Source organism: Paenibacillus lemnae (assembly GCF_012933385.1).
GTDB lineage: Bacteria > Bacillota > Bacilli > Paenibacillales > Paenibacillaceae > Paenibacillus_AQ > Paenibacillus_AQ lemnae.
Genome location: NZ_JABBPN010000004.1, coordinates 1 through 57,671, shown reverse-complemented (window position 1 = coordinate 57,671; position 57,671 = coordinate 1). Strand labels below are relative to the sequence as shown.

Here is a 57,671-nt window from a genome sequence, read left to right as displayed (position 1 = left end):
CTCTTCAACTTCTTTTTTGCCGTATTTGGCGTAATTGCCGCTGCCGAGCCAGCTTGCCGTGAAGTCCTGAATCCAGGGACGGATAATCGGTTTGTAAGAGCCTAGTGGATCCAGTTTTTTATGTGTGTCTTCCATAGAGCCTTTGATGGTCTGGTAAGGGGCTTTATCAGGTACTTTGGAACCAAACCATCCTGTGGTGTAATGGCTTGGATATACCATAGGGCTGATCACATCCACATGCTTGGAAATTTTCACAAAATCCTGGCCGATCCCCTCTGCAGCCGGAACGGAAGCGGCATATCCGAAAATATCCACCGACACGCGGATGCCCAGAGGCTCCAGTTCCTTGCGCGCATATTTTACAAATTCGGCAACGATGTCTACCCGGGAACGGTCGTCCTTCGTATATTTAAGAGAATCAGCCCGTTTTTCGAAGCCTTCCGGAAAACGGACATAGTCAAACTGGATCTCCTTGAAGCCCAGTTTGGCTGCTTCTTTGGCGATCTCGATATTGTAATCCCATACTTCCTTCTGATACGGGTTAACAAACATGTCTCCGCTGCCATTCGCCCAGACAGAGCCGTCACTCTTAACAAAAGACAACTCCGGCTTTTTCTTGGCCAGGATCGTATCCTTAAACACAACGACACGGGCTATCGGATAAATCTCATGCTTATCCAGCCGTTTCATCAGTTGGTTTATATCCCGGATAAACGGCTGGGGCTTGCCCAGCTCCTGCAGCTTGGGATTGTCTGTTTTATACGTTATGTATCCTTCATCGTCTTTTACGTCGATGACCATCGCGTTCAGCTCTGTATCATTCATAAGCTTTACAAGCTCATCCATACGTGATCCTCCGGCGCTGTAAGCTGTAACATAAATTCCTTTGACTACCGGTGCTTCGTCTTTCTGAGGATCCGCTTTCACCACATTTGTCTCGGAGCTAGTTACTGTACTGACAGAAGTGTGCAGTACGCTTGTGACTTCACCATTGGGCTGGGCGTAAAGGCCCATGCCTCCAGATGTCCAGATTAGTAATGCCAAGATGATGTTCATAATGACCTCTCTCCCTTGTGTTTTCGCACACATGATAAATGTATTATAACGAAACCTTGGACGACAAAAAGAACAGGATGGTTACAATTAACAACTGAACTGTCATCCAACAAAGTGATCGCATGATACCTAGTCTTTTTAAACGAAACGTAAGTCATTCAAACGCCTTTCAAGTAAAACATGGATATTAAAACAGATTATAGAAAATAAAAGTGCCGTTCTCCCCAGTGGAGAGAACGGCACGGCGTGCTCCGGATCCGGGTGGATTCCGGTAAAGATTTTAATGAAGAAGTGCTTGGTTCTGATTTTCACAAATACTGTACTGAATGATCTCCATAGCATCATCTTCTTCAAGTATACTGAGCCCGTCCCGAAGGACGATTTTGAAATTGAGCTCGTTTTGCCTGAAGAATGGCAGCATGTCCGGAAACCATTTCATGACGATTTCTGACAGTTTCACCGTTTCCATTTCCACAAAAATCACCCTTTCCTTCCTTTTTGATGAGGCTAGGCAGGACGTTCGCAGTAAAACGGAAAAGCAAGTGGAGCTGGAAGCTTGTTGGAGCAGCTTAACAATATTGTAGGAACCGCGCACAGATATTATACCACATTCATAAAGTCTTTTCCTTTTATAAAAAAAAATCAGCCTCTGCGGAATTGCCCCATCACACCGACGGTTTCTACAATATTAACGAAGGCTTGGGGATCGGTTTCTTTAATAATCATCCTCAGTTCAGCCAATTCATAACGTGTAGTTACAGTCATCAGCATATCCTTCTCTTTGTGGCTGAAGGCACCCTGGGTTTTAATCCTCGTGACACCGCGGGGTCTTATGAGCAGTTTGGCAAGCAGCTCTTCCGTCCGGTCTGTCACTATAAAAACAGTGACCTTGATATGATTAATGTGAACGAAATCGATGACACGACCGGTGACATACATAGAGAGCATGGAGGCGAGTGCCAGGTTCCAGTCGTTTTCCAGATAAGCGACCGCGAGAATGACCACTGTATTCATGGCGACGAGCACGGTACCGACCGGGAAATCACGATGACGGGTTACAATGGAGCCAATGACATCGAATCCTCCTGTAGATCCTCCTACGCGGAAGGATAGTCCACCTCCAAACCCGACCAGCAATCCTCCGAAAACCGACGACAGCAGCATGTCGGATGCGACTGCCTCTACAGGTATATATTCAAGCAGGATGGTTACAACAATGACGGACAGCATACTGTAACCGACAAACCGCCGCCCCAGCTTGATCCATCCGGCAACCAGAATCGGGATATTGATAACAAAATACATGACGCTGATGTTGAACGGAGAAAAATAGCCGATTAACATGGCAACCCCGGATACACCGCCGCTAAGCAGGTGATGGGGGATCAGAAACAGATTGAAGCCGCAGGCGATGACAATGGCTCCAATGATTATGGCAATGGATCTCCAGATGACTTTTAACACCATTTTCACCTCGGTTATTAGTATGACTTAAAGGTGCCTGCTGGTATTCCTTAATGCATGTGTGATATAATGTATTGGATATTCTTGAGTAGTTCGTTACAATGATAACTTTGCAAGCTAAACAGGATGATTATACATTAGCCGACCTTGGACTTCGGCAACAATAATTAACGGTCCACCCTCATGCAGAAAATCCTGCAGGCCGGGAAAGCCTATAAACGTCACCGCTACTTAAGAATACAGAGAAGAATGTGGGATGTCCACTAGATAGAAGGAGTATGAACCTATTGAAAACATTTACAGATTTTGGTCTGGAGCCACGAGTGCTTCAGGCAATCACCGAGCTTGGCTTTGAAGAAGCCACTCCGATTCAGTCTCAAGCAATTCCGATCGCAATAGCTGGTAAGGATATGATTGGACAAGCGCAGACAGGTACAGGTAAAACTGCAGCTTTCGGCCTGCCGCTGATCTCCAAAATTCCTCGTGAGGAAGAACGCATCGTAGCACTGGTTATGACACCAACCCGCGAGCTGGCTATTCAGGTTGCTGAAGAAATCGGGAAGTTGTCCCGTTTCAAGGGAATCCGCAGTCTGCCGATCTACGGTGGACAGGATATTGGCCGTCAGATCCGCGCTTTGAAGAAGAAGCCTCAGATTATTATCGGTACACCAGGCCGACTTCTTGACCACATCAACCGTAAAACCATTCGTCTTGATGATGTACAGACTGTCGTGCTGGATGAAGCAGATGAAATGCTGGATATGGGCTTCATGGATGACATTCAGTCCATCCTGAAGCTGGTTCCGGAGCAGCGTCAAACCATGCTGTTCTCTGCCACAATGCCTCCTAACATTCATAAGCTTGCTCAACAATTCCTTAAAGAGCCGGAACATGTTTCGGTTATTCCTAAGCACGTAAGTGCACCTCTGATCGACCAGGCTTACATTGAAGTGCCGGAGCGCCAGAAGTTTGAAGCTCTGAGCCGCCTGATTGACATGGAATCTCCAGATCTGGCCATCGTATTCGGACGCACAAAGCGCCGTGTAGATGAGCTGGCAGAAGCCCTGCAGAAACGCGGATATTCCGCTGACGGCCTTCATGGTGACCTGTCACAGCATCAGCGTGATACCGTTATGCGCAAATTCCGTGATGGCAGCATTGATGTCCTGGTTGCTACTGACGTTGCAGCCCGTGGTCTGGACGTATCGGGCGTATCTCATGTTGTAAACTTTGACCTTCCACAGGATCCGGAAAGTTATGTACACCGTATCGGCCGTACAGGTCGTGCCGGTAAAGAAGGAACAGCATGGTCTTTCGTAACTCCTCGTGAGATGGATCACCTTCACTTTATCGAGCGTGTAACGCGTCATCGCATCCCGCGCAAGCCGCTTCCAACGATGGCAGAAGCCATTGAAGGCAAGCAGCGTGTAACGGCTGAGCGCGTACTTGAAATGGTGGAGAATGGAGAACTGAACGAGTACAAAGGTTTGGCTATCCAGCTTCTGGAACAATATGATTCCGTACAGCTTCTGGCTGCCGCGATGAAATTGTTGACTGGAGACGATAAGAAAGAAGCTGACGTGCATCTTACGCCGGAAGATCCAATCCGCGTGAAGCGCCGGAAGCCGGACATCCGCAGCAACGGACGCAAACCTAGCGGCGGCTATGGTGGACGCAGCCAAAGCGGCGGGTACAACCGTGACCGTCAAGGTCAAGGCGGCAATCGTAGCGGCGGGTACTCCAAGGGCGGATACAGCCGTGATGGAGGCAGCTCCAACCGTGACAGCGGCGGATACAACCGTGACCGCAGCGGATCAGGCGATCGCAAACCGCGTACGTACAACAACAGCAGCAGTGACCGCAGACCAAGCCGCAGCAGTGACGATTCATTTAACGGCTAATACTACTGCGTGAGTTATAAAAAGACGGAGCCCCCGCCTATCGGCGTTCGGCTCCGTCTTTTTTTGTCTGGATTACTTAGATGTAGAAGGCACGGGTGATTATAACGAGAAGAATAAAGAGGACCAAAATCATACCCACAGTAGAACCGTAAGCGTAGCCGCCAGATACACAGGACATGAAGGTTCAACTCCTTTTGTTAGAGGTTTAGTTGTGGTTTACAGTTTTATCATATGTCGTCTGATATTCTCAAGATTGGATAAAAGCCCGGTAAGCTTTAATTTAGGCTCTGGTCACCGGAGTACCAAATAAGGTATATTAGTAGATACAGGCATGAGATGAGTGAGGAGGAAATTGTTTTGGAAATGAAAGGAGCCATGGGTGGCTTATACAAGTTAACTGAATGGATTACCCGCATCGCATTTACGAATATATTGTGGGTGCTGTGTTCTTTACCATTTTTATTCTTTCTGGTGACTAAATTTTTGATGATGGTACAGGTTCCTGATGCTGTCAATGAGCAGATCCTGGCCAACTGGATTATGGGTATTTTGGCGCCGTTTGTATTGTTTCCGGCTACAGCGGCCATGTTTACTGTGGTACGTAAGTGGGTCATGGGAGATCCGGATGTTCCGGTCTTCAAAACGTTCTTTAGAGGGTACAGAGAGAATTACAAGCAAGCTATGATTGGCGGTTTTGTGTACACGCTGTTGTTTGTCATCATGTATGTTGATTATACGGTCTACATGACCCAGATGGGTGACGGGTTTCAAATTGTAGGCATTGTTATGCTCGTACTGCTGCTTGTCTTGTTTGTTTCGATGTTTAACTTTTTCTCAATGGCGGTTCATTATGAGATGAAGACCCGGCAGCTGTTGAAAAATGCGGTTCTACTGACATTGATTCGGCCTTTCCGTGTATTTTCAACACTCGCCGGAAGCGCTGTCTTGGTATTTGTCGGAACGAAAATGCCAGTGCTGTTCGTTTTCTTTCTGTTCTGCCTCATGGCGCTGTTTGCATTTTTCAATTTCTACGGTACGTACTTGAAAATGCAGGAACAGGCAGAGCGTATGAAACAGATGGAAGAAGAGGAATCAGCCGAACAAGCGATCCTGGAGAGTATGGATCATGTAAAATCGGATGAGGACGGCAATAAATCCCGTAAATCATAGGTTTACTTTTTCGATAAAAAGCCCTATAATAATTTTACATCCTGCGATGTACGTTTCGGTATTTACGTTGTTTTGAACCAATGACGATGTCTTGGGAGATCAACATCGAATCGCAGCTGAAAAGCCCTGTCTATATGACAAGGGGAATTCAAAAGCGGTTTTGCGATCACCCACCTGCTAATGCAGGTTCGAAGACAATGTTACCGGACGGCATAGGCGGGAGCTTTTCATACTTATGTTTCAGGCGTCTCTTTCTTCGATTTAATCGAGGGTAAGGGGCGCTTTTTACTGTTTCTCACAATCTCATAAAAGAGCGCTGTTAACATAGCAATAAAGGTTTGCTGGAAAGCTAAACAATGTTAAACTAGATAGTGAAAAGGGAACGGTCATTTATAAAGGAGGAACGGTCTTTGTCATTCAAACGAGTTCTAACGGGTATCGTGCGCAGTTATGACGGCACAAGCGACCGTGCTAAAGACCCGAAACTAAAAACGAGATATTATAACCTTTCTAAAGAAAAATGCTTCGAAGAAGTATCCTCAACTCTAAAAAAAATTCCGGGTTATAAAGTACTGCATGAGGTACCCTCTGTGGGGGAAATTATTCTGGAGAAGAAAACCTCGCTTGGACGGACACTGGACATTACAGTATCGGTCCTTGGAATCAATCCGGTGCGTTCCGCGGTGGATATGTACTCTGCATCCCGAGGTTCACTGGGTGACTTGGGCGCCAATTACCGGGTGATCCTGCATTTATTCGCCATTCTCGATAAAAAGCTTTCCAAGCATAGAACCGACGCCTGATGAACAAGTAAAAGCGGGAGATATGATCTCCCGCTTTTACAACTGTGATGAGATATGTAGCTGAGCGGAAATGATTAACGAAGCGCTTTAACTGCCTCGATCGCAGCTTCATAGTTCGGGTGTTCGGTCATTTCCGAAAGATATTCGACATAAGCGATCTTATCGTTTTGATCAATCACAAAAATAGAGCGCATATCAAGCTGGAATTCCTTGATCAGTACGCCATAAGCTTCACCGAACGAGCGGGTTTTGTAATCAGAAAGCGTCACGACTTGATCCACACCTGCTGCGCCGCACCAGCGGGCTTGAGCGAATGGAAGGTCTACACTGATCGTAAGGATGACGACATCTTCACCAAGACCAGCTGCTTCTTGATTGAAGCGACGAGTTTGTGCATCGCACACACCGGTATCCAGGGATGGAACGACGCTGATGAGTTTGATTTTGCCGGCATAATCCTTCAGGCTGACTTCTTCCAGCAGGTTCTTGCTGACAGTAAAGTCTGGTGCACTGTCTCCGGTTTGGAGCTGGGGTCCGATCAGAGTGATAGGGTTGCCTTTAAATGTTGCGGCTTCAGTACGTTCTTGAGCCATGTGTAATCTCCTCCTTGGAATATCTTAGTTTGGTGATTGGTTTCATGGTACATTATAATCTTTTTAAATTGAGGATGTCCACCCGCGATCTGCAGCTGCGATATTGTAAGGAGGGTGTCATGATATTTGTACGTTATGAAAATTGGAAAAGCTATCTGCGGTTTTACCCGGCAACATCTTTGCTGCTGCTGGCGAACTTTGTATTGTTTTTGATTGTGAGCTTTGACGGGGGTTCAACGAACGTTGAAACGATGTTGAGGTATGGAGCCCTTTATAGCTTGGATCCGTATAAGAGCGACGGCTGGCGTTATTTTGCCTCGATGTTTCTTCATAACGGTTTTGAGCATTTGTTCTTTAACAGCTTCGCTCTGCTCGTCCTTACACCTCCGCTGGAGCGGATTATGGGCAGCTTCAGGTACTTAGTACTTTATCTGGGGAGTGGATTGCTGGGGAACGTGCTCAGTGTGTCGTACTATGCGCAATCATCAAGCATTCCGCATTGGCTTGTTGGTGCTTCAGGAGCCATTTACGGAGTGTATGGCGGTCTGCTGTATATCGCAATGTTACAAAGAGATAAAATGGATGAAGCTTCCCGGAAGATGCTGTACACCCTGCTGATTATGGGTGCTGTGTTCTCATTTCTACCATCGATCGGATGGATGGCCCACCTTGGCGGAGCCATCGGCGGATTTTTCATTTACGGTCTGATGGTACGTTTGTTTAAGAGTTCTAGAATGTAATGAAACGATAGGATACACATCAGTAATTAAGCATAGGTTATTGGAATGCAGAATGGAGCGAATATAAGCGTGGAATTAAGACAGTTGCAATACTTTGTCAAGGTTGCGCAGAAGGAACACGTCACTCAGGCGGCAGAGGAGCTGCATGTGGCCCAGTCCGCAGTCAGCCGGCAGATTCATCAGTTGGAGGAAGAATTGGGTGTCAACCTGTTTATGCAAAAGGGGAGAAACCTTCAGCTTACCCCTGTTGGCCAGCTCTTTTGTAAACGAGTAGAAGGCATTATGAAGGATCTTGACCGGGCCGTTGCGGAGATTCATGAGTTTCTGGATCCCGAACAGGGAGAGATCCGGATCGGATTTCCACACAGCCTGGGTATTCATCTGATTCCCACCATTGTGGCGGAGTTCCGCAAAAAGTACCCGAATGTTAAATTCAGATTTAAACAGGGGATGTATCCAACTTTGATTCGAGATGTCATTGCGGCAGAGTGTGATCTCGCCTTTGTTTCGCCTTTTCCGGATCGGCATGATCATATCCAGGGAGATGTCATGCTGACGGAGGAGCTGTTCGCCATTTTGCCGCCGAATCATCCATTGGCTGAAGAAGAGGAAATCAAGCTGGAGCAGCTTAAGGATGAGCGGTTTATATTGTTCAGCAAAGGGTATTCTCTGCGCCCGATTGTATGGCATGCTTGTCTAGAGGCCGGATTTACGCCTAAGATCGCTTTTGAAGGTGAAGAAACAGATACAATTCGCGGGTTGGTAGCTGCGGGTATGGGAGTCAGTCTGCTGCCCGAAATGGCGCTCTTTCAGACGAATCCTCTTCAACCGGCAAGAGTGCGTATCTCTGAGCCTAAGGTTACTCGTTCCATTGGTTTGATTCATCGTATGGATGATAAGCTTCCGCCGGTTGCACAGGCATTCCGAAGCTTTTTGATGGAGTATTTCGGATTGCTTCCGAATTCGGAAAGTAATCCCGTAGAGTAATTACGAAGGTTAATCATTGTCTGCCAAAGCAGGCGGCCATAGACATAAATAAAAACATGGCGGTGTCGGGATCATTCCCAGGACACTGCCATGTTTTTATGTTTTACGTTCATTATGGTTATTGCTGCGTTATTCACGGTTGGTGAAGATCATGATATAACGGAGCAGTTCCAGCAGGGAGAGGAGTGCAGCGGCAACATACGTCAAGGCAGCTGCGTTCAGCACTTTGGCAACACCGCGCTCTTCGTCGTTACTAATGAAACCTTCCGATACCATCAGTTCGCGGGCCCGGCTGCTTGCGTTAAATTCGACAGGCAGGGTAACCAGCTGAAAAGCAACCGCACAGGAGAAGAAAATAATCCCTAGTCCAACGAGGTTCATAGCACTGAATAGAATTCCGGCGATCAAGAGGAAAGGTGCGATACCGGAAGCGAAGTTAACGACCGGAAACATCTTGTGACGGGCGACCAGCATCGGATAGCTGACTTTGTGCTGGATGGCATGGCCAACCTCGTGGCAGGCAACAGAGACGGCTGAAATGGACCGCTCGTAGTATACAGGCTCGGAGAGACGAACGACACGTTTGATCGGATCATAATGATCGGACAGGGCGCCAGGTACCGGTTCAATCGGAACATCCTGCAGACCGTTGTTATCCAGCATCTGCCGGGCTGCTTCATATCCTGTAATCCCTCTATAATTCTCGACCTTGGCCCATTTATTGAAGGTGCCCTTGACACGGAACTGAGCCCACATGGAGAAAATAAAAGCGATAATGATAAGAATAAACATACCATCAAAATACATTGATCATACCTCCAGTACGATGAGTTAGAGTAATTACATGGGGGGTGTGAAGTGACTCAAGAGAATTTGCAGCGATTCGATGCAGGCCGCACCTTTTGGCAGGATGTTGGTTAAAGCTGCTCTCGCTTGATTAGGCTTCAGGCCTTCAAGAAGCGGGCTTATCTCATTAACCTCACGTTCCAGCCTCTGAATCTGTATCTCCAGCTGGGACAGTTTATCCGTAACCTCAGGATCTTCAGCTACTGATTTCCAGCGCTCAAGCCGATCTTTAATCTCTTCGAGGGTATATTTCTCTTGTTTCATCTGATTAATACGTTCCAGTGTCGTCAAGGTTTCAGTGCTGTACAACCGATAATTCTTCAATGTTCGCTTCTCCGGAGTGATTAAACCGAGCTTGGTGTAATAATCGATTGTTCTTTCACTGATTCCTGCGGCCTTGGCCAATTCGCCGATTCTAAACAACTGGTTGGGCAAACTTATTTCTCCCACGTTTTATCACCTCGCAGGCCTGTTTGATTATATTCATTGTATAGAAATATGATACATGATGGCGAACCATACAGTCAAACGTCATGCTTTTTTATGGAAATAGATAAAAGTGAAAATGTATCGCTTTGAAGCGCATTTATAGAAGATAAAAGATAATAAAATCCTAAATAACACGTGATGTGTTATATTATCTTACATATAACATGGATTTTTTCGTCTTTTTGAAAATAACCCATTGCCAATTCAAACGCTCTGTGTTTATAATACATTAACATTTAAATTATGTAAGGAAAGCTAACACAAAGAGGAGTGGGATTCATGAAAAAGGGATGGGTTGGTTCATTGTTAGCAGCAGGTATGATGCTTGCTTTCCCGGTAAGTGCATTTGCGGATGAGGCGGCTACCAATGCGCAGCTGCAATCCGGACTTAATGCGGTGTTCGTCTTCCTGGCTGCACTGCTCGTCATTTTTATGCAGGCAGGATTTGCACTGCTTGAAGCCGGATCTGTGCGAATGAAGAATGCAGGTCATGTCGCAGGTAAAACGGTGCTGACATTTGGAATCAGTATCGTGTCCTTCTGGGCATTAGGTTTTGGTTTAGCCTTCGGTAACGGAAACAGCTTCTTCGGTCTTGAAGGATTCTTTCTAAGCGGTGATGATATGCTGCCGTCCTTTGAAGCCTTCGCTGGACTTGATATTCCACTGACAGTGATGTTCTTATTCCATCTATCATTTGCTGCCGTGTCTCTGGCGATTGCCTGCGGTGGTATGGCAGAACGTGCGAAACTGAGTGTTTATGTCATATTCGGTATACTTTTCACAGTCGTTATTTATCCGATCGTTGCACACTGGGTGTGGGGCGGCGGCTGGCTGGGAGGCTTGGGCAAGCAGGACTTTGCCGGATCGACGGTCGTTCACTTAACAGGAGCAACCGCAGCGCTTGTAGCTACAATTATGCTGAAGCCTCGTCTTGGCAAGTATAACAAAGATGGCAAGCCTAACGGTATTCCAGGTCATAACCAGATTTTTTCCATACTGGGTGTTATGATTATCTGGCTCGGATGGTTCGGTTTTAACCCGGGAAGTACGCTTTCCGCACTGATGGACGGTTTCTTCGGATTTGTTGCAATGAACACGAATATTGCTGCAGCAGCCGGTGCGCTGGCCGCTCTGATTGCTTCCTGGATGGTGTTCGGAAAGGCTGATATTCCTAGCATGCTGAACGGTGTTCTGGCAGCGTTCGTAGCAATCACAGGTTCTTGTGCTTTTGTTGAACCTTGGGCTGCCATTGTTATCGGTGCGGTTGCAGGTACAATCACATTTTTCACCGCACAATGGTTTGAGCGTAAAGGTATTGATGATCCGATCTATGCATTCTCTGTCCATGGTATAGCCGGGATCTGGGGAACGTTGTCCAATGGTATTTTCGCTTCACCTCGTCTGGTTGAAATTACAGGGGTTGGTAATCCGGGACTGCTGTACGGCGGCGGATTCAAACAGCTTGGTATACAGTTCCTTGGTGTAGCCGGTACCTTCGTATTCGTAGCCGTTCTTTCGATCATCATTCTCGGCGCGATCAAAATGACAATCGGACTTCGTGTTACGGAGGAGCAGGAATTGATGGGTCTGGATATCAGTGAGCATGGCAGCTACGGTTATCCTGAGCAAATGAAGCTGATCACGGAATCTGAAGCTAGAATGACAGGATCCCGCAGCGCTTCAAAATCAGTGCCGCCTGGCAATGGTCCATCTGCATAGAACCAATGCTTGAACGTCACAAGGAGGGGTGTGCATGAAACCTCTGAAACTGGATGAACCGCAGCTTGATTTCAAGCACTTTTCCAAATGTCAATCCGCTCAGGAACTAAGAGAAGCACGCATTGCAGGACAGAATGAACTTCTGGAACTCCAGGCTGAACATGATGTGGAGCAGTGGAGCGGATGGGTTAACCGGATGCATGATGAAATTGGGAAACGCGCAGTGACCATCTGTGAACAGGGTATGGAAGAGGCTGGCTTCGGCCAGCCTCCTGCCCGTTATGCCTTTGTTGCTTTTGGCAGCAGCGGCCGGCAGGAAGCTACATTATATAGTGACCAGGATAATGGACTGATTATTGGTGATGAACTGGATGACGAAGGAATTAACTATTTTGAAACATTTGGCACCAGGCTTTCGGAACTGCTAGTTACGGCAGGGTATCCCAAATGCAGCGGCAAAGTGATGTGTTCTGAGCCGATGTGGAACAAAAAACTGTCCGACTGGCAGGCACAGCTGACAGGATGGAGTTCCACGTATTCCTGGGAACCGACCAGATATTTTATTATTGCTTCCGACATGAGACATATTGCAGGGAGCCAGGAACTGTCTGATGCCTGGTCTGAACATTTACAGCGCTGTGTGCTGCACAATAATGATCTGGTTCCTGCACTGCTCCGCAACACGGTACGCCATAAAGCCACATTGAATGTGATGGGGCGAATTGTGACTGAGCGATTTGGAGAGCATGCAGGCGGATTTGATGTGAAATACGGAGTATACATTCCTCTCGTAAACAGCATCCGAACGCTGGCTTTACAGCGTGGCATTGTGGAAACCTCGACACGTCGGAGAATGGATCAGATTATTTTATTGGAGGGAGGCAGTCTGCTGCTGGAAAGCGTGCAGGATGCGTTTAAAGTTGCATTGAGACTGCGCAGTGAAACCCCTATGGAGATGAAAGACGGGTTTATCAGCAGCAGTGGTTATATGACTAGAGAACAGCTGAAAGATAAAAAAATTCACTATGATCTGAGAAATACGTTAGGAGTGGTACGTCGAATCCATCGATCACTTCAGCGGGAACTGCGTTCTTTTGAAAGGAAAGGATTGTGAGAGATCCAAGGCAGACGGGAACCGGGTTCTGGAAGTCCTTGCGCGTGGGTGATATTAATTCGGCGGTAGCATCCATGAGGGGGAACCCTTCTGCTCAACAAATCGCGTTTATTCGGTCTCAGATGAGGGATCAGCGGAGACCTGAAGTGCTTGGCACCCCGCTAGACGAACTGGAAACGGTCGTGTTTGATCTGGAAACTACCGGCTTTTCTCATCAGCATGGAGATCAAATCCTGTCTTTCGGAGCGGTTCGGACACAGGGTACAAGCATCGTACAGGAAGAGAAATTTGATGTCATTGTTAACAGCGGTACAGCTGTCCCCGAGGTTATCACCCATTTGACAGGGATTACGCAATCCATGGTCGATGCGGCGGTGCCGCTTGTGGATGGACTGCATGACTTTATGGCATTTGTAGAAGGAAGAGTACTGGTAGCGCATGCGGCAGGACATGATAAGGCATTTTTGAATGCAGCGTTATGGAAAACGTCCAAGGTGCGGCTGACACACAGGCTGTTGGATACTATGATGCTGGCTCAGCATATGTTTCCTGATCTTCCCGGATACTCACTGGATGAACTGCTCTATCACAGTGGAATACCCGTTGAAGGCAGGCACAATGCTCTGAAGGATGCGATGATGACAGCACGGCTGTGGACCTCTTATATTGAGGTGGCGCAGCGGGAGGGGTATGCCGAGACACTTGGTGACCTTTATGCTTTCTTAAGTAAAATGTAATCAAGGCGCTTGAATGCTCATTCATGATTCATGCAGTACCAGCCGGGTTTCCTCAAGGGACCAGGTGAAGCCTGATGGATGTGATTGATATGATGCAGGGGAAGTGCTGGTATTCTCTCGTATCCAATAGCTCGTAAGCGTAAGCTCCGGTTTCTGACCATGTTGTTGGACAGATGCCGGGGCTTTTATGCCTGCAATCAGATAGGATGTGAAGAGACCGGCAAAGGAGCCCAGTTGATTCAGGTCTTCAGAAGAAGGCACGGGTGGTGACGATGGATGGCTATGATAAAGTCCCTGGACAGGCATTCCGCCAAGCAGGAGCGAAGTCCATTCAGCCGGATGGAGGCTAAAGTGGTGGAGCGGATTTTGGGAAACATTGGTCACCGGGATGAAGCGGTCCAGCTTGTCTGGAGAGCTTCCGACAAGAATGCCGCAGGCTTCAAAGGGCAGACAGATTTCGGTATGGTGCGCCAGCTCTTTATAGGCTTCTCTCGTAAGCTTTAGAGGTTGAACGTTGTGGAATTCGTCTTTTTTGTGAACCATGTGTCGGCCTCCTGAGAAAGTTGGTATCCATTTGGTTTGAAAGCTGTACAGTTCAGGGTACAATAGGGACTATACCAAGTCCACCTAGTAAAGGAAAAAAACCATGAAGCGAAATTTGATCATTCTGATTGTTATTATTGTGGCTGCGGCAGCTGTCATATACCAGCAAGCAGGAGACGATATTCAGGCGGTGTTCAAGACAGATAAACCACTGCCTACTGAGACCGGCGCTAAAGCTGGACTGCTTTCTCCTGATTTTACAGCGGAAGGGTTGGACGGTAAAACATACACCGGCGGAGGAATCCGAGATAAAGCGCTGTTGATTAACTTTTGGGCGTCCTGGTGCGAACCCTGCAAGCAGGAAGCTCCGGAACTGATCATGCTGGCGAATAAATATGGGGAAGACCTCGATATTTACGGCATCAATGTGACCAAATACGATACAGAGAAGAAGGCGCGCGCTTTTGCAGAAGAATTCAACCTGAATTATCCGCTGATGTTTGACCGTAAGGGAGAAATATTCGAAAAGGTGTTCAAGGGACAGGTGTTTCCCACGAATGTGTTTATTGACCGTAACGGTGTCATTACAGACATTATCCTGGGAATGCCGGAGCCGAAGGAATTCGAGAAAAAGATAAAGCGGCTGATTTCATCCTGAAGACCGGAGTGAAATTTACAGAAAAGAGCATGATCTGTTCCGCTGCAGGAACTGGATCATGCTCTTTATAACATCGATTTAGTGGTTTATAATGCCTTGACGCGGCTGTTGATCATGTTCAATCCATTCCGGTGATATTTGACCCAGAAGTGCATAACGCATACTGTCAACCAGTGCCTCCCAGCTCGCCTCGATCACATTGCCGGAGACGCCGACGGTGTTCCAGGAATGAACGGCATTCTTGGATTCGATCAATACTCGCACACGAGCGGCTGTTGTTTCCTTGTCATCCAGCACCCGAACCTTGTAGTCCGATAAATGCATGTCTTCGAGAGAAGGGAAATACTGCAGCAGCGCTTTTCGAAGTGCGTTATCCAGCGCATTGACAGGACCATTGCCTTCACCAGCCGTGTAGATGCTCTGGCCGCCGACATTGATTTTGACGAATGCTTCGGAGACGACCGGTCTGCCGGCTGTTTTCTCGACCAGCATTTTGAAAGATTCAAAGGTGAACAGCTCGTGAACCTCTCCGTTGGCTTCGCGCAGCAGCAGCTCCAAAGAGGCGTCAGCGCCTTCAAATTGGTATCCTTGATGCTCCAGATCCTTGATCTTGCCGATCACGGTTTTCGCCTGTTGACTGCTAGGATCGAACTGCAGGCCCATATCCTGAGCTTTGGACACGATGTTGCTCTGTCCCGCCAGCTCCGAAACCAGGATCCGCTGCTTGTTGCCAACTTTCTCCGGTTCAATATGTTCATACGTCCGGGAATCCCGCAGGATAGCTGACACATGGATGCCGCCCTTATGCGCGAATGCAGCATTGCCGACATAAGGCTGGTTAACGGGCATATTCACATTGGCGATCTCACTAATATAACGTGCAGTGTTCGTCAGGTTCCGGATGTTGTTCTCGCCGATGACTTCGTATCCCAGCTTTACCTGAAGATTCGGGATAATCGAGCACAGATTGGCATTTCCGCAGCGTTCGCCATATCCGTTCATCGTCCCCTGCACATGAGTGACCCCGGCTTGTACAGCGCTTAACGTATTGGCGACCGCCAGTTCGCAGTCATTGTGTGTATGAATTCCCAGCGGCGCCTGAGGCAGATGTCCATTCAGCGCAGTGACGATTCCGTGAATTTCGTGAGGCAGTGTGCCTCCGTTCGTATCACACATGACCAGCCAGTCCGCTCCGGCTTCGCGCGCCTTGGAGAGCACGGATACCGCATATTCGGGGTTGTTCTTATAGCCGTCAAAGAAATGCTCTGCATCAAAGATGACTTCAAGACCGCTGGATTTCAGAAACGAGATGGAATCAAAGATCATCGACAGATTTTCCTCCAGTGTCGTCTGCAGGGCAGTATGCACATGGAAGTCCCACGATTTCCCGACCAGTGTAGCAGCCTGAGCTCCGGATTCAAGAATGCACTTCAGATTGGCATCGTGAGCTGCCACGGATTCCTTGCGCCGTGTACTGCCGAAAGCAGTAATCTTGGCGTTCAGGCCGAGATCCTTCACTCTTTTGAAAAATTCAATGTCCTTGCTGTTGCTTCCCGGAATGCCGCCCTCTATATAATGGACACCAAGAGCATCCAGCTTCATGGCGATTTTGATCTTGTCGTCTGCCGAAAAGCTGATTCCTTCGCCTTGTGTGCCGTCGCGAAGTGTCGTATCGAAGATGGAAATAGACTTAGACATGATGTCCTCCTTAAAAGTCCGCCGATGGACCGCCTAATGATATAATGTTGTCATTATAGCATTTCTTGGCCTTAATGGGACAAAGAAATGTAATTTTATGCTGGGCTGCATTCTTGACCTCGATATAGGACAAGAGTATGCTATGGGCCAGTCTTATTATGAATAAAAAGAAGGTATGCATGGTGGTGAATGTTGCCGATTACTACCCGGTCAGCGGAAGGGTTATCCTTCACGTCGATATGAATGCTTTTTACTGCTCGGTCCATGAGGCGGAAGAGCCCGGGATTTATAAAGGAAAACCAACAGCTGTTGCCGGAAGTGTAGAGCTGCGTAAAGGAATTATTGTCACCTGTTCTTATGCATCGCGGGCTCAGGGGATCCGCACAGGCATGACTGTGCGGCAGGCACTGCGCATCAATCCGGATCTGATCCTGATTAAACCGGATTTTGATTTGTACCGCAAGTACTCCAGCGCTTTTATGAATATCGCATACGCATACACCCCGCTGCTGGAGGCCACCTCGATTGATGAGTGTTACCTCGACATTACGGGATCCAAGCAGTTCGGCACACCGCTGGAAATTGCGCAGGAGATTCAGTCCAGAATCCGGGAAGAGCTGTCGCTGCCCTGCTCCATCGGTGTGGCTCCGAACAAGCTGCTGGCGAAGATGGGCTCCGATTTCAAGAAACCGAATGGTATTTCTGTTCTCCGTATTCGGGATGTGCCAACCATACTGTGGGGAAAGCCGTGCAGCGAATTGTTCGGTATTGGCGAAAAAACAGCAGAAAAACTAAGAAAATTGAATATTCATACCATTGGAGAACTTGCGGCTGCTGATGAAGGGATGCTTACCGGTGTATTCGGAATCAATGGACGCTGGATGAAGCAGGCTGCTCATGGAATAGACCACTCTCCGGTAAATGCCGAACGTGATCAGAGCAAGTCCATCGGACATACGACGACACTGCCGTCTGATATACAATCGGGAGAGGAAGCACGCAGGGTGCTGCTGAACCTGGCTGATCAGGTTGCGCGCCGACTGCGGCGGCAGGGACTAATGGCCTCAGGTATCCAGATTACGCTTCGGACCCCCGATATGAAAACAGTAACCCGCTCCAAGCAGCTTCCGGTGCCGACAGAGAATACGGAGGATATCTACCGGGAAGCCTGTATATTGTATGACAGGCATTGGAGTGACCATAAGCCGCTCAGGCTGCTGGGCATTACCCTGCAGCAGCTGGAGTCCCGGGATGCATCGGCGGTACAGCTGGATCTTTTTGATTACGAGAAGCAGCCCAAGAAACAATCACTGACCCGGGTTATGGATGAGCTGCGGAATAAATTCGGCGAGAGCGCCGTGCTGACTGCCGGCATGCTGGGCGATGATCCCTCAGCACGGATCCGAAACCACAAGACCAGGGGAACTTCACTGCAGATGGACTTTGTCCGCAAGAAGAAAAATGATGAAGAGTGATGGCTGCACACGCTTTTGGATAAAAGTCTTATAAACTTTACCGGAAAACTCAGGTAAATTGTTGAAAATCATTTGTGTTCCCTCATTATTTGTATTACTATACTATGTAGTTGGTGCCCCGTCTTGGATGCACCGCAGCTACGTTTAGATATACAGGAGGCAGAGAACTATGGCGAAGTACACATGGGTAGATAAAGATACCTGCATTGCTTGCGGCGCTTGCGGAGCAACAGCACCCGATATTTATGATTATGACGACGAGGGATTGGCTGAAGTCATCTACGAAGGTGACAGCAACCGCGGAGTGACCGTTATTCCAGAAGACATGTATGAGGACATGGAAGACGCTTGCGACGGATGTCCTACAGATTCCATCCGGGTAGCGGACGAGCCGTTTAACGAAGAATAAGCGGTTCTTCCACTTTATGTCATGTCTTCATTTATAGCTTGTTCCTGAAACGTCCTTTGCCTCGGTGCGAAGGGCGTTTTTTCTTTATATAAGAAATGGGTTCAAGGTGCCGATAAATAGAGTATAGGTTTAAAAAGCGAATATGACGGAGGATTTCCATGAGTGAGTCGATGCATCTCAAGCGGTATGTAGAGTCCCACCCGGATAATAAGATGGCTTGGTATCTGCTGGGTAAGGATTATGAAAGGCAGGGGGAGCAGGGTAAAGCCAATTATTGTTTTAACCGCGCCGAGGAAGTGTATGAGGCTTTCGAATTGAGCAAAGCACCTTCAGATATATGGAAACACTACGAAATGAAGCTGCTGCAGCAGGAAAAAAACCGGGTTCGGCGTGCTTCAAAAATCCGCCGGGCATGGCTTTGCGCGGTGCTTTTTCTCCTGATGCTTATACCGTCTGCCACTGCACCAGGATTGTTCCCTGCAGGGAATTGGGCGGTGGAGCTGGAGGAAATGATAGGCTGGCTGCCTGATTTGGATGAAGCCCCCCTGCCGGAAGGGGATGAAGGAAAGAGCAGACCGTCTCCTGATGTGCTGTTTACAGCTGCGGCGATGCAGCGGGAGAGTGGCGAGTCGGGCGTTGTGTCTTTGTTAAAAAACCCTTCCAGCCTTCCTCCAAAAAGCATCATGCTCGGCATGGAGTCTGCAGGGAACTGGCAGATGTGGTCAGCGGCAATGCCAGCGGCCTACGGAGTGCAGCGAGAGGCTGACGGCCGAATCGGCATCACTCCTTACACCGGGGCCAAGGAGGAATGTGAATGTGAACCTCAGGCAGCGGCATCGGCGATTACACAGTCCGGTGCGCGGTGGGCAGAGCTTCAGGTTCAGGGTGCTGTTCTGTCTACGGCGATCGGGAATTTTCAAGAAGCTGTGGGAAGGCCTCCACATGATCTGGAAGAGCTGACCAAGCCGTTTCCGGATAACTGGCTGGCTGGAACCTCCAATGAGATAACTGAATTGTTCGAATATTTTAAGAGCGCAAGCGACGGTCCGCAGGATAAGACAACAGGAAGTTCGAACACATTAACCGATGCTGAGCTTCCGGGGCTTTGGGGAGCCGCGCCGGATGGCACTTTATTTTTCAAAGAGGATCTCAAGATTGTCATCGACCGGGCCAATCACAGATTGGCGGTTACCAGCGGTTCTGTACTGCTAAGGAATTACAAAGTGGGTTTAGGAGAGGACAACAAAACACCGCTTGGAACATTTCATATTACAGACAAGGTGGTTCATCCGAACGGGACAGGGGACGGCGTGTACGGTACAAGGGGAATGCAGTTATCCGATCAAAATTATGCAATCCATGGTACAGGTGATCTTGACAGCATTGGTGCCAACGAGTCGGAGGGATGCATAAGAATGTATAAAGAGGATGTCGAAGAACTGTTTGATCTGGTTCCGATGGGAACCGAAGTTGTCATTGATGAGGGGGTTCTTCCGGATCCGGCAGTCGTTCCTCAAAAGCGGTTTGCGCTGGAACATACCCCGGGCCAAAACAACCCCCGTAAAACCTATGACTGGCTGTATTAGGGCTGGGCTAACAGAATCAATAAAATAATGACGACAATCAACAGGCCAATACCGCCTCCGATCCATAAAACGGCCTTTTTATTCACTTCTTCTCTCTTTTGCTGCAGGGTTGGCTTGCTGCGTTTAATAGACATGTCCATTCCTCGCTTTCGCGTTTTGATGATTGGCACCCCTTACATTGTATAAGATGTTTGCACAAAACACCATGAAAATGGGGGTTAGTTTAAACGAATTCCGCCTTCAAAAACTTTCTTTTTTATGCAGAAAGCGATAAACTGGAGGATAGAGAAATGATGAGCCAGGAGAGGGAGAATGGATGTGCTGTACCGCAACATAGGTAAACCGATTTTTTTCAAAATGGATCCGGAAAAAGCGCATCATCTTGTCGTGGACGGGCTGGCCAGAGCTGCCTTGTTACCAGGAGCGGAACAAGCGATGCGCGGGATGTACGGGGTAAGTGAAACGCCTGATTTGGCGGTGGACCTATTCGGCATTCACTTTCCAACACCGGTGGGGCTTGCTGCCGGTCTGGATAAAAATGCGAAAGCGGTCAAAGGATTTTCATCCATCGGATTCGGGTTTATGGAGGTAGGGACGGTCACACCTAAAGGGCAGGCTGGCAACGAGCTGCCGCGATTGTTCCGTTTGCCAGAGGATGAGGCATTAATCAACCGGATGGGCTTTAACAATGACGGTTCGGCAGCAATGGCGGCAAGGCTGTCCCGGGTCAAAAATCGCCGAATACCGGTTGCTGTCAATATCGGCAAGAACAAGGTGACACCAAATGAAGAGGCGCACCGTGACTATGAGACCTGTATCCGTGAGCTGTTTCCTTACGGAGATTTTTTTGTGGTCAATATCAGCTCTCCGAATACACCGGATCTGCGCAGTCTGCAGCATGGCAGCGAACTGTCACTGCTGCTGGATACGGTCATGAAGGAAATGGGCAGGCAGGCGGATACTCATGGGATCGCCAAGCCGGTGCTTGTTAAAATTGCTCCTGATGTGAATGATGAGGAACTGGAATTTATGGTGGATACCATTTCCAGCAGCGGGGTTTCGGGCATTATTGCCACCAATACGACACTGTCCAGAGCAGGTCTTAAGCATGACAACGCCAAAGAGACAGGTGGACTGAGCGGCAGACCGCTGAAAGAACGTTCCACGGAGATCGTATCGAGAATATATCGCCAAACCGGCGGCAAATTGCCGATTATCGGTTCTGGCGGCATTTTTACCGCAGAGGATGCCTATAACAAAATCACCGCAGGCGCAAGCCTGGTGGAAATTTATACAGCACTCATCTATGAGGGACCCGAGGTGAACCGCAGGCTGCACGCAGGGCTGCGGAAGCTTCTGAAGCGGGATGGATATCAACATATATCCGAAGCCGTAGGAGCTGACCACCGTTAAAGGTAAAGACAGGAGGCAAGGCGATGGACGGCAGAGACTGGGGAACTTTTTTGCTACCCTATGAACAAACGGTAGAAGAATTAAAAGTTAAATTCAAGACGATGCGTTCTGAGTTGAAGAAACGGGAAGAGTACGCGCCTATCGAATTTGTGACAGGGCGGATCAAGAAAATTTCAAGCATTCTGGATAAGGCCAAACGGCTGCAGGTTCCGATGGATCAGCTGGAATCCGGCATTGAAGATATTGCAGGCATTCGCATTATGTGCCAGTTCGTCGAAGATATCCGGCGCGTTGCTGTTTATATCCGGGCCCGGAAAGATCTTAAAGTGTTATTCGAGAAGGATTATATTACCAACTACAAAGAGAGCGGGTACCGCAGCTTTCATATGATCGTGGAATATCCGGTGCAGACGGCGCTTGGACAAAAAATCGTGCTGGCCGAGATTCAAATCCGGACCCTTGCCATGAATTTTTGGGCGACGATTGAGCATTCACTCAGCTATAAATACCGGGAAAGTCTGCCGGAAGAAATTCGTCTGCGCTTGAAGAAGGCTGCTGAAGCGGCGAATACACTGGACAATGAAATGTCCAGCATCCGCGAAGAAATTCTGATTGCGCAAAAGCAGTTTGAGGATAACTCGAACATAACGTCCCAGCTGCTCAAAGCCATCCACCAGCTGTATTTCTATCATCTGATCAATGAGGCGATGGAGTATCAGGAACGGTTTAACCGGATCTGGCAGGATCCGCAGCAAGATGTGGAAGCGATCAAGGATCTGCTGATCGAGGTGAAAGGCCTGCTGGCAGTTGCCAAGCAGCGAGTAGAAGAACATGACTTATGAGCCGCTGTACGTCGCATATCTGGTGTATTTTAACCGCGACAAGGACTATTTCGAGTGTCATGAGGTGTTGGAGGAATTGTGGCTCGCTAAGGACAAGGACACCCGCTATAAGGGGATGCTTCAAGTCGCTGTAGGGCTGTATCATTACCGCAACGGAAACATCCGCGGAGCCTACAAGATGATGAACGCTGCGCGGGACCGGCTCGCTGGATGTCAAAGTCATGAGCTTGGGATCGAGATGGATGAGCTGCGTGGTCATATTGATGACTATGTGCACAGGCTGGAGAAGTATGAGGAATATCCGGTTGTGTATGAAGATTTTACGATTGAGATCACAGATCCCGTGCTGCAGAATTTAGTCGACCAGGCAGCCCCCGGGATCACGCCGAACATTCCACAAAGACGGGGTCCGCAGCGTTCTGCCAAGCACGAGCTGAAGCATGCGAGGCATTAGCTGGCTGAGCGCAGGCGTTTTAAAAGTTTAGGGTTGGTTCTCACTAAAGATGGCTGGCGTACACGTGATAGAGAGGCTTGTTGAAACAAGCGGCCACGGCCGGCCTTACTTTGTAAGGCCGGCTCTTTTATTTTGCCACAAAAAAAGGCCAACCAGAACATTCTGGCTGACCTGTTATATAGGATGAATTAAAGGAAACCTTTCTATAGCGGAGGTGACAAGTGATTCTGGAGAAGCGGAGCGTCCGCCTTTGCCTCCAAAATGCTACCATAGACTATAGTTCCAGGCATTTTGGAGGCAACAGCGGTCGTAAGAACACTTGCCATCGCAGCGACCAGGGAGGGGAACTTTTATCTCCAGTCAATATAATTCAGTCTTACTTTCTAAATAGTACGTCTTTAACATGCGCGTTGCGACTGAATACTCGGCAGCAGAGCGCCCCGCTTTACCGAAGACTATGAAGCAGAACCCTGATACTTGTTGTCGATATACGTTTTGATCTCTTCGATGGATTTGCCTTCATCGTTCAGGCGTTTGGCATCCTGAAGCTCGGACAGGCAGATGCCGCATTGGGCTCCATGATCGGTCCACTTCACGCCATCCTCCGATTTTTCGGCAATAAAGCAGCGATAGAGGGAATCATGCAGACTGTCTTCATCCATACATCCGCAGTAGCACTTCAGTTCCTTCAGTACTGCCTCAAGTTCACCCACGTAGGCGTATGTCGCTTGGGTATTATCCGTGTATACAGATAGCAATTCAGGCATCACTTTGTAGGAAGCGGTCGTCTCATAGGTCTCGGTATCAGGTCCGTGAGCATGGGAAGAGCCTGAATCCTTTCCACATCCGGAGAGGAGAACCATGGCGATCATGCCGGAAGCGGCGAATGCGCGTGCCTTCATGATTCCTTCACACTCCCTTTATACTTCTCAAAGAAAGCCTTAAAATCTTCTTTGGAATGACCCTCGGACAAATTTTCTGTAGCCATGCCGCCAACCAGCCGTTCCTTCTCCTTGCCGTTCTCGAAATAGACAAGCGTCGGCGTATACTCAATATTGTACTGTCTCAAACCCTGCTGGTATTCCTGCAGATTGTATTGGTGCAGGTTTACGCCGGCATCCTTGGCAAGAGGCATCAACTCAGGAGTCGTCGCTTTGCAGTGCGGACAGGTCGATGAGAAGAAATAGACAAAATAGTTGTCTTGATTGGTTTCTTTTGCATCGAGCTCATCAGGCAGTATAATCTGCTGGTAGTTGGGATCATCCAGTTGGGCTTTCGTCGCCGGATTCATATCAGCAATTTTCTTGCCCCCATACAGCTCACTTTCTTCGCCTTGCGTGTTCAGGAAAATCAGCAGACCGATCAGAACGATCAGGATTCCTCCGAACGCATACAAGCCGGCATAACTCTTTTTCTTGCGGTTCAAATGGCTCACCCCCGTTAAAAATAGACATGATCATAAGGGCATGTCCCCTTGGAACGTATTTTATTATACAATATTAAAAGTAACTGCGGTACAGAATCATGTCATATGTAAACTCTGACAATTTGATGAACGAAGTAAAAACCTAAGAACAGGCAGGTACAACGATGGCTCATTCACTACCGGTCTCTTTTGAGGCCAAAATGAAATCCTTGCTGGGGGATGACTACGAAAGCTTTCGTCAATCCTATCATCATTCTCCGCAGGCGGGTATTCGTGTGAATACACTCAAGATCTCCGCAGCGTCCTTCAAGGAACAGTCTCCATTTGCTCTTCGGCCGATCCCTTGGTGCGAAACCGGGTTCTACCTTGAAGAGGGGACGCGGCCAGGGCTGCATCCTTACTATCATGCGGGTCTTTATTATATACAAGAGCCGAGCGCTATGGCTCCGGTTGAGCTTTTGGGCGTGGAGCCCGGGGACCGGGTACTGGATCTGTGTGCTGCACCAGGCGGTAAATCGACTCAGATTGCAGCCAAGCTGGCGGGGTCAGGCCATCTGGTCACCAACGATATTCACCCTGACCGCACAAAAGCCCTTGCCAAAAATATAGAGCTATACGGGGTCCGCAATGCGGTTGTGCTAAATGAGTCACCGGAGCGAATCGCGGGGGCATTCCCGGGCTATTTCAATAAAATTCTGATCGATGCACCCTGCTCCGGTGAAGGGATGTTCCGTAAAGACGAAGATATGCTGAAACATTGGAAAGAAGATTCACCGCTTCAGTATGCCGGCATGCAGCGGGACATTCTGGCTTCAGCAGCGTTGATGTTAGAGCCTGGCGGCACGATAGTCTACTCCACCTGTACATTCTCTCCGGAAGAGAATGAAGGAATGATTGCGGTTTTTCTGAAAGAGCATGAGGATTTTACAATGGTTTCAGAAAAAGATGCGGCATCACCCTGGTTTTCCCGGGGGGAGAGTGCTTGGCTGTTGCAGCACGGTCTGCCAGAAGCGGGGTTAGATCCGGTGCAGGATGACGCTTACATTGCCGCTGCCGCTGAATCACGGCGTATATGGCCGCATCGGGTAGAGGGGGAGGGACATTTTATGGCCGTCCTGCGGAAAAAAGAAATCCCTGGCGGATCGCAGCGAGATGATAGCAATGCGATTGAGCGGCATTTGAAGGAGCAGGTGAAACCTAAAAAGGACCGGCGCGGAAAAAAGGGCGTGAGCCGTGTCCAATCAAGGGATGAACGTAACCCTCGCGGAAAACAGAGTGACATCGACGGTGCTGCGCTGCTTCAGGACTTTATCGAGCAATACCTTCATCTGGATCTCGGCGGCGATCATGTCATCATGCACGGGCAGCATCTCTATCGGTCACCTGTTCCGGAGGAACGGTTGAAAGGGCTGAAAATTGTGCGAGCAGGCTGGTACTTGGGTCAGGTCAAGAACGGCCGTTTCGTCCCGAGTCACCCTCTGGCAGCAGCACTGCACCCGCAGGAAGCGTCTCAGGTGGTCAACCTGTCATCAAGCAATGGCGAAGCGGTTCGTTATCTGAAGGGTGAGACACTGGAGATCGGCCATGATCGGGTGAAGCGTGGTGCCGGGAGCGAAGTCGTACAGCAGCCCAAGGGATATGTGCTTGTGTGCATCGACGGTTATGCTGCTGGCTGGGGCAAATGGCAGTCTGGTATGCTCAAAAATGAATATCCTGCAGCCTGGAGGTGGACATCCGTATGAGTGCCAAAGGTAAAGGCGGCAAAACAGGAAAAACAACACAAAGACTGGACAAAATCCTGTCCAACATGGGATACGGTTCACGCGCGGAACTGAAAAAGATGGTTAAACAAGGAAACATCACCGTTAACGGAGCGGCTGTTAAAGATTCCGGCCTGCAGGTGGATCCTCATCAGGACGTGCTGGAGGTAGAGGGCGAACGGGTCGTATACAAGGAATTTATTTACCTGATGCTCCATAAGCCGCCTGGCGTTGTGTCCGCTACAGAAGATCTTCGTGACAAGACGGTTATTGATATACTGGATGAAAAGGATAAAATTTTCGATCCCTTTCCTGTCGGAAGGCTGGACAAGGACACCGAGGGACTGCTGCTGCTGACGAACGATGGCAAGCTGGCTCATGAGCTGTTATCTCCGCGAAAGCATGTTCCTAAGACCTATGAAGCGAATGTTCGCGGACTCGTCAATGAAGAGGATGCAGCAGCATTTTCACAAGGCGTTACCCTGGATGACGGTTATGTGACACTGCCGGCGGAGCTGAACATATTATCGGTGGAAGAAACGGAAGATGGATTCTTATCCCGGATTTCCCTGACGATCCATGAGGGTAAATTTCACCAGGTGAAGCGCATGTTTGAAGCGGTGGGCAAAGTCGTCGTATATTTAAAAAGAGTCACAATGGGCGGTCTGGCCCTGGATCCCTCACTGCCCATAGGAAGCTACAGAGAGCTTACTGAGGAAGAACTGCAGCTGCTTTACAAATCAACACCTCAAAAATAAAGAACAAAACAAGGATGGGATAAGAGATGCCGTACAAGTTAGTAGCTTTGGATGTCGACGGAACGCTGTTGAATGATGATCATGTGATGACAGAGCAGAATATGCAGACCGTCATGGAGGCAGCCAGACAGGGAATTGAAATTGTACTGTGTACGGGGCGCGGGCCGCAGAACACGATTCCATTTTTGGAGAAAATGGGTCTGGGCGGCTATGTGATCAGCCATAATGGTGCTGCTACCGTTGAGGTGGAAACCGGCAATATTGTGCATCAGTTTGCTATGGATCATATGGCGCTGACGCCATTTATGGAATACTGCCGGGAGAAAGGCGTCCATTTTGATATTAACACCGCATTCGGGATGTATGTAGATAGTGTAGATGCACTTGCAGGTCCGATTCGCTATATGTATGAAAAATTTCTGATGCTTCCATCCAATCTTCCTGCCTGGGAGGAACTGGAGGGACCGGTCGTGAAATTTACAGCATTCGGTGAATCTCATGATCTTGACGAGGTATTCCGGGAATGGAGTCAATGGACGCCGGTGTATAACATGCTGCGGAGCGGTGAATTTTTTATCGATCTCATGCATGAAGAAGCTTCGAAAGGCAATGCGCTGAAACAGCTCGCTGCCCGAAGAGGATATAAGCCGGAAGAAATTCTGGCGATCGGCAACTACTATAATGACATTACCATGCTGACCTTTGCGGGACTTGGCATCGCGATGGATAATTCACCCGTAGAGGTCAAGGCGGCTGCCAATGAAATAACCTTGTCCAACAACGAAGATGGCGTTCATGCCGCACTCATGAAGTACTGTTTGAAATAACTGCTGGTTCATATAGACTTAAAGCCTCTGTCATTCACAGCTTGCTGCTGATGAACGGGGGCTTTTTGGTGTGGGTGCTGCAGCAAATGAGAATATCCGATGCATCAGAAATATTCTTATCCAGAGGTCTCCCTTTTAGATGCTGGACGGCTGCCCATAAGCCTGTAATCGGTGACTCGGTTTTTGCCGGATGTCTTGGAATGGTACATCGCTTGATCGGCTTGTTTCATCAACCCGTCACCGGTAACGCCTCTGCGAAGGGAACTGTGGCCGACACTGACGGTAACGATGGTTTCCTGCTCAATCCTTTTGCGAATGTTCTCCGCCACCTGAGACACTCTGCCCCCTCTGCTGACGACCAGAGCAACCAGCTCCTCGCCGCCATATCTGCCTGCCAATCCGAGACCCGCGAGTTCCTCCTCCAGAATATTGGCCGTCTGTTTCAATACTTCGTCCGCCCTGGCATGGCCCTGGGTATCGTTCAGCTTCTTGAAGTTATCGATATCACAGAATATAGCGGATACCTTGACTCCCTGTGACACATACCGGTTCAAATGCTTCATAAAATAACGCCGGTTATACAGACCTGTGAGCCCGTCCGTTATTGATGAGCGGTAAATAAACTGCATTTGTTCCATGATTCGCTGAAAAAGAATGAAAAAGATGAGGCTGTACAAACACAAGGGGAGCACAGAAACCCATTGTGTCAGGCTCAACGTCTCAGGATTGGCATCGAGATAGGTATAAACATTATGAACCGCAGCCCAAACCGCATATGCTGATAATCCTGCAGTGTAGGTCACGCGATGCCCGATATAAGGAGCAATGCGTGTGAATGAGATTAGAATAAGGACCCATTCCATGGCATCCAGATACAGAACCGACCACGAGGATACTACGCTGCCCGGCACAACAGACGGCAGTCCAAGCAGGATGCCGGCAACAAGGATGAGTATGTAATGCATTCTTCGCATCCGCCGATAAAGCAGGAATACCGCAGCATTCAGCAGCACGAATGAAAACAGCTGGATGGGCCGGTAAACATCCTGGCTGTGCAGGAGCAGTGATTGTGAGAACAACGGATGGATGTTCAGCCCTTCATATGTCATAATGAGAGAGAAAGCAGCCGCCATGAGCACATATGCTTTCTTACGCTGTCTGGTGTACATAAGCAGACAAATGACCAGCATCATCAGCGATACATAGGCACTGCAAACGGCCGCAAGGCCGGACACCGGAACTTTATTCCACAGGGTTAAGATATCAGGCAATACGATGCACTCCTGACAGGGATATTTTTCCTGAAACAAATGATTAATCCCAATATATCATACCCTCATGTTGTCTAAAAGAGAGATTTGCAGAAAGGGGAGCCTGCTCCATGAGACTGTTACAAGCTTTGTTCTTCCCTCCTGAACAGCCGGGAGGCGTTTCTTCCATGATTCCATACCTGCAGGAGAGGTTTCATTCTGCGAGATGGGAAATGGATATGTTCTGGCTGCCTAAACGAATCCGCGACAAAGGACAGGAAGAACCTGTATTTCACACATTTGACTGGCATGAATATGCTCACAGTCCGATCGTACAGAAATATGTTCAAACCTATGTGGATTACATATGGTGGATCCGTTTAAGAATTCAGAAACCGTATGATCTCATTCATGCTCATCATCCGATCGCCGGCATGGCGATGAAAGCTGTCTTTCCACAAACTCCGCTTGTTCAGACTGTGCATTCCAGTTATGAGAGGGAGCTGATTCTGAACGGCCGGATTCAGGAAGGCGGACCTGAACATAGGTTTTTGTCTTCACTTTACAGAGAGCTGGAATATGTCAGTGAACAGCTGCTGACCGTGTCGCAGTCGTTTGCCGAATATATGTCGCCTTACATTGAACGGCCGCAGGATATCGAAATCATTCGTAACGGGTTTGATGAGAAACGTTTCAAGCCGGTTCCTCATGAAAACAAGGTGCCTCAGCTCATTACCGTCTGCCGTCTTGTTCCAGCCAAGGGGCTTGATATTCTGCTCCTGGCTTGTGCGGAATTAAAACGCAAGGGCTATGATTATGTTTTGCACATTATTGGGGACGGACCGTCGCGTGAAGAGCTTGAGAGTATGGCGAAGGAATTAGGCATCTATCAGGAAACGATCTTTTATGGGTACACGCTTCATCCTGAGGAATTTATGCCGTTTTTTGATATCTTTGTACTGCCTTCCCGTGCAGAAGCCTTTGGTTCTGTCTTTGCGGAGGCAGCGCTCAGCTGCCTGGCCCTGGTCGGAAGCGAGGTGGGTGGAATCGCGGAACAGATTGAGGATGGCGTGAACGGCCTCCTGGTGCCTTCTGAGGATCCTCAGGCATTAAGCGAGGCGCTGGAAAAGGTGATATCTGATCCTCAGTACCGGTATGAGCTTGCCCGTACGGCGTGGGATAAAGCGAAGAATCAATATTCTCTGTCGAAGTCCGTTCTTGAACTGAAGAAGCTGTATTTGAAATATGGAACACCGGCAGACAACTAATGGCCATTAAAGCTGTTTCCCCTAACCTTATCGCGGCAAGGGGGAACAGCTTTTGTTATATTTTACGAGCCAGCGACAGTCCGAATACAGACAGCCTGGTTACCCAGATCAGGCACAGAGCGCCGAACAGCGGGTAAAGAATCGAAAGCAGGGAGCTGAAACCAAACTGGCTGAAGACGTAACAGGCTGTCATAATACCAAGGGTAATGAGCCTCGGATTCATAGAGGTGCGCTGCTGCAACTGCAGCGTAATCCCGTACATATTGGCGACAAATGTGCTGAAAATTTCGAGAAAAATAAGCAGGATATAGATGATCTGTACAAGCCATCCCAGCTGACTCGCGATGCTGCCCATCGGAATTTCAAACTGGCTGATTCCCGGCATTTTGGCAGACATGGCGAAGTGGGCACACATCAGCATAAATCCGATACCGGCACCGCCTAGGATACCTCCCCACCGGACTGTGCGCTCACTTCCTGTCCGGCTTCCAAGCGGAACGAGAACGGGCATAGCCATCACAAGATTAAAAGCTGTGTAGAGCAGGGGAGCGAGCCAAACGGATGGCAGGCTGTGATCGCTGGACATCGTCCAGAAACGGTCGGCACCAGGCAGATGAATACTTTTAGAGACAATAAGTAGGGACAAGGCAAGCATCATGGGAACGACAAGGCTGTTCATGTAGAGGATGGACGTCATGCCTTTACGCAGGATCAGATAGGTTCCAATGATGGTGAGCAGCAATCCTGTCTGGTAGTGGAAATTAAGGTTTTCCATAAACACAGAGCCTGCGCCGGCCAGCATAATGCTGTTTACGCCTATCAGAATCACCAGCATGATCAGACTGATAATGCTTCCGAGCCGCTCTCCGAACAAATGCTTGTTTAGATCTTCATAGGAGGCCGCTCCGATCTGTCTGGACAGTGTCATCATTTTGGCACCGAGCAGGATAAACAGCAGCGTTGAGAGCAATATGGTGAATACCGCCAGATATCCATACTGGGTAAAAAACTGTAGAATTTCCCGTCCTGTGGCAAAGCCTGCGCCTACAATGGTACCGATATATGTAAAAGCGATTTGAAAAACATGAATCCGTTTATTCAATGATAGAACCTCCATTTCCTGTTATTCACGCTAGTGTGCATAGTACAGGGTATGCCCGTCCGGGGCCGGACATGACTGTCATGAGTTTTGCGATGTAAGACAAAGACTTGCCTGATCCTCTTGAAATGTGGTAATTTTACGACAAAGGTAAATGGCGTGGGAGGTCATGATATGGATTGGTTGAAACAGCGGGTGATGGAGGAAGCTGTCGTGGTGTCGGACCAGGTTGTCAAGCTGGACGGACTGCTGACGCATCAGGTGGATCCTTCCCTGATTATGGAGATGGGAAAAGCTTTTGCGTCCCGTTTCAGGGACAAGGGGGTTACAAGGGTAGTCACCCTGGAGTCCTCCGGGATTTCCGTAGCTTTCGCAGTGGCGCTGGAGCTTGGTGTTCCGATGGTGTTCGCCCGGCGCAAGAAGACGCTGCTGGCAGATCCGGACGCGTTGTGTGAGCGGGTTCCTTCGTTTACGAAAGGGATTGTGACAGATATTATGATGTCCCGCCAATTCATTGGTGCAGAAGACAAGGTGCTGTTTATCGACGACATTATTGCGAACGGGGATGCTGCTCGCGGGCTGATCAAGATTATTGAGCGGGCGGGTGCTGAACTGGTCGGGCTTGGTGTTGTGATTGAGAAGAGCTTCCAAGCCGGTGCGAGAACGCTGAGGGAGCAGGGGATTCAGGTTGAGCCGCTGCTGCAGATCGAGTCCCTGCATGGCGGAAAAATTACGTTTGCAGATTGAGCGAACATATGGAATTTTTGTGAAACCTGTGCCTAAAATACGAACTACGCCTTTCCTGTCACGTTTTTTTACTTTATAATATAGAGACAGGAAAGAGAGAGGAGGCAGCAACATGGGGAAAGAGCCGGTAACCGAAACTTATCTGATTGAGAAGCTGAACGGAGCAAAGGTGCATTTCGAACGTGCTTTGGACTGCAAGCATACCGAGTTTGATGACCTTTATCCCTATATGATCGAACATCCTCAGTTCTTCTGGTATAAACGATATGTAGCCTGGTCTGAACTTCTTACGATTGCTAAGATGTGCGAAGAGCTCTCCTACGACTGGAGAGAGCAGTTCACTGCACAGCAGGTGGAATATGTTGAGAAGCGGGTTATGTCATCCACTGTACTTGATTTCTGGTTTGAAAAGAATGATAGTATCGAGCCTGCCCAGCGTTAAAGTGACCGCTGGTGTGATGCGAGATATTTCTATATGACGGTAAGAGATCTGAATGGTTCTCATCATTCAGGTCTCTTTTTTGAATCATAACGAAAGCAGTGAGGAGGGTTTAACATGATCAGTGACGAGCAATTAAACGAGCTCCGCTTGTCGGGAGAACGAGTCCGTGTCGTCCGGGATGACCTGGAGAGCAATGATGTGATCGGCATAGTGGTTGCCTGGGATGCAGAGCAAGTGATCTTCCGGCGGCGCAACCGCCGAGTCGTCAAGCTCAGCCGCAGCTACAGCTACCAGCTGCAAAGCGAGCCGCGCACAAGTCCGCTGGATACCTAGCATAGTTTGTATTTACTCGGGACACTCTAATCCCTGAAGATTAGAGAAACAGTGAGGTGTTAGCAGCCGATGGAATTTCATAGTGAAAAAGTCAGCTCTTACAAAAATGAAATCCTGAACTTGAAGGAAGCCATGCCCGGGATTGCGGAATCGTATCACCAGTTTACCGGAACCTGTTTTCAGGAAGGTGAACTGGATGCCAAGACGAAGCAGCTGATTGCACTTGGTGTGGCACTGTTCGCAAATAATGAGCTGTGTACGTTTTATCATATGGAAGAAGCGCGCTCCAAAGGGGCGAGTGATGCACAGATCATGGAAGCTGTTGCGGTATCTTCCGCAGCTAGTGCCGGGCATGCTCTTTCACAGGGCTTAATGCGAATTCAGCCCAACCTTCATTAGAATCAGATACAGCAGCTGCAGCGAATAACCGTCTGACGGGCATGATAAAGGCCGGGAGTCAGACGGTTATTTGTTGTTTGTCAGACTACTGTGATCTGACTGCATTCATGTAGGAGATAGTACCTTAATGAACGGCAGGAAAGGGTGAAGCGGCGGAAGGAATCGGATCAGCTGCAGATGCACGATCGGTGAAATCATGGGTTAGACCGAGATAGGCACGCATGCGTGTCATCATTTCCTGCTGGAAAGAGGGCCATAAGATCTCGATACAACCTACGTAACCCCGGCAGGAATAATGGGCTTCGACACCATCCGGGCTGCGTGAAATTTCAAATACCTTCATCGACCGGGACTTGAATTCCTGTTTGATCTCTTTCAGAAGAACCGCTGTTTTCTTGGCTCCGCTGCCGACCAGCTCTACATATAATTCAGGCGTCTTGAAAATGCCGCTTTCCTGAATGATCCGGCAATCTCGTTCAAATACCCGGTGTATAAACCGAAGAAAAAGGTAACTTTTAATCAGAGAGCGTTCTTCAGTGGATATGCCAGAAACCGTCATCATGATCACCGCCTTGTTTATTCTCAAATGGGAACTCATGTTCTTATTTTAACCCGAACGGATGTTTTTAATCAACATTTTTTAAAAAGTGTTGACACCACTTAGTTAGCATGATAAGATATATCTTGTCGCCGCGTTAATGACTCTGGTCAAAAGGCAGACATATTAATATGCGGTCGTGGCGGAATTGGCAGACGCGCACGGTTCAGGTCCGTGTGGGCTAACCCCCGTGGAGGTTCGAGTCCTCTCGACCGCATCCTTTAAGTAAAGCTTGTGAAGTGGCTGGAAACAGTCATTCACAAGCTTTCTTTTTATTTACATAAAATCTTCTCCTGTCAGAAACAATACCTTAAAAGCCTGATTAGAAGGGGAGGGGATGGCTATGTACAAGCTTTTGCGCATGATGCTTATTCTGGGAATATTATTGATAGTATTAGGGGATGCAGGTGTTCAGGTTGCGGCAGCAGATGATCTTAACACAGGAGAGCAGTATAAACTGGCTGTGATTATTGACGATTTCGGCAACGGGCAAAAAGGGACAGACGATATGATGCAGCTTCCGGTGAGAATCACAGTTGCAGTAATGCCGTTTCTTCCTACCAGCCGGGCGGATGCCGAGAAGGCTCATGCGGCAGGCCATGATGTCATTATCCATATGCCAATGGAACCGAAGCAGGGCAGGGCGAGTTGGCTGGGTCCCGGTGTCATCAAAAGCACTATGAAGGATGCCGAGATCCGGGAGGTCATGGAAAAGGCGATCCAGGACGTGCCTTATGCGGTTGGTGTAAACAATCATATGGGCTCCAAGGTGACAGGGGATGAGCGGATTATGTCCGTCGTGCTGGATGTTTGCCGGGAGCATGGGCTCTTCTTTATCGACAGCAAAACCAATTACCATTCGGTGACGGGCAAGATTGCTGTGCAGAAAGGGCTTCCGGAAGTGAATAACCATATCTTTCTGGATGATGTTCACACTGTAAGTCATGTGAAGAAACAGCTCAGGCTGGCTGCAGACTATGCAAAAAAGAATAAATACTGCATCACGATAGGTCACGTCGGTGTCTTCGGAGAGCGAACGGCGGCCGGATTAAAGGAGAGTATCGAGGAACTGCAGCGTGAAGGCATCCGTTTCACATCCATCTCGGAATTGGTGATGGAACAGAATAACTGGAGTCCGGATGGACTGCTCGTTCACTAATGAAAAAAGCGCTGACCTGCCTCCATGGCAGCTGTCTGAAGATGAGACAGGTGCCATGGAGGAGCAGAGTCAGTGCTTTTTGATGAGCTGAAGAAATAAAGTGAATGGAAGTCTGGTCAGCGGATTCGGGATTCAGTCAGCTTGAACTGACTCACCAGCTGCTGCATAGAAGAAGCGATGGCTTCTACGCTACCGGAGGTATGACGGACACTGTGGATGTCGGAGGTCAGTGTCTGGATTTTATGCTCTACATCTTTGGAGATTCGCCGGTTCTCCTTACTGATCAGTGCAATTTTCTCCATCAGCCCCACGACTTCGTCAACGGCCTGATGCTTGCGTTGATCTTCTTCGGCCGCGGAGGACAGAAGCTCCGAAGCAGCGGCCACCAGCAGGGTTCCCTCTTGGACGACACGGGTACCGTCCTCCATGGACTGGAAGGCCTGCTCCGCATCCTGATAAATATGACGAATGATCTGGTTCACTTCGTCAGTCGATTTGGTCGTCAGTTCCGCAAGCTTACGAATTTCCGAGGCAACAACGGCAAATCCCTGGCCGTGTTCTCCGACTCGGGCTGCTTCAATGGATGCATTCAATGCCAGCAGCTGGGTTTGCGATGAAATGTTCTCAATCGCGTGCAGGACTGTGCGAATTTCCTGTACCGTTTCAACAAAAGCACGGATCGTGCGGTTGCTCTCTTCCACCCGGGATGAAATATGAGACATTTTTTCACCGATGCCATGAACCTCGCTGCGGGCGACATGAATCTGCCGATTCCCTTGAAGTTCCAGCTCTAACAAGGTTTCTCTCATTTTTTCCGTGTTTTCTTTGACCGTGTCGATGTCCTGAAGCTGCAGGCGCATGCTGCGGATCATTTCATGTACATTGCCGCTGACGCGTTCTGCAGAGGTGACTGTAACGGCGGTCATATTCATCATGGTCTGCTGACTGACAGAGACATCACTTGCGGTCCATTTGATCTGCATCATGATGCCTTCCAGTGAATCGATCATATTGTTGATCCATTTGGCCAACTCCCGTGTCTCATCCTGACCAAAAACCTTAAGGTCCAGCCGCTGCGTGAGATCGCCCCGACCTTCGGCATTCATACGAATAAAACGGCTCAGATGCGACATTTGTCCAGTGAGCGGTGTGATTTCTCTGGAGCGGACCGTATAATAGGTGATCAAGCTAGCAAGCAGACAGCAAACTCCAGACGTTATAGCCGCCATTCCAGCTGTCATGAAGACAGCAGAAGCATAGACCAGGCCGGCAGTCAGTACAGACAGCAGTATTGCGGCTATAGCATGGATTTTGAACAGTCTCCAGCCCATATTGCGGATTCGGTATACCTCTTCAAAATCTCCCTCGCACATCATCCCCCACACATCAGGACAGTGAGGCAGCTGGAATGTAACGCCTTTTCCGATGACCGGGATATGCCGGTAATCCGGATATCCGGGATAAGCGACAAACAAATTACTTCCGTTCTGTATCGTTTGAGACACGCCGGGATGAAGATGTCCTGTAGCCGGATCTGTAAACATCAGTTCCAACTCGGTATGATCTTTAACCGTAACGACGCCATAGTCAGTATGTACCCCGTCTTTCAAATTCTCGCCATGCGTAAAGGTACGGTCTTCGAAACGGCTTCGGGAAAGCGCCGTTCCGGGCAAAATGTGCCCATTCAGCACGGGCTTTGCCATAAAAATGTAATTGTCCCCGGAGTCGGGATAGATGTGTCCGGATTCGCGCTGAATGAGATCGCCAATGACATCGTTAGGCACCCGGCCGCAGAGAATGCCCTCACACCTGCCGTTCACCATCACAGTGCTCATGAACAAAAGCGTCATTTTGTCATGGAAAGAAGAGGATCTTGGTCCGATTTCGCTGGTCACGGGATCAGCAAACGGACCGTACAGGCACTTGCCTTGTGGTGAATGCATCGTATATTCTGCTGCATCGCCGAGCAAGCTTCCACGGTCATACATGGTGCCGATGTGCTTGTCATATGTGGATTGCATCACCTGGAAAGCATCGTCAAGCATAAATATTTCCGTAAAATCGGAAGCACGTTCATACACGGCGGTAAACAGTTCATCCTTCTGGCCTGAACCCTCTGCGATTCGCTCGGTCAAAGAATCCAAGTGCCTCCAGTATTCTGCTGTCCAGGACAGCAGAAGATCTTTACGTGTCTCTGCAATCCCCTCAAAGATCTCTCCCACATCGCTTTGCATTTGATGATTTAAGCGCCAAGACTTCCATAGTGGTAAACCCTCTTTAAACCCCAGCCCTTGAAACATGGTGACTCCCCCTGATCCCAACATATGGTTTTTCATTTTATGTTAGTAATACTACCATATTTTTTTGAAAATAGAAGCAGGGAAGTGAAAATTATGGGAGAAAACCTCAGAATTCATGTTATATTTTATGACATAATATTTAAAATTGTTAAATTAAATGAGTGAGTGTTCTAAAGTTGAAGGGCGCTTATATAGTCGATGATGCCTCCCGCAAGTGCTTCAGCCACCGCAACCTGACCATTTCGGCTCGTCAGCAGCTGACGGTCGTTACCATTGCTCAAAAACCCGGTCTCTACAATAACAGCAGGGACTTCTGTACGCCTCAGCAGATAGTAGGGTTTACCCACTGATGGACGCTCATGCTTACTGTACAGCTGGTTTAAGCGGTTCTGAATAAAGCCTGCCAGCAGTGAGCTTCTGCCTTCTGCCTGATGTAGAACCAGACCTCCTCGTTTGGAGGGATTGCTGCCCCAGTTCACATGTACACTGACCACCATCGCTGTTGGAATTTCATTGCTGAGTTGTTTCCGATGGGATAAATCACGCTGATGTCTGGAACGGCTGGAATGCCACCGGTTATCATCACTGAGTGCATAATCCTGATCACGGTTCAGAACGGCTGGAATGCCTTCGCTGCGCAGCAGCATATAAAGTCTGCGTGAAATGGCGAGGTTGATGTCTTTCTCAAGAATATTCCCGAAAAAAGTGCCTCCGTCAATGCCGCCATGTCCTGCATCAATCAGAATGACTTTCTCGGTAAAAGGATGCTGGCGCAATGGCTGTTCTTGCTGAAGTTGTGCTGGCGTGGCATGTAACTGAGCGGCAGAGGCAGATGCTGGCTGCCAGGGAATAACTAAGAAGAGCGTGAAGACTGCGAATGGCAGTATGAATTTTGGCTGTAACATGATCGCTGTGAACCCTCCGTTTTCTGTCTTTGTTGTTTTAGAATGTACTTAAACTGCGAAATTCATCCGGTAAGGTCTAGAAAACCGGTGATCGGTACATCCTGAAAACAGGAGAAGTATGTATAACATTGTGAATCAGGAGGTATGGTTATGGCCAGCAGCGATGAACTGATCAAATATATAACACAGCGAGTGGTACGTTATATCGACACACCGAAGGAGATCCGGAAATCCAAGCCGAAACGCGAGACCTGGAGCACAAGATGGTTTGGAATGATACCATTTTCCATGTCCTTATGGAAAGAAGAACTCGTAACGAAAACGCAAACAAGAATCACGAAAAAACGCCGCTGATCCAGGATGGATCATGGACTGGGCAGAAAGCGGCCTTTGCCAATGAGTGTGTCAGCCGGGAGATAACGCTGTAATTCCGTACCATGATGTGAGGCTATGAGATACAGAATAGATCCTTGGGGACTGGACCACTCCTGCCAGCCAGTCAGAGACAGGGGGGCGGCATATTCAGCATTTCGCTTTCCCGCCGTGAAGATCACTGCAGTTTTGCTGCCAGCCCGCAGTTGAGTTTTGAATGCTGCGGGCTGCGTGATATGTAAAGGCTGTGCAGTTATCCACAGCATATTGCGGTATGGATCTAAATCCCCGAGCGTGGAGATGACCGGAGAGGACTGGCTTACATTCATTACATGCTGTGCCTTGAATGAAGTTATGTGGGGTGCTTTTACGGATGGATTAGTACGTTCTGTTAACTCCTCACCGGACACAGCGTGGATATATCGCGCAGGTTTGTCTTTAACATTCACCTTCCAGCGGGGAAGTGCCGGATCATATAAGGCTTCAATGGTGGTTCCTGGTGTGAAGCGTAAGATAGCGTCGCTGTCCTTGGGACTGCCGGGAAGAAGGAGTCCTGCTGCGGCAAGAGAGGACTCCAGCGTATTCATGCTGTAAGGCAGGTCGGTTCCAATGCCGTATTCAGACAGAACTAGACCGCCCGAATTATCCGAGGAAATGATCAGATAACCGAGCGGAATATGATCCGTATTCAGCATCACGAGCCAGCTGCGGGTTCCCGGGCCCAGAGGCACATATTCTACACCGGCATCTTCCCAATTCGTGAAGGGTGGATGCTGTGAGAGTTCGGAAATGGATTGGCGCGCAAATACATCGACAGCTGGAGGGACAGAAGAAGGTATTGCATGTGAAGAAAGTTTTGTATAGGCAGTGCGGTCAGCAGGCAGGTTTATCTTGTCTGCTGTTTGAGCTGCAGCGATGCCCGGGTGACTGCAGAGAAGGAGCAGTGATAACAGCAGCAGGGCAGCTCGTGCCCTGCGGGGTGTTATTTTGACAGGAGAAGGATGGAAGTTCAATAGTTATACCGCCTTTCGTTTGCTGTAAGCTTACCCTTATATCGTATCGGACAAGCTTTGAAAAGACTGCTGTACCCTGTCGCCTTCACCATAGAGATTGAAGGTCTGTTTTTGGCTGCTTTTGGGGACCGGCGTCATGACAGCCCGCTGCCGGACGAATAAAGGTGAAACAAGCCGCTGGTGAGTGCAGACAATGTGATTTTCGGCTCATACTGCCATACCATTTCACTGCGGCGGTTTTGGTACTGTTCCTGGATCGCACTTTTCTTCTCCTCGTCAGGCTCCTGAAGCAGGTCTTCATAGTAGCTGTCGATGATGGCGAGCTCCTCCGCGAGCCGGATCCGGGCCTGGTTTGCCCAGGTGTAGTCGAGTCCGCTCAGCTGCTGGATCAGATGATTCTCCAGCATCGACGCCGCCTCTGACAACGTCAGAACAGCAGGGCGGGTATGAACATATTCCGGCAGGCGCGGGCTTAATTTGCGATCCTGGAGCTGTTTGTCGAATCCGGAAAGTATCGTTTTTCTGGAGAGGGATATTGCCAAGAAATGCAGCTCCTCACGCTTCAAGTCACAGCTGAACTCCACCTTGAAGCAGACGCCCAGCCACTGGTCCAGGGCGGCCGAACGGGTTTTGGGCCTTGCTTCTGCATCCGGTTCCTCAAATAGATAGAGGCATCGGCCTTCTTCCCGAGAAGCATCCCAAATTTGAGCCAGCCGGCGGCTGCCATAGATGATGTCCTCCCGCTGAACCCGTCCCGGTCCAAGCACCGGAAGCAGCGGAGCACTCCCATAATAACGAGAAAGGACAGGGTCCTGTCCCGGCGGTGGTGCTGTGCCTGAGCGGGTATCGGGCGTCGTCTGCCGCTGCAGCAGCTCTTCATAAGCAGGCGGATCGAAGACGAAATTGAATGACAGTGTCTCGGCGGGTGCCCCGGTACGTTCAACAAACCCCCAGTAATAGGGGCGGTTGGTGAGCATTTTGTCCGCCTGTGGAGATAGCTTCACGGTCAGATGATGCGGAGACTTTTCCATGATCTGGCATTCGGTGGCCTCCAGGTAAGATAGTACATGCTGGTGGATTTCCTGCGGTGTCAAGCTCATCTCACGCTTCCTCCTCTCGAAGCTGCTGCGGAATTGAATCGGCTTCCAGCTCCTCCTTAATGTGATGCAGGGAGTCACCGAGGGAGCTCAGCTTGTGTCGGATTTCTTCATCTGTACCGGATTCCAGCATGATTTTGTACAGGCTTTTCTCAATCGACTCTTTCTTCTCCAGACGTTCCAATATGACATCCAGACCGCCGATGACCATCTCAAACATATTGATTTTTTCATGCAGCAGGTTCAGGATATGTTCTTCAATCGTGCCTTTGGTGGACAGGTTGTGGATCTTGACATCATTGCTCTGTCCCAAACGATGGACCCGGCCGATCCGCTGCTCCACCCGCATGGGGTTCCAGGGCAGGTCAAAATTGATCATATGGTGGCAGAACTGCAGGTTGATGCCTTCCCCGCCGGCTTCCGTTGCAATCATAACCTGGGCTTTGCCGCGGAAGAGGTCCATCATCCAGTCTTTTTTGCCGCGGTTCATGCCGCCCCGGTAAGGCACAGAGACAAGTCCGTAGTCACGGAAATAATTGAGCAAATACTCCTGGGTCGCCCGGTATTCGGTAAAGACGATTACTTTTTCGTTCATATTCTGAATCAGCTCAATCGCCTTCTCGGCCTTAGTGTTGGCTTTGATGGCTTTGATCAAGTGAACAAGCTCCCAGATCCGGTCCCGGAGCGGGGAATCTTCGGGCAGCTTTTTCGATAAATTAACAAGGGTAACAAACACGGCATCCCGGCTGCTGCACACTTCACGCTGCAGGGTAACGAGAGAAAGCATACTGCTTAAATTTCCCCCGGATGCCTGATACTGATCTTTGACGAAGGATGTGACGCCATCGTATAATGACTGTTCGTCCGGTGACAGCTGAAGTAAGTTGTTGCGCACCGTGCGCTTGGTGAATTTGACTGGGCCTTCGCCCCGTCTGTTGCGGATCATAACCTTTGCGAGCTCGTCTTTGAGCTGATCCTGGTTCTTTGGCCGGCGCTTGTCGACAACAAAGTTGGCGGCAAAATCGCCCTGACGTCCCAGCTGCCCAGGCTTCAGCAGTGTAATGAGGTTGAACAGCTCGCTGAGGTCGTTCTGCACAGGCGTAGCTGTGAGAAGAAGGCAGTATTTTTTGCGCAGCTTCTGAATGAACTGGTAATTGGTGGTCTTCTTGTTCTTCAGTTTGTGCGCCTCATCGATAATGAGCATGTCATATTCTTCATTTAACAGGATTTCCTGATGAGGATCCCGCTTGGCGGTGTCCATGGAAGCAACGACGATATCATTGCCCCAGGAATAAACTTTTTTCTGTGCAATGGCAGGAATCCCGAACTTGGAGTTCAGCTCACGCACCCATTGAAGCACAAGGGAAGCGGGGACGAGAATCAGCACTTTGGAGACCAGCCCGCGGACGAGATATTCTTTTAGAATGAGACCGGCCTCGATCGTTTTTCCAAGGCCGACTTCATCAGCAAGGATTGCCCGGCCGGACATCTCAAACAGAACTCGGCGCGCCGTATCGGTCTGATGAGGAAGTGGAGACAGGCTGCCGATGTGCTTCAGGCACTGCAGCTCCTCAAAGCTGGTAACAAGGCGCGATTCTTCGCCCTTCACGGCCAGCCGGGACAATCGGAGATCGCCCCAAGGACCGCCTTTAGACAGACGGCTCTCCAGATCCTGAAGCCAAGAGCGGTCGATATGTAATGGAACGGGGAGACGCTGATCCGTAATTAATTCATTATGTGATTCAAGTGGCGGCTGGTTCAGATGAATCTCCTCCTAAATACAGTGTTCCGGACATCCGGACAAACGGTGTAGAAGTAGTATGGACAAAATGGAAGAAGTTCATAACTTTGGACAGCTTGAAGTCATTTCTGGACAGTTGAGTGGATTGCAAGTTTTGCAGTGGTTTTTTCATAGATGGTACTGCGAAAAAGAGCGTGCGGCCGAGCAATGGAAAGACTGAGGCTGATACGAGAAGCAGAGCTGTTAATTTTCACTTTTCATTCATCGTTTTAACAATATATAGTGTAGTATAATCAGTTTTGCATACAATATGTGGTGTGATTAAGCGTTTGACCGGTGTACATACGGGGTTATGTTACATAGGCCCGAAATGATCGGCTGATCGTAGTTAGAAGACAGATGGTGTGAAGCAATGGATATAACATATTTTCATTTATATAGGAGGTAATTGCCCTTGAGTACGATGCACAACCAGCGGCTGGAAGGCTTGAGTGAGAAAATCTTTTTGGACCGTTATGCTTGGAAGGATGCTGATTCGAACAATGCCAAAGTAGGCGATGTTGTTCTGGTCCTGACGAAAGATGACCCGAAATTTCCGACCAAGGAGGTCGGCGAGATTGTGAAGCGTGAAGGCCGCACGGTTACCGTGAAGACCCGAAAGGGTGAACTGGTGGAATCCGATGTCGAGAAACTGACGCTGACGATTGAGAAGACGCCGGAGGAAATGTGGGACCGACTGGCTGCCGCGATGGCATCGGCTGAGGCAACACCTGAACTGCAGGAAGAGTGGAAGGCTAAATTTCGTCACGTGCTGGATGACTGGAAGCTGGTTCCCGGCGGCCGGATTGCCGCTGGAGCAGGCGCGAGTGATGAGCTGACGCTGTTCAACTGTTATGTTATTCCATCGCCAAAGGACAGCCGCGGCGGAATTATGGAGACGCTGAGTGAAATGACCGAGATTATGGCGCGCGGCGGAGGGGTTGGAATCAACTTGTCCTCGCTGCGTCCACGCCGCTCGATTGTGCGCGGAGTCAACGGCTCTTCCAGCGGTGCGGTATCATGGGGCGGCTTGTTCAGCTACACAACCGGCTTGATTGAGCAGGGGGGAAGCCGCCGCGGCGCATTGATGCTCATGATCAACGATTGGCATCCCGACGTGATGGACTTCATTACCGTGAAGCAGAAGATGGGCGAGGTGACGAATGCGAACCTGTCCGTATGCGTAAGTAATGACTTTATGAAAGCTGTAAAAGAAGATTTGAACTGGGATCTGGTCTTCCCGAATACGAAAGATCCGGAATATGACGAGAATTGGGACGGAGATCTGGAGAAGTGGAAAGCAGCCGGACACGAGGTTATTGTCTATAAAACCGTGAAGGCGCGCGAAATCTGGCATACGATTATTGAATCGGCCTGGAAATCGGCGGAGCCGGGTGTGGTATTCATGGAATACTACAACCAGATGTCCAACAGCTGGTACTTTAACCCGATTATCTGTACGAATCCGTGCGGTGAGCAGGGACTGCCGGGCTGGGGCGTATGCAACCTGTCGGCGATGAACCTCTCGAAATTTTATGATGAGCACAATCATGATGTGGCTTGGGATGATCTGGCGGAAACGACGCGTTTCTCGGTCCGTTTCCTGGACAATGTGATTGATACGACACCGTATCATTTCCCGGAAAATGAAGCCAATCAGAAAAACGAGCGCCGTGTCGGTCTCGGTACGATGGGCCTGGCAGAGCTGATGATCAAGCTGAACATCCGCTATGGCAGCCCAGAATCCATGGAGTTCCTGGACAAGCTGTATGGGTTTATCGCCCGCGAAGCTTACCTCGCATCTGCAGATATTGCAGAAGAGAAGGGGTCGTTCCAGGCATTTGACGCGGAGCTGTATCTGCAGAGCGGATTTATGAAAAATATGGTCGAGACGTATCCGGAAGTGGGACAAGCTGTGCGCAGCAAAGGTGCGCGTAATGTCACTGTGATTACTCAGGCACCTACAGGAAGTACCGGCACGATGGTAGGCACCTCGACCGGGATCGAGCCGTATTTTGCCTTTAAATATTTCCGTCAAAGCCGGTTGGGCTTTGATGAGCAGTTCGTTCCGATTGCGCAGGAATATCTCGACAGCCATCCCGGTGAAGATCTGCCGAACTACTACGTGACTGCAATGGATCTGTCCGCAGAGGATCATATCCGTGCACAGGCCGCTATCCAGCGCTGGGTGGACAGTTCAATCTCCAAGACGGCGAACTGTCCGGCAGACTTCTCTGTCGAGGATACAAAACGCCTGTACGAGCTGGCCTTCGACCTTGGCTGCAAAGGCGTCACGATCTACCGTGACGGCAGCCGTGATGTGCAGGTGCTGCAGACCGAGAAGAAAGACAAGGCAGAATCTCCAGTGGAGGCGCCGGATACGGAGCTGAAAGAGGAGGTAGTACCTGCAGTTTCGTTGGAAGCTGGAGCGGGAGTTCAGGCTGATGCAGGTGCTCCAGCAGTGAATGCGGGGGCTAGTGCAGAAACCGGTAATGTTGCAGTGAGCGGTAAAAGCGGCTTGGACAAGCAGTACAAGAGCCGTCCACAGGTGCTGCGCGGTGCAACGTATAAGATTAACACGCCGTTCGGTATGGCGTATATCACCATCAATGATCTGAATGGTACACCGGGTGAGATTTTCCTGAATGTCGGTAAAGCCGGCTCCGATGTGTTCGCGATGGCGGAAGCCCTGGGCCGGGTTTGCTCCCTGTTCCTGCGTTACGGGGACCATGGCAACAAGGTCGAGCTGCTAATCAAGCATCTCAAAGGCATTGGCGGATCGGGTGCCATCGGCTTCGGTGCAAACCGCGTGGAATCCATTGCGGATGCCGTGGCGAAAGCGCTGGAGACGCACGTTGCCAGCAGTGCCGACTACGATCATGATCCGGCGCCGGTAGCCGCGACCATGGCTCTTGAGGAGCCAGATGTAAATCTGGCTGGTGAGGCTGGAAGCGTGAGCGGTGCAGGTAATGCTGAAGATACGGCTGCGGGTGCCTATGGCAGCGGCGGTGGTTACGGCGGCGGTCAGGTCACCGGATCACGTGACCTGTGCCCGTCCTGCGGCGGCGCAACGCTGATCAACATCGAAGGCTGCAAGACGTGCAGCAGCTGTGGGTACAGCCGCTGTTCCTAAGCGGAGCATACGAGTTCTTGAGCGCAGTAGCTTCGGATACAGTTCGCTGTTCATAAACGGAAGTAAATGAAACTACCAGATTATGAGTGCAGTGGCGTGTGGCTGTGAATGACGTATCTGCGCTGTTTCAAACCAATAGAATTCAAAAGGCACTGAAGCACAGAGCCTGTATGTCACCAATGTGGCATGCAGGCTTTTTTTATGTTGAAGTGGTGGGAGTATCGGTGAGAAAGGTAGGTATTTCAATGTTAGAGGTGATAATTGATGATTGAGATTGTATTGGCTCAAGGCGATCCTTACCGATTGGAAATCAGAATGCCGGTTTTTTCTTACGACACGGTGGAAGCCATTAAGCGTATAGATGGACGCCGTTATCATTCTGAAAGCAGAGTGTGGACCATACCGAACAGGGCGCGATCGATTTCGCAATTGTTTCAGTTTTTTGCAGAAGATGACGTTTGGGTGGATGACATGTTGGTCATGGCAGGCGGTATATTTCAGCAGAGGAATGAAAGGCTTGGAGAGAATGTAGGGAATGCAGGTGCGGAAACGGTTTGGAGACAAGAGGGAGAGTACGAGAAGAAGCTTTTAACAGCAGATGCCAGGGATCTGGACAAATTAAAGAAGCAGTTAATTCTGCGCGGGTACAGCCTCAAGACCGTGAAAGCATATATCGGCCATGTTCGCAGATACAGTCAGTACATAGAAGAGCATCGTAATAAAACCAATTCTTCGGTTTCAGACCGTCCTGTTGTTGCAGAGAAAATGTTATCTTTTTCATCCTATTCACTTATGCTGCTGCAGCAAGGCTGTTCCCACGCCTATATCAACCAGTGTATCAGTGCCTTGAAGTTTTATGCGCGGTATATCAAACATGAGAACGTTTCGGGCGGGTATGTCCGCCCTAAGCGAGAGAAAAAGCTGCCTGATGTTTTATCCTTAGCTGAGGTTAAAGAAATTTTGCAGCAGACAGAGAATGTGAAGCACCGGCTAATTTTGTATCTCACATATTCAGCGGGATTACGTGTGGGTGAGGTTGTGCGTTTAAAACCGTCAGATATCGATACCGAGCGACGGATTTTAAAAGTGAGGCAGGGAAAGGGAAGGAAAGACCGCTTCACCATACTTGCGGAGTCTGTGTTCCCGCTATTGGAAGAGTACATGGTCAAGTACAAAACAGGAACATGGTTATTCCCCGGGCAATCCCCAGGCAGCCACCTGCGTGAACGCTCTGCTCAGAAAATATTCGAGCAAGCGCTAGCCCGCTCTTCTATCCGCAAACAAGTGAGCATTCATGTACTAAGGCATTCCTTCGCCACCCACCTGCTGGAAGCAGGAACCGATCTTCGCTACATCCAGGAGCTCCTCGGTCATGCCAGCAGCCGCACCACAGAGCGCTATACTCATGTGACCGTAAAAGACGCACGGCGTATCAAGAGTCCATTGGATTTTTGAGGAGGGGCGAGTGAAAGGAGGTGCTTGGCGGCAGATGTGAGTTGAGGGGCACGGGCGGTTCATGTAACTTCGTGTCGCTGCGGTATTTACGAAATACCGAAACATGCGTAATATGGAGTTATTCACGCAATACGCAAATAAGACGTTATCTACAAGATCTGCCCCAAAGTGACTATTTGAAGGTTATACGTCCGCAACGTCCTGTTGCTTGAAGTAGAAAGACTCTGGAAAGTGAATCAAGGAAGCCAGCATGGCAAGATTCAGCAAAGTAATACCCGATGGGTAAGTGGATCAAGAAGGCAGCATGGCAAGATTCAGCAAAGTAATACCCGATGAGTAAGTGGATAAAGGAAGCCAGCATGGCAAGATTCAGCAAATCAATACCCGATGAGTAAGTGGATCAAGGAAGCCAGCGTGGCAAGATTCAGCAAATCAATACCCGATGAGTGAGTGAATCAAGGAAGCTAGCGTGGCAAGATTCATTAAGGAAATGGTTGAAAGATATTTTAAGGCTGTGGGTCGACATCCTGTCTTCATTCGAAGAAGTGGGGCAGATCCAGCAGATAACACCGTTTTCCAGCATCGCGACATGCGTCGCTCGGTCCGCCCGAGGAATTTCAAAGAGGGAAGACAGGCGGACACATCTGCAAGGCTAAGTGGCAGAGCCACCCGGCACTACTCTATGCTTCGCATTTAGAGTAAAGCAGCTTAAGCCTTTCGACGTCTGGAATACATTAACGTTATGTGAAAGAACGCAAAAAATAAAAGCGGGAGTGGACCATGAAGTTATATAAAATAGCTGGGTTTTTAATTTTACTTAGTTTCTTGCTAAATGCGTGTAATAACTCCACTAATAATTCGCCTAGTGAAGCCAAAGTAGATTTAGAGAATGAAACTGTTCCAATGACAATGTTTTTTAATCTGCAAGGTGCATTTAAAGGAGAACCCCAAAGTGAAATAAAAACGATAGAGGAGTTAGGTCCGGATTCTACAAAGTACTTTGTTCCTCTTTTCCGTATTGATGATGTGAAAAAAGAATATAGAAAGCGCATATTTGATGGAAACAAGAATGAGTGGCTTACGGAATCAATTAAGAGTGAAGACGTTCAGTCTTATCCTGATTTTCTTGCTTACGCTTTTGTTATGAGATTGTTTGATTTAAATTATGATCTCAACTCAATAAAACCCTGGACTACTGGAGAAGCTGAAAATCTTATTATTTTTGAGGAAAAACAAGAAAGTACAGTAGGAAACCAAACAATTAGATTGCAGGAACATAACGCGATTCATCATATTGCTTCAGTTAGCAAATCGAGTAAAGATGACGAGTATCTCGTACGGGTATTTAGGATGAATCGGCCTTCTAGCGGGCTTGACGAGAAGCAAGATAATGAATTGTTTTATATACAAGAATGGAAAGTTAGTATTATTGAAAAAAACGGATTGTTTTTTGTTGATAATGTTATAGTCATGCCGTTTTCAATTCCAGGGTGAATGTATTTCCAAGAAGAGCGTTCAATCACATAACAGCGTATTCCCGCTGCAGGGACTTCGTCCCCTTGGTCCGCCGAGAGCGAAGTGGATTCACTACGGAGCCGATTCAGGAATCGTGGAAGCATTGGCGGACAACCCTGCGAACCTAACCGCGTCGCGGCCGGCACTTTGTGCCTTAAGGTTCTCGGGTTCGGGAATACATAAACGTTATATGAAATCTCTCCAGCAAGGAAGGGTTAAATAAGGGTTAAGGGGCAGCGACGTCTGGTGAGGATTCCTTCAAGGAATGAGACACAGCCAGCACCCTGGGATACTTAAAGATAAAAGCGATTTGCGAAGAAGTAGGAGAGACATCATATAACATTACATTTTCGCAGCGGGACATACGTCCCTTGGTTCGCCAGAAGAGGTAAAGCCGCGGGTGGGTTCAGGCGAACAACCCTGCAAGGCTAAGTGGCGGAGCCACCCGGCGCATTCGCGCCTTAAGCCTTTCGGGTTCGTAAATGCGAGAACGTTAACTGAAATCAATGGGATTGTATTGAAAGAGAATTATGATAGTCTTTGTTAAGATGGTCATGTCAGTGGAGCGTTTTGAAGTGCGAAAGTGCGAATAATAATGTACGATAAGTATGATTACATAAGAAATGAAAGCGATTTAGAACGCATGAACAGCGAAGTGGATTGAAGAGCGGTCTAAATATTATCAACAGTGAAGCTGGGTTGAAGAGCGGGTTTAGAAAGCATGAACAGTGAAGTGTGGTTAAAGAGCGAATTTGATTGCAGAGCAGTGATGTCCGGGTGGAAGCAAATCGAAGAGGTCATTGACATCAGTTAACAATACATTTTCGCAGCGGGACATGCGTCCCTTGGTTCGCCAGATGAGGATGAAGCCGAGGGTGGACTCAGGCGAACAACCCTGCAAGGCTAAGTGGCGGAGCCACCCGGCGCATCCGCGCCTTAAGCCTTTCGGGTTCGTAAATGCAGGAACGTTATCAGAAATTCTTGCAAAGAATTAATAAACTACACCGAAGGTGATTTTCGATGAAGATAAGAAACTCAGCTAAAGCTGTAATTATACATAATAATAAATTGCTTGTTACAATAGTGAAGGATAAAGAGGAAGAGTTTTATTTATTACCTGGTGGAGGTCAAGAGCCAGGTGAGATGCTTAAGAAATGTTTGGTCAGAGAATGTATGGAGGAAACTGGATATGAAATTGAAGTAAAAGAATTGCTGTATATAAGAGAATGCTTTTTGGATAGTGATATTCATAGAGTAGAATTTATTTTTAACGGGATTGTGAAGGAAGCTTATGTTAACGGTAGTAGAATTATGGATAAAAATCAAATAGGAATTAAATGGATAGAAATAGAAAATGTAATAAATGAACCATTATTTCCGATAGGGGTTAGAAGCCTTATCGATTATTATAGTAAAGGGAAATATATAAAAACATCTTATTTAGGGGAGATATTTTAGAATCCCCAAGATGGCATGAACTTCTGATAACATTACATTTTCGCTTCGGGACATGCGTCCCTTGGTTCGCCAGATGAGGATGAAGCCGTGGGGATATTCAGGCGAACAACCCTGCAAGGCTAAGTGGCGAAGCCACCCGGCGCATTCGCGCCTTAAGCCTTTCGGGTTCGTAAATGCGAGAACGTTATATGAAACTAGCGTATTAAACAAAAATAGCAAGAGAGGTTACTCAAGATGAGAATACTAGTAACTGGTGGCGCAATCATTCGAGACGATCAGGGTAGGATATTACTACAGCGAAGATCTGACTATGGTGACTGGGGATTACCTGGTGGTGGAATGAATGCAGGTGAGTCGATTGAAGAGACAATGGTTCGAGAGGTTCATGAGGAAACAGGTTTAGTGGTCACAGATTATGAACTCTATGCTGTATACAGTGGTTCACGGATGAAATATAGGTATCCTGATGGAAATGAAGTTGTATTTGTAATGTTTATATTCAATGCAAAAGCAGCTATAGCAGGAAAAATCGCTGAAGACAATAAAACACTTAGATATACAGATAAAGAACAAGAATCATTACAGTTGGAGTTTAAATCGATTGAAGAAATTAATATTGAAGATATAAGTACTGTACAGAAGCCTCTAATTGAAGACTTAAAGAATGATATAAGATCTATATTAAGAACCTAATGTAGGATGAGTCAAAGAAGTCACTAGCATCATATAACACAGTATCTACGCTGTGGGCCGTACGGCCCTTGGCTCGCAAGAAGAAGTAGGCAGAGAAGCGGATTCAGCTCACAACCCTGCGAGGCTAAGTCCGTCGGACCCGGTCGCGTGCGCTCCCTTAAGCCTCTCGGGTTCGTAGATACAAGAACGTTATGTGAAATCTCTCCAGCAAGGAAGGGTTAAATAAGGGTTGAGGGGCAGCGACGTCTGGTAAGGATTCCTTCAAGGAATGAGACATAGCCAGCACCCTAAGATACTTAAAGATAAAAGCGATTTGCGAAGAAGTAGGAGAGACATCACATAACATTACATTTTCGCTTCAGGACATGCGTCCCTCGGTTCGCCATGGCGAACAACCCTGCAAGGCTAAGTGGCGGAGCCACCCGGCGCATTCGCGCCTTAAGCCTTTCGGGTTCGTAAATGCGAGAACGTTATCCGAAACATCTGAAGACAATAGAAAACAATCTACAAAGGGCTCGAAACAGGTAATACTGCAACATTCAGCAGATTGGTTGAAAAAGCAATTCGAAGCAGTTAGCATGGCAACATTCAGCAGATTGGTTGAAAAAGCAATTCGAAGCAGTTAGCATGGCAACATTGAGCAGATTGGTTGAGAAAGTAATTCGAAGCAGTTAGCATGGCAACATTCAGCAGATTGGTTGAGAAAGTAATTCGAAGCAGTTAGCATGGCAACATTCAGCAGATTGGTTGAGTAAGTAATTCGAAGCAGTTAGCATGGCAACATTCAGCAGATTGGTTGAGAAGGTATTTCGAAGCAGTTAGCATGGCAACATTCAGCAGATCGGTTGAGAAGGTATTTCGAAGCAGCTAGCGTGGCAACATTCAGCAGATCGATTGAGAAGGTAACTCAAGGGGTCAGATGCATCGGATAACAATACATTTTCGCAGCGGGACATACGTCCCTTGGTTCGCCAGATGAGGATGAAGCTGAGGGTGTACTCAGGCGAACAACCCTGCAAGGCTAAGTGGCGGAGCCACCCGGCGCATTCGCGCCTTAAGCCTTTCGGGTTCGTAAATGCGAGAACGTTATGTGAAATCTCTCCAGCAAGGAAGGGTTAAATAATGGTATGAGGGGCAGCGACGTCTGGGGAAAATTCCTTCGAGGAATGAAAAACGGCCAGCAGCCTGGGATACATAAAGATAAAGGCGATTTGCAAGGAAGTAGGAGAGACATCACATAACATAATATTCAAGCAGCGTCTCCTTTGGAGCCTTGGTCTGCGAGGTGGATTTCGAAGAGGGATTTCAGCAGACAACCCCTTTGGGGTTCATGAATACAGGAACGTTATCTGCAAGATCTGCCCCAAAGAGACTTTTTGAAGGTTATACGTCCGCAACGTCCTGTTGCTTGAAGTAGGGAGATGCTGGTTTGAGAAAGTGAATCAAGAAGCCAGCATGGCAAGATTCAGCAAATCAATACCCGATGAGTAAGTAAATCAAGGAAGCCAGTATGGCAAGATTCAGCAAATCAATACCCGATGAGAAAGTGGATCAAAGATGCCAGCGTGGCAAGATTCAGTAAATCAATACCCGATGAGAAAGTGGATCAAGGAAGCCTGCATGGCAAGATTCAGCAAATCAATACCCGATGAGTAAGTGGATCAAGGAAGCCTGCATGGCAAGATTCAGTAAAGAAATGGTTAAAAGATGTTTAATGCTGTGGGTCGACGTCCTGTCTTCATTCGAAGAAGTGGGGCAGATCCAGCAGATAACACCGTTTTCCAGCATCGCGACATGCGTCGCTCGGTCCGCCCGAGGGATTTCAAAGAAGGAAGACAGGCGAACACATCTGCAAGGCTAAGTGGCAGAGCCACCCGGCACTAATCTATGCTTCGCATATAGACTAAAGCAGCTTAAGCCTTTCGACGTCTGGAACACATTAACGTTAGACGAAATCCATGAAATTAATTCGACGAGGTGATTCCAAGATGTCTAAGGTATTAAAGAGATTTGAGGACTTTATAGAGAATGTGAATTTGATAAATGATGAAATACTTGACAAGTCAATTGGTGCTTGGAGTGTAAGGGATGTGATTTCCCACCTTACTAATTGGGATAGGTACAGCTTAGACGTTATGGTGCCGTTGATGGAGGACGGAGCTAGGCTGCCCGAGTGGGTTGACCATGATAAACATAATCAAATTGCTGTGAAGAAAGCAGCAGAATATGTAAATGCTGATTCATTAAAGCAAGATTTTAGAGACACAAGACTTGAGTTAGTGAAAGCTCTAATGAATTTAAATCCTGAGCTGCGATTCACAATAGGTAAGGGTAAGAGAACATATTCTATTGATTCATACACAAAGATATTTGTACATCATGATGAACACCATATGAAACAGATTCAAGAAATTATGTGAGTGGCTCGAAGAGGATATGGACTTCATCTAACAGCAACATTCACGCGTCGGTCGCTGTCGCTCCCTCGGTCCGCTGGAGGCATTTCGGGGAAGCGGATTCAGCGGACAACACCTGCGAGGCTAAGTCTTCGACCCGGCGTGGCGATCACTTCGTTTGATCGCCGAGGCAGCTTAAGCCTCTCGGGTTCGTGAATGCCTGAACGTTATATGAAACCACTGCCAAACCGAAGGAGTTATAAATCCATGAATAGTCGATTCAATGATACTGGAGAATCAATTTATAGTTTCTTTGAGAACTACGACAAACTAATTGAATGTCCAGATTGTCAGAGGTGCATTATATTAAAACAGAATAACTTTATCATTTGTTGTAACAATTGTGGCTATCTCAATGATATAAAAAGTATGGGTAATGTTGTCGCATCATGGGGAAAAAATGAAGGGATTTGTTATAATCACAAACTTTGGCTAAGAATTCCTTGTTGCGGAGAAGAATTATGGGCATTTAATAAAGAACATTTAGAATACTTAGAAGGATATATTACTTCAAAGATAAGAAGTAGAAAACCTAATATAAATCAGAGTGTAGCTAGTCGACTACCAACGTGGATGAAGGAATCTAAGAATAAACTTCAAATATCAAGAGCAATAGAACAATTAAAAAAACGACTAAGATCAATTGATAAAGTGTTGTTTATTGCATACTAAGAATGCCGAGAATCGCAGCGTAAAAATGCTCAAGTAGATGCAAAAATAAAGAGGCACTTGTCAGCACCACTACGTGGATGAAGGAATCTAAGAATAAACTTCAAATATCAAGAGCAATAGAACAATTAAAAAAACGACTAAGATCAATTGATAAAGTGTAAGTATCTCAAGAAGGCAGTGGCATCATATAACAATATGTTCACGCATCGGGGGACAAGCCCCCTCGGTCCGCCGGAAGTGAAGAGTATTCGTTTGAGGGAACTCAGGATTCAGGGAAGCATACTCAGCGGACACATCCGCACCGACTAACCGCATCGCGGCCGGCACCTGACGGTGCCTTAAGTCGGTGGGACGTCGTGAATACAATAACGTTAGAGGAAAGTGACGAAATTCGATTTTGTGGGGGAGATCAATGATGCCTATTTGTATAAATCAGAAGGGTGATGTTTTCGAAGAACTGTTAAATATCACTGAAGAGGAAGTAGAACAAATTAGCTTGGAATACCCCATTACACATGCACTGGTCGTTGCAAGGAACAAAGTAGGATTCTTACTTTTGTTCAATAGCTGGAAGAACAATTGGGAGGTACCCGGAGGCCTACTCGAGCCAGGGGAAACTTTAAGAGAATGTGCAATTAGGGAGATGCTTGAAGAAACAAATCAATCTCCTGAAAGAATTGATTTCAAGGGATTGATGAAATTTACATTAAGGTCTGGAAAGATTGAGTATGGGGGCCTCTTCAGTGCAGATATAGGAGAGGAGAAACCATTTGAATTGAATGAAGAAGCAAGCAAGATTATATTTTGGAATGGAATTGAAGAAATTGGATACATAGATGAAATCGATAAAGAATTAGTGAAGTACTATTAAGAGCATTTTGTAAGTAATTCGAGAAGTCGTCACCATCATATAAACCAGCTAATCAAAGTCAAGTCTTCGATAAAATAATTTTTGTTATCCCACAATTCTACATACTTAAATAAACCTACCCTTAAGAGCAGATATAACTGGAATTATAATCCAATTTAACGCATTATTGAGCTTGGAATGCCGATCCTGAGTTCCACATGCCAAATATAATGCGTAAAAGCTTATGGGAAGCAGCAACAATTGCGACTTTTGCCGGTTTGCCTTCGTCTCGTTTTTGCTGATAGAATTGAAAGAGAGTCGAATTTCTAGGGCCATGAATCTGCTTGGAAATGGCTGCTACGGTAGCCTGATACAGAGCGGTTCGAAGGTACGAAGAGCCTCGTTTCGATATTCGATTCTTCTTGGATTTGAAGGTTCCCGATTCGTGAACAGCTGAGTCTAGCCCTGCAAAAGCTGTTAGCTGCTTCACGGAAGGGAACCTTTTTATGTCTCCGATTTCAGCAATGAGCATGGCCGCTGTTAAAGGCCCTACGCCGGGAATTGTACGAAGAAGATGGTAGGTTTCCATTGATTCGGCGTGGGTTTGCATAGACTGAAAAAGGTCACTCATACAATCCTGGTACGTTCTAAGAAGGTGAATATACTGTCTAAGGACCACCTTTTGAGCTTCGATACCATGAAGATCTGGCAGGCTGTGTCTTGCGATTTCGAGCAGCTGCTGCAGCTTTTTTTCGTTCCAAGCTTGGCCCCGGCGATTGCTCAGCAGGAGTTTTAACACTTCTTCAGGATCTGCAGCGAGAAGCTCGGCAGGAGTAGGGAAACGAGATAACAACTCCAAAGAAGTACGGTTACAGACCTTTTGAAAAGCTTTATCGTAACCCGGAAAAAGCAGGTCGAGAACCGCACGGAAATGAAGCTGCATCTCACCGTATAAGGCCGTCCAATGCTGATATTGCCGGCAGATAACCCGGAGTTGATGAACGGTCTCGTTCAACTGTACTTGAGGCTGAGGATCTTGTAAGTAAAAAACTTGGGCAATACGCATCGCATCAATGGGATCGGTTTTCACTTTACGTACAGCCTTTTGTTTCAGTTGGTGAGTTAACAACGGATTGAGAAGAATGACCGAATAACCATGGAAAGAAAAGAAAGAGGCAAGAGGTTTTGAATAATTCCCAGTGGCTTCGAGAACCACCTTTGGTACTTGACCGGAGACGGACTTCAATTCCTCCAGAATAGCTAGGAGCCGTTGAAGATCTTCTTCTGAATGGTAAAATGGAAACGGTTTATACATACAAACTTGATAGGAAAGAAAAGCAGCAGCAACACTTTTTCCTTTAGCAACGTCAATACTTAGAATAGGTTGATTCATATAACCTCCTTGAATTTCACTGGAGCCGGCACTTTTGTTCTCCACAGGTTGGCACGGTGATGCGGGCTCATGGCCCAACCAGCTGAATCGGGGTATGAACAAAAGGCGAGGGCATATAACACTTTATGTGGCGGGATCTGTGTCCCAACAAAACATACGTTATTGGGCCCAGCGTTTCCTCCAGTATAAAGAAAAAGTTCATCCCCGAACCAGTCGGGTATGAACTGAGAATACCAACAATATGTTCACTCTGCGGTACAGCGAGCTGCCCCTTGGTCGCCAAGAGGGATTTCAGCGAAGAAGAATCAGGCGACAACCCTGCACTGCCTAACCGCATTGCGGACGCCCCTTCGGGGCTTAAGTCGGTGAGGGTTCGTGAATGCGGGGACGTTAGATGAAATACCTGAAATTCTGTTTATAAAACCACAAAGAAGGAAGATTAAATGACAAATTCATTTGAAACTATCAAAGAACGAATTAATATAATTGCGAATCGAATTGTTGAGATTGGTGGAGAAGTTCAAGAAATAGAAATCGGGGCTCCTGCAACAGAAGACGAAATAAAATCTGTAGAACATCAATTAGGTACTACTTTGCCAGAGAGTTTTAAGCAAGTATTACTTAATTTTTCAGGTGACTTTAGTTTTCGATGGTTTTTTCCTGAAGAGTTTGAACTTCCATATAAGTACCGAGAAATCTTTAGTGGAATACCTTATTGGAGTCTTCACCTTTTATCAGATGTTGAAGAGGGAAGAAGAGGATGTGTAGAGCAAATTTTTCCTAATCCTGAAGACGAATATGACAAAGTATGGCACAACAAACTAGCGTTTATGGAAGTAGGTAATGGTGATTATCTTGCTTTTGACTTAAGTGAAGACAGAGATTTCCCAATTGTATATTTAAGTCATAATGATGGTGAAGGACATGGATATATAATAGGAAACAACTTTATTGATTTCCTTAACAATTGGTCAAGGATTGGCTTTGTTGGGCCTGAAGACTCGCAGTGGTTGCCGTTTGTTGAATCAGCACAAAGCGGAATAAATCCTGAAGGAGTATCAGCAATTGAATTTAGAGGGCTATTGGGAATTAATATTTAAAGGACAATTGGTTGTTGCTCGAAAAGGCCATACACTTCATCTAACAATATGTTCACGCATTGTGAATACACCCTCGGTCCGACAGGAGTCAGAAGTGTATTCGGTGAGGGAATTCAGTGTTCGAGGAAGCTGATATTAAAGGCAGTATCTCAATACTCGATGATGAAACATATCTTGTTGAACTTAGTGTTACAAAGGGAAATAGTGACTCATCAATTAACTGTGTTTATCCATCTTCGCAAGAACTTGGGGGCATCAGCTTTATTGATGATAAAGCTGGTTATTTTTCCCCAGGGTCTGTTGGCACTTCATTTCAGTGTGAGGAGGTACTGAAAGAACAGGGCTATGATCTTGGTTCTGATATTATAGGATTCTCTTTGCCTGACAGTAACGGTGAATATACGATGCAATTCACCCTTCAAAAGTTAGAGCCAAATTGAGGGTTTAAAGAGTATTGAGTTTCTCTATGTTCACAAGGAAAGAAGATATGGGAAAGACCTGGACTGGGTGAGGGTGAAAGGGACACCCTGCACTGCCTAACCGCGTCGTGGCCGTTCCTTCGGTCACTTAAGGCAGTGAGGGTTCGTGAATGCCTGAACGTTAGCTGGAATCAGTGCATTTTTTAAAAAAGACAGATTGTAATATGAAGTGCGACACCTAAAAAGAAATAGCCCATGGGAACGATTCGTGTAGAATGAAGTTACCACACACCATTC

57 protein-coding genes, 1 tRNA gene and 1 other RNA gene (1 of these 59 running past the window's edge) are annotated in these 57,671 nt (G+C 47.9%); 38 read left to right on the top strand and 21 right to left on the bottom strand.

All coding sequences use genetic code 11. The features are described 5' to 3' along the window. The 3 genes from HII30_RS06245 to HII30_RS06235 all read right to left on the bottom strand — a co-directional run. Positions 1–1,056: the 5' portion of a putative glycoside hydrolase gene (locus HII30_RS06245; protein WP_169504168.1), read on the bottom strand. The gene continues 90 nt to the left of window position 1, outside the view; 1,056 of the gene's 1,146 nt are visible here — the first part of the coding sequence; the start codon lies at positions 1,054–1,056; its stop codon lies beyond the left edge, outside the window. Between the two features lie 280 nt (positions 1,057–1,336). After that, positions 1,337–1,525: a forkhead box protein gene (locus tag HII30_RS06240; protein WP_211184455.1), complete on the bottom strand. Its 189-nt coding sequence runs from the start codon at positions 1,523–1,525 to the stop codon at positions 1,337–1,339. Positions 1,526–1,698: 173 nt separating this feature from the next. Beyond that, positions 1,699–2,523, bottom strand: coding sequence for a YitT family protein (locus HII30_RS06235; protein ID WP_211184464.1), 825 nt, complete (start codon positions 2,521–2,523; stop codon positions 1,699–1,701). Positions 2,524–2,807: 284 nt separating this feature from the next. Here HII30_RS06235 and cshA point away from each other — a divergent pair, with 284 nt between their 5' ends. Continuing rightward, complete coding sequence (gene cshA / locus HII30_RS06230; protein ID WP_169504167.1) at positions 2,808–4,421, top strand: degradosome RNA helicase CshA; 1,614 nt, start codon at positions 2,808–2,810, stop codon at positions 4,419–4,421. 76 nt (positions 4,422–4,497) lie between these two features. On the opposite strand, the gene HII30_RS06225 is transcribed toward cshA, so the two are convergent. Further along, on the bottom strand, positions 4,498–4,599 hold the full coding sequence (locus HII30_RS06225) for a YjcZ family sporulation protein (protein WP_169504166.1): 102 nt from the start codon (positions 4,597–4,599) through the stop codon (positions 4,498–4,500). Positions 4,600–4,778: 179 nt separating this feature from the next. Between HII30_RS06225 and HII30_RS06220 the strand changes: the two genes are divergently transcribed. The 3 genes from HII30_RS06220 (at position 4,779) to HII30_RS06210 (ending at position 6,394) form a co-directional block, all read left to right on the top strand. Then, positions 4,779–5,591: a YesL family protein gene (locus HII30_RS06220; protein ID WP_169504165.1), complete on the top strand. Its 813-nt coding sequence runs from the start codon at positions 4,779–4,781 to the stop codon at positions 5,589–5,591. A gap of 35 nt (positions 5,592–5,626) precedes the next feature. Continuing rightward, positions 5,627–5,818: non-coding RNA, 6S RNA (gene ssrS, locus HII30_RS06215), on the top strand. A 183-nt stretch (positions 5,819–6,001) separates the two neighbouring features. After that, positions 6,002–6,394, top strand: a complete 393-nt coding sequence (locus tag HII30_RS06210) for a DUF1499 domain-containing protein (RefSeq protein WP_169504164.1) — start codon at positions 6,002–6,004, stop codon at positions 6,392–6,394. A 74-nt stretch (positions 6,395–6,468) separates the two neighbouring features. Here HII30_RS06210 and tpx read toward each other — a convergent pair whose 3' ends face one another. Continuing rightward, positions 6,469–6,987 (bottom strand): thiol peroxidase, encoded by a 519-nt coding sequence (tpx, locus tag HII30_RS06205; protein WP_169504163.1) that lies wholly within the window; start codon positions 6,985–6,987, stop codon positions 6,469–6,471. 119 nt (positions 6,988–7,106) lie between these two features. Between tpx and HII30_RS06200 the strand changes: the two genes are divergently transcribed. Together HII30_RS06200 and gltC are read left to right on the top strand one after the other, a co-directional pair. Further along, positions 7,107–7,727 carry a rhomboid family intramembrane serine protease gene (locus HII30_RS06200; RefSeq protein ID WP_169504162.1) on the top strand — a complete coding sequence of 207 codons (621 nt, stop codon included), beginning with the start codon at positions 7,107–7,109 and terminating at the stop codon, positions 7,725–7,727. A gap of 69 nt (positions 7,728–7,796) precedes the next feature. Then, the gene (gltC, locus tag HII30_RS06195; RefSeq protein ID WP_169504161.1) at positions 7,797–8,714 is read left to right on the top strand and encodes a glutamate biosynthesis transcriptional regulator GltC; all 918 of its coding nucleotides are present in this window, start codon (positions 7,797–7,799) and stop codon (positions 8,712–8,714) included. Between the two features lie 129 nt (positions 8,715–8,843). Here gltC and HII30_RS06190 read toward each other — a convergent pair whose 3' ends face one another. Both HII30_RS06190 and HII30_RS06185 read right to left on the bottom strand, forming a co-directional pair. Next, positions 8,844–9,521, bottom strand: a complete 678-nt coding sequence (locus HII30_RS06190; protein ID WP_169504160.1) for a zinc metallopeptidase — start codon at positions 9,519–9,521, stop codon at positions 8,844–8,846. 33 nt (positions 9,522–9,554) lie between these two features. After that, positions 9,555–9,995: a MerR family transcriptional regulator gene (locus HII30_RS06185; RefSeq protein ID WP_246246155.1), complete on the bottom strand. Its 441-nt coding sequence runs from the start codon at positions 9,993–9,995 to the stop codon at positions 9,555–9,557. 333 nt (positions 9,996–10,328) lie between these two features. On the opposite strand from HII30_RS06185, the gene HII30_RS06180 reads away from it, so the two are divergent. The 3 genes from HII30_RS06180 to HII30_RS06170 are packed head-to-tail and all read left to right on the top strand — an operon-like array spanning position 10,329 to position 13,619. Then, the gene (locus HII30_RS06180) at positions 10,329–11,768 is read left to right on the top strand and encodes an ammonium transporter (protein ID WP_169504159.1); all 1,440 of its coding nucleotides are present in this window, start codon (positions 10,329–10,331) and stop codon (positions 11,766–11,768) included. Between the two features lie 34 nt (positions 11,769–11,802). Continuing rightward, entirely contained in the window at positions 11,803–12,882 is a 1,080-nt protein-coding gene (locus tag HII30_RS06175; RefSeq protein ID WP_169504158.1) for a DUF294 nucleotidyltransferase-like domain-containing protein, read from the top strand. After that, complete coding sequence (locus HII30_RS06170; RefSeq protein WP_169504157.1) at positions 12,879–13,619, top strand: exonuclease domain-containing protein; 741 nt, start codon at positions 12,879–12,881, stop codon at positions 13,617–13,619. The genes HII30_RS06175 and HII30_RS06170 overlap by 4 nt, the downstream gene beginning before the upstream one ends. 21 nt (positions 13,620–13,640) lie before the next feature. On the opposite strand, the gene HII30_RS06165 is transcribed toward HII30_RS06170, so the two are convergent. Continuing rightward, on the bottom strand, positions 13,641–14,162 hold the full coding sequence (locus HII30_RS06165) for a M67 family metallopeptidase (protein WP_169504156.1): 522 nt from the start codon (positions 14,160–14,162) through the stop codon (positions 13,641–13,643). A gap of 103 nt (positions 14,163–14,265) precedes the next feature. Between HII30_RS06165 and HII30_RS06160 the strand changes: the two genes are divergently transcribed. Continuing rightward, a complete protein-coding gene (locus HII30_RS06160) occupies positions 14,266–14,820 on the top strand; it encodes a TlpA disulfide reductase family protein (RefSeq protein WP_169504155.1) in 555 nt (184 codons plus the stop codon). A gap of 78 nt (positions 14,821–14,898) precedes the next feature. On the opposite strand, the gene cimA is transcribed toward HII30_RS06160, so the two are convergent. Further along, entirely contained in the window at positions 14,899–16,518 is a 1,620-nt protein-coding gene (cimA, locus tag HII30_RS06155) for a citramalate synthase (protein WP_169504154.1), read from the bottom strand. Positions 16,519–16,676: 158 nt separating this feature from the next. Here cimA and HII30_RS06150 point away from each other — a divergent pair, with 158 nt between their 5' ends. From HII30_RS06150 to HII30_RS06140, 3 genes are all read left to right on the top strand, one after another. Then, positions 16,677–17,993, top strand: coding sequence for a DNA polymerase IV (locus HII30_RS06150; RefSeq protein ID WP_246246154.1), 1,317 nt, complete (start codon positions 16,677–16,679; stop codon positions 17,991–17,993). Positions 17,994–18,162: 169 nt separating this feature from the next. After that, a complete protein-coding gene (locus HII30_RS06145) occupies positions 18,163–18,402 on the top strand; it encodes a ferredoxin (RefSeq protein WP_169504153.1) in 240 nt (79 codons plus the stop codon). A 158-nt stretch (positions 18,403–18,560) separates the two neighbouring features. After that, the gene (locus HII30_RS06140) at positions 18,561–19,988 is read left to right on the top strand and encodes a L,D-transpeptidase family protein (RefSeq protein ID WP_169504152.1); all 1,428 of its coding nucleotides are present in this window, start codon (positions 18,561–18,563) and stop codon (positions 19,986–19,988) included. On the opposite strand, the gene HII30_RS06135 is transcribed toward HII30_RS06140, so the two are convergent. Then, positions 19,985–20,122 carry a hypothetical protein gene (locus tag HII30_RS06135; RefSeq protein WP_169504151.1) on the bottom strand — a complete coding sequence of 46 codons (138 nt, stop codon included), beginning with the start codon at positions 20,120–20,122 and terminating at the stop codon, positions 19,985–19,987. The two genes, HII30_RS06140 and HII30_RS06135, sit on opposite strands and share 4 nt — an antisense overlap. Before the next feature lie 184 nt (positions 20,123–20,306). Between HII30_RS06135 and HII30_RS06130 the strand changes: the two genes are divergently transcribed. The 3 genes from HII30_RS06130 to HII30_RS06120 are packed head-to-tail and all read left to right on the top strand — an operon-like array spanning position 20,307 to position 22,697. Then, on the top strand, positions 20,307–21,401 hold the full coding sequence (locus HII30_RS06130; RefSeq protein WP_343045073.1) for a quinone-dependent dihydroorotate dehydrogenase: 1,095 nt from the start codon (positions 20,307–20,309) through the stop codon (positions 21,399–21,401). Positions 21,402–21,424: 23 nt separating this feature from the next. After that, a complete protein-coding gene (yjbM, locus tag HII30_RS06125) occupies positions 21,425–22,243 on the top strand; it encodes a GTP diphosphokinase (protein ID WP_169504149.1) in 819 nt (272 codons plus the stop codon). Beyond that, complete coding sequence (locus HII30_RS06120) at positions 22,233–22,697, top strand: DUF309 domain-containing protein (RefSeq protein WP_169504148.1); 465 nt, start codon at positions 22,233–22,235, stop codon at positions 22,695–22,697. The genes yjbM and HII30_RS06120 overlap by 11 nt, the downstream gene beginning before the upstream one ends. A 455-nt stretch (positions 22,698–23,152) precedes the next feature. On the opposite strand, the gene HII30_RS06115 is transcribed toward HII30_RS06120, so the two are convergent. Both HII30_RS06115 and HII30_RS06110 read right to left on the bottom strand, forming a co-directional pair. Further along, positions 23,153–23,599, bottom strand: a complete 447-nt coding sequence (locus HII30_RS06115) for a PCYCGC motif-containing (lipo)protein (protein ID WP_169504147.1) — start codon at positions 23,597–23,599, stop codon at positions 23,153–23,155. Next, the gene (locus HII30_RS06110) at positions 23,596–24,123 is read right to left on the bottom strand and encodes a thioredoxin family protein (protein WP_169504146.1); all 528 of its coding nucleotides are present in this window, start codon (positions 24,121–24,123) and stop codon (positions 23,596–23,598) included. The genes HII30_RS06115 and HII30_RS06110 overlap by 4 nt, the downstream gene beginning before the upstream one ends. Positions 24,124–24,287: 164 nt before the next feature. Here HII30_RS06110 and HII30_RS06105 point away from each other — a divergent pair, with 164 nt between their 5' ends. Genes HII30_RS06105 through HII30_RS06095 form a run of 3 tightly spaced genes read left to right on the top strand, consistent with a single transcriptional unit; the run spans position 24,288 to position 27,468 of the window. After that, positions 24,288–25,865: an RsmB/NOP family class I SAM-dependent RNA methyltransferase gene (locus HII30_RS06105; RefSeq protein ID WP_169504145.1), complete on the top strand. Its 1,578-nt coding sequence runs from the start codon at positions 24,288–24,290 to the stop codon at positions 25,863–25,865. Further along, a complete protein-coding gene (locus tag HII30_RS06100; RefSeq protein WP_169504144.1) occupies positions 25,862–26,641 on the top strand; it encodes a pseudouridine synthase in 780 nt (259 codons plus the stop codon). The genes HII30_RS06105 and HII30_RS06100 overlap by 4 nt, the downstream gene beginning before the upstream one ends. 26 nt (positions 26,642–26,667) lie before the next feature. Next, positions 26,668–27,468 carry a Cof-type HAD-IIB family hydrolase gene (locus HII30_RS06095; protein ID WP_169504143.1) on the top strand — a complete coding sequence of 267 codons (801 nt, stop codon included), beginning with the start codon at positions 26,668–26,670 and terminating at the stop codon, positions 27,466–27,468. Positions 27,469–27,584: 116 nt separating this feature from the next. On the opposite strand, the gene HII30_RS06090 is transcribed toward HII30_RS06095, so the two are convergent. Beyond that, positions 27,585–28,739, bottom strand: a complete 1,155-nt coding sequence (locus tag HII30_RS06090; RefSeq protein WP_246246153.1) for a GGDEF domain-containing protein — start codon at positions 28,737–28,739, stop codon at positions 27,585–27,587. 110 nt (positions 28,740–28,849) lie between these two features. Between HII30_RS06090 and HII30_RS06085 the strand changes: the two genes are divergently transcribed. Beyond that, positions 28,850–29,986, top strand: a complete 1,137-nt coding sequence (locus tag HII30_RS06085; protein WP_169504142.1) for a glycosyltransferase family 4 protein — start codon at positions 28,850–28,852, stop codon at positions 29,984–29,986. A 55-nt stretch (positions 29,987–30,041) separates the two neighbouring features. On the opposite strand, the gene HII30_RS06080 is transcribed toward HII30_RS06085, so the two are convergent. Continuing rightward, positions 30,042–31,088, bottom strand: coding sequence for a YkvI family membrane protein (locus HII30_RS06080; protein ID WP_169504141.1), 1,047 nt, complete (start codon positions 31,086–31,088; stop codon positions 30,042–30,044). 171 nt (positions 31,089–31,259) lie between these two features. On the opposite strand from HII30_RS06080, the gene HII30_RS06075 reads away from it, so the two are divergent. The 4 genes from HII30_RS06075 (at position 31,260) to HII30_RS06060 (ending at position 33,006) form a co-directional block, all read left to right on the top strand. Continuing rightward, positions 31,260–31,832, top strand: a complete 573-nt coding sequence (locus tag HII30_RS06075; protein ID WP_169504140.1) for a xanthine phosphoribosyltransferase — start codon at positions 31,260–31,262, stop codon at positions 31,830–31,832. A gap of 112 nt (positions 31,833–31,944) precedes the next feature. Further along, on the top strand, positions 31,945–32,274 hold the full coding sequence (locus tag HII30_RS06070) for a hypothetical protein (protein ID WP_169504139.1): 330 nt from the start codon (positions 31,945–31,947) through the stop codon (positions 32,272–32,274). Positions 32,275–32,388: 114 nt separating this feature from the next. Beyond that, positions 32,389–32,607, top strand: coding sequence for a hypothetical protein (locus HII30_RS06065; RefSeq protein WP_169504138.1), 219 nt, complete (start codon positions 32,389–32,391; stop codon positions 32,605–32,607). A 69-nt stretch (positions 32,608–32,676) separates the two neighbouring features. Then, the gene (locus HII30_RS06060) at positions 32,677–33,006 is read left to right on the top strand and encodes a carboxymuconolactone decarboxylase family protein (protein ID WP_169504137.1); all 330 of its coding nucleotides are present in this window, start codon (positions 32,677–32,679) and stop codon (positions 33,004–33,006) included. A gap of 124 nt (positions 33,007–33,130) precedes the next feature. Here HII30_RS06060 and HII30_RS06055 read toward each other — a convergent pair whose 3' ends face one another. Beyond that, entirely contained in the window at positions 33,131–33,592 is a 462-nt protein-coding gene (locus HII30_RS06055) for a YhjD family protein (protein WP_246246152.1), read from the bottom strand. Between the two features lie 145 nt (positions 33,593–33,737). Here HII30_RS06055 and HII30_RS06050 point away from each other — a divergent pair. Together HII30_RS06050 and HII30_RS06045 are read left to right on the top strand one after the other, a co-directional pair. Continuing rightward, a tRNA-Leu gene (locus HII30_RS06050) sits at positions 33,738–33,821 on the top strand. Positions 33,822–33,947: 126 nt separating this feature from the next. After that, positions 33,948–34,763, top strand: coding sequence for a divergent polysaccharide deacetylase family protein (locus HII30_RS06045; RefSeq protein ID WP_246246151.1), 816 nt, complete (start codon positions 33,948–33,950; stop codon positions 34,761–34,763). 116 nt (positions 34,764–34,879) lie between these two features. Here the strand turns inward: HII30_RS06045 and HII30_RS06040 are convergent, their stop codons facing one another. Both HII30_RS06040 and HII30_RS06035 read right to left on the bottom strand, forming a co-directional pair. Then, the gene (locus HII30_RS06040) at positions 34,880–37,063 is read right to left on the bottom strand and encodes a methyl-accepting chemotaxis protein (RefSeq protein WP_169504135.1); all 2,184 of its coding nucleotides are present in this window, start codon (positions 37,061–37,063) and stop codon (positions 34,880–34,882) included. Positions 37,064–37,233: 170 nt separating this feature from the next. After that, positions 37,234–37,968, bottom strand: a complete 735-nt coding sequence (locus HII30_RS06035; protein ID WP_169504134.1) for an N-acetylmuramoyl-L-alanine amidase family protein — start codon at positions 37,966–37,968, stop codon at positions 37,234–37,236. A gap of 150 nt (positions 37,969–38,118) precedes the next feature. Here HII30_RS06035 and HII30_RS06030 point away from each other — a divergent pair, with 150 nt between their 5' ends. Beyond that, a complete protein-coding gene (locus HII30_RS06030; RefSeq protein WP_169504133.1) occupies positions 38,119–38,322 on the top strand; it encodes a YqzE family protein in 204 nt (67 codons plus the stop codon). 11 nt (positions 38,323–38,333) lie between these two features. Here HII30_RS06030 and HII30_RS06025 read toward each other — a convergent pair whose 3' ends face one another. From HII30_RS06025 to HII30_RS06015, 3 genes are all read right to left on the bottom strand, one after another. Further along, positions 38,334–39,353, bottom strand: a complete 1,020-nt coding sequence (locus HII30_RS06025; protein ID WP_169504132.1) for a hypothetical protein — start codon at positions 39,351–39,353, stop codon at positions 38,334–38,336. Positions 39,354–39,487: 134 nt separating this feature from the next. Then, entirely contained in the window at positions 39,488–40,453 is a 966-nt protein-coding gene (locus tag HII30_RS06020; RefSeq protein WP_169504131.1) for a YqhG family protein, read from the bottom strand. A gap of 1 nt (position 40,454) precedes the next feature. Then, positions 40,455–42,176, bottom strand: coding sequence for a DEAD/DEAH box helicase (locus tag HII30_RS06015; RefSeq protein ID WP_169504347.1), 1,722 nt, complete (start codon positions 42,174–42,176; stop codon positions 40,455–40,457). Positions 42,177–42,187: 11 nt separating this feature from the next. Between HII30_RS06015 and HII30_RS06010 the strand changes: the two genes are divergently transcribed. The 9 genes from HII30_RS06010 to HII30_RS05970 all read left to right on the top strand — a co-directional run bounded on the left by HII30_RS06010 (position 42,188) and on the right by HII30_RS05970 (position 54,483). After that, a complete protein-coding gene (locus tag HII30_RS06010) occupies positions 42,188–42,331 on the top strand; it encodes a hypothetical protein (protein WP_169504130.1) in 144 nt (47 codons plus the stop codon). 323 nt (positions 42,332–42,654) lie between these two features. After that, complete coding sequence (locus HII30_RS06005) at positions 42,655–45,363, top strand: adenosylcobalamin-dependent ribonucleoside-diphosphate reductase (RefSeq protein WP_246246168.1); 2,709 nt, start codon at positions 42,655–42,657, stop codon at positions 45,361–45,363. A gap of 264 nt (positions 45,364–45,627) precedes the next feature. After that, on the top strand, positions 45,628–46,818 hold the full coding sequence (locus HII30_RS06000; RefSeq protein ID WP_246246150.1) for a tyrosine-type recombinase/integrase: 1,191 nt from the start codon (positions 45,628–45,630) through the stop codon (positions 46,816–46,818). A gap of 780 nt (positions 46,819–47,598) precedes the next feature. Next, the gene (locus HII30_RS05995) at positions 47,599–48,312 is read left to right on the top strand and encodes a hypothetical protein (RefSeq protein ID WP_169504128.1); all 714 of its coding nucleotides are present in this window, start codon (positions 47,599–47,601) and stop codon (positions 48,310–48,312) included. Positions 48,313–49,353: 1,041 nt separating this feature from the next. Then, positions 49,354–49,791, top strand: a complete 438-nt coding sequence (locus HII30_RS05990; RefSeq protein ID WP_169504127.1) for an NUDIX domain-containing protein — start codon at positions 49,354–49,356, stop codon at positions 49,789–49,791. Between the two features lie 234 nt (positions 49,792–50,025). Further along, the gene (locus HII30_RS05985; protein ID WP_169504126.1) at positions 50,026–50,484 is read left to right on the top strand and encodes an NUDIX domain-containing protein; all 459 of its coding nucleotides are present in this window, start codon (positions 50,026–50,028) and stop codon (positions 50,482–50,484) included. 1,988 nt (positions 50,485–52,472) lie between these two features. After that, entirely contained in the window at positions 52,473–52,904 is a 432-nt protein-coding gene (locus HII30_RS05980; protein ID WP_169504125.1) for a DinB family protein, read from the top strand. Positions 52,905–53,147: 243 nt separating this feature from the next. Continuing rightward, positions 53,148–53,612, top strand: a complete 465-nt coding sequence (locus HII30_RS05975) for a hypothetical protein (RefSeq protein ID WP_169504124.1) — start codon at positions 53,148–53,150, stop codon at positions 53,610–53,612. Between the two features lie 412 nt (positions 53,613–54,024). Further along, positions 54,025–54,483 carry an NUDIX domain-containing protein gene (locus tag HII30_RS05970; RefSeq protein ID WP_169504123.1) on the top strand — a complete coding sequence of 153 codons (459 nt, stop codon included), beginning with the start codon at positions 54,025–54,027 and terminating at the stop codon, positions 54,481–54,483. Between the two features lie 163 nt (positions 54,484–54,646). Here the strand turns inward: HII30_RS05970 and HII30_RS05965 are convergent, their stop codons facing one another. Continuing rightward, a complete protein-coding gene (locus HII30_RS05965) occupies positions 54,647–55,855 on the bottom strand; it encodes an IS110 family RNA-guided transposase (protein WP_169504122.1) in 1,209 nt (402 codons plus the stop codon). A gap of 443 nt (positions 55,856–56,298) precedes the next feature. Between HII30_RS05965 and HII30_RS05960 the strand changes: the two genes are divergently transcribed. After that, positions 56,299–56,955 (top strand): SMI1/KNR4 family protein, encoded by a 657-nt coding sequence (locus HII30_RS05960; RefSeq protein ID WP_169504121.1) that lies wholly within the window; start codon positions 56,299–56,301, stop codon positions 56,953–56,955. A gap of 116 nt (positions 56,956–57,071) precedes the next feature. Further along, positions 57,072–57,395 (top strand): hypothetical protein, encoded by a 324-nt coding sequence (locus HII30_RS05955; protein WP_169504120.1) that lies wholly within the window; start codon positions 57,072–57,074, stop codon positions 57,393–57,395. Positions 57,396–57,671 lie beyond the last annotated feature (276 nt).

Excerpts from the sequence above, each read along its gene's own strand:
- HII30_RS06240 (WP_211184455.1), bottom strand. The coding sequence starts at position 1,525 with ATGGAAACGGTGAAACTGTCAGAAATCGTCATGAAATGGTTTCCGGAC.
- HII30_RS06235 (WP_211184464.1), bottom strand. The coding sequence starts at position 2,523 with ATGGTGTTAAAAGTCATCTGGAGATCCATTGCCATAATCATTGGAGCC.
- HII30_RS06225 (WP_169504166.1), bottom strand. The coding sequence starts at position 4,599 with ATGTCCTGTGTATCTGGCGGCTACGCTTACGGTTCTACTGTGGGTATG.
- tpx (WP_169504163.1), bottom strand. The coding sequence starts at position 6,987 with ATGGCTCAAGAACGTACTGAAGCCGCAACATTTAAAGGCAACCCTATC.
- HII30_RS06200 (WP_169504162.1), top strand. The coding sequence starts at position 7,107 with ATGATATTTGTACGTTATGAAAATTGGAAAAGCTATCTGCGGTTTTAC.
- HII30_RS06190 (WP_169504160.1), bottom strand. The coding sequence starts at position 9,521 with ATGTATTTTGATGGTATGTTTATTCTTATCATTATCGCTTTTATTTTC.
- HII30_RS06180 (WP_169504159.1), top strand. The coding sequence starts at position 10,329 with ATGAAAAAGGGATGGGTTGGTTCATTGTTAGCAGCAGGTATGATGCTT.
- HII30_RS06175 (WP_169504158.1), top strand. The coding sequence starts at position 11,803 with ATGAAACCTCTGAAACTGGATGAACCGCAGCTTGATTTCAAGCACTTT.
- HII30_RS06165 (WP_169504156.1), bottom strand. The coding sequence starts at position 14,162 with ATGGTTCACAAAAAAGACGAATTCCACAACGTTCAACCTCTAAAGCTT.
- HII30_RS06160 (WP_169504155.1), top strand. The coding sequence starts at position 14,266 with ATGAAGCGAAATTTGATCATTCTGATTGTTATTATTGTGGCTGCGGCA.
- cimA (WP_169504154.1), bottom strand. The coding sequence starts at position 16,518 with ATGTCTAAGTCTATTTCCATCTTCGATACGACACTTCGCGACGGCACA.
- HII30_RS06150 (WP_246246154.1), top strand. The coding sequence starts at position 16,677 with ATGAATAAAAAGAAGGTATGCATGGTGGTGAATGTTGCCGATTACTAC.
- HII30_RS06145 (WP_169504153.1), top strand. The coding sequence starts at position 18,163 with ATGGCGAAGTACACATGGGTAGATAAAGATACCTGCATTGCTTGCGGC.
- HII30_RS06140 (WP_169504152.1), top strand. The coding sequence starts at position 18,561 with ATGAGTGAGTCGATGCATCTCAAGCGGTATGTAGAGTCCCACCCGGAT.
- HII30_RS06135 (WP_169504151.1), bottom strand. The coding sequence starts at position 20,122 with ATGTCTATTAAACGCAGCAAGCCAACCCTGCAGCAAAAGAGAGAAGAA.
- yjbM (WP_169504149.1), top strand. The coding sequence starts at position 21,425 with ATGGACGGCAGAGACTGGGGAACTTTTTTGCTACCCTATGAACAAACG.
- HII30_RS06120 (WP_169504148.1), top strand. The coding sequence starts at position 22,233 with ATGACTTATGAGCCGCTGTACGTCGCATATCTGGTGTATTTTAACCGC.
- HII30_RS06115 (WP_169504147.1), bottom strand. The coding sequence starts at position 23,599 with ATGAAGGCACGCGCATTCGCCGCTTCCGGCATGATCGCCATGGTTCTC.
- HII30_RS06105 (WP_169504145.1), top strand. The coding sequence starts at position 24,288 with ATGGCTCATTCACTACCGGTCTCTTTTGAGGCCAAAATGAAATCCTTG.
- HII30_RS06100 (WP_169504144.1), top strand. The coding sequence starts at position 25,862 with ATGAGTGCCAAAGGTAAAGGCGGCAAAACAGGAAAAACAACACAAAGA.
- HII30_RS06095 (WP_169504143.1), top strand. The coding sequence starts at position 26,668 with ATGCCGTACAAGTTAGTAGCTTTGGATGTCGACGGAACGCTGTTGAAT.
- HII30_RS06085 (WP_169504142.1), top strand. The coding sequence starts at position 28,850 with ATGAGACTGTTACAAGCTTTGTTCTTCCCTCCTGAACAGCCGGGAGGC.
- HII30_RS06075 (WP_169504140.1), top strand. The coding sequence starts at position 31,260 with ATGGATTGGTTGAAACAGCGGGTGATGGAGGAAGCTGTCGTGGTGTCG.
- HII30_RS06070 (WP_169504139.1), top strand. The coding sequence starts at position 31,945 with ATGGGGAAAGAGCCGGTAACCGAAACTTATCTGATTGAGAAGCTGAAC.
- HII30_RS06065 (WP_169504138.1), top strand. The coding sequence starts at position 32,389 with ATGATCAGTGACGAGCAATTAAACGAGCTCCGCTTGTCGGGAGAACGA.
- HII30_RS06060 (WP_169504137.1), top strand. The coding sequence starts at position 32,677 with ATGGAATTTCATAGTGAAAAAGTCAGCTCTTACAAAAATGAAATCCTG.
- HII30_RS06045 (WP_246246151.1), top strand. The coding sequence starts at position 33,948 with ATGTACAAGCTTTTGCGCATGATGCTTATTCTGGGAATATTATTGATA.
- HII30_RS06040 (WP_169504135.1), bottom strand. The coding sequence starts at position 37,063 with ATGTTTCAAGGGCTGGGGTTTAAAGAGGGTTTACCACTATGGAAGTCT.
- HII30_RS06035 (WP_169504134.1), bottom strand. The coding sequence starts at position 37,968 with ATGTTACAGCCAAAATTCATACTGCCATTCGCAGTCTTCACGCTCTTC.
- HII30_RS06030 (WP_169504133.1), top strand. The coding sequence starts at position 38,119 with ATGGCCAGCAGCGATGAACTGATCAAATATATAACACAGCGAGTGGTA.
- HII30_RS06020 (WP_169504131.1), bottom strand. The coding sequence starts at position 40,453 with ATGAGCTTGACACCGCAGGAAATCCACCAGCATGTACTATCTTACCTG.
- HII30_RS06005 (WP_246246168.1), top strand. The coding sequence starts at position 42,655 with ATGCACAACCAGCGGCTGGAAGGCTTGAGTGAGAAAATCTTTTTGGAC.
- HII30_RS06000 (WP_246246150.1), top strand. The coding sequence starts at position 45,628 with ATGATTGAGATTGTATTGGCTCAAGGCGATCCTTACCGATTGGAAATC.
- HII30_RS05995 (WP_169504128.1), top strand. The coding sequence starts at position 47,599 with ATGAAGTTATATAAAATAGCTGGGTTTTTAATTTTACTTAGTTTCTTG.
- HII30_RS05990 (WP_169504127.1), top strand. The coding sequence starts at position 49,354 with ATGAAGATAAGAAACTCAGCTAAAGCTGTAATTATACATAATAATAAA.
- HII30_RS05985 (WP_169504126.1), top strand. The coding sequence starts at position 50,026 with ATGAGAATACTAGTAACTGGTGGCGCAATCATTCGAGACGATCAGGGT.
- HII30_RS05980 (WP_169504125.1), top strand. The coding sequence starts at position 52,473 with ATGTCTAAGGTATTAAAGAGATTTGAGGACTTTATAGAGAATGTGAAT.
- HII30_RS05975 (WP_169504124.1), top strand. The coding sequence starts at position 53,148 with ATGAATAGTCGATTCAATGATACTGGAGAATCAATTTATAGTTTCTTT.
- HII30_RS05970 (WP_169504123.1), top strand. The coding sequence starts at position 54,025 with ATGATGCCTATTTGTATAAATCAGAAGGGTGATGTTTTCGAAGAACTG.
- HII30_RS05965 (WP_169504122.1), bottom strand. The coding sequence starts at position 55,855 with ATGAATCAACCTATTCTAAGTATTGACGTTGCTAAAGGAAAAAGTGTT.
- HII30_RS05960 (WP_169504121.1), top strand. The coding sequence starts at position 56,299 with ATGACAAATTCATTTGAAACTATCAAAGAACGAATTAATATAATTGCG.